Genomic DNA, 57,671 nt, shown 5'->3' on the forward strand with positions numbered 1-57,671 from the left:
GCGACCAGATGCGCGAGCAAGGCGGCGCCTTCCCGCAGGATCACGGCCTCGTCGGCGGTCTGGTCCAGGAGATCGGAGAGGTCAGCGACGAAGTCCGACAGGCGGTGGGGGCGGTGCTGGCTCATCGCTCAGAGCACGATCTCGCCGGTCGGAAAGGCGACCAGCGCGCCTTCGCCGTGCGCCGGAGCCGTCTCGACGCCGAGGTGGCTCAGGAGCCGCCGACGGATGGCCTGGAAGCGCGCGTCCGGCGTACGGGGACGCTCCAGCGCGATGCGCTCCTCGGCCGCGATGCGGCCCTTGTCCAGGACCAGAACGCGGTCGGCCAGAGCGATGGCTTCGTCGACATCGTGTGTGACCAGCAGGACGGCGGGGCTGTGCTCGCGCCACAGGGAGAGGACCAGATCGTGCATCTTCAAACGGGTCAGGGCGTCCAGCGCCGCGAACGGCTCGTCGAGTAGCAGCAGGCCGGGTTCGCGGACCAGGGCGCGGGCGAGCGCGGTGCGCTGGGCCTCTCCGCCGGAAAGCGTGCCGGGCCACGCGTCGAGACGATGCCCAAGGCCCACTTCCTTGAGCGCGGCCTCGGCGCGGGTCCGGACGTTGCCGCCCGAGAGACCCAGCGCAACGTTGCGCCAGACCTTCCTCCACGGCAGCAGCCGCGCATCCTGGAACACGACCGCGCGGGCGTCGGGCGTCTTCACGTCCTGATCGCCGGGGGAGTCGAGGCCGGCCAGGGTGCGCAGCAGAGTGGTCTTGCCCGACCCGCTCGCGCCCAGCAGAGCGACGAACTCGCCCGGAGCGATCGAGAGGTCCAAGCCGTCGATGACGGTGTTGTCGCCGAAGCGCCGGACGAACTTGGAGAGGCGTACGGCCGGCTCGAGGACCCTCGGGGCCGAGCGCGAAATTTCGGGACGGCGAAGGCGCGGCTGGGGGACGGCCATGATCATTGCTCCACGAGACTGGGACGCCACGCCAGCGCCTTGCGCTCCAGCGTGCGGACGAGGGCGTCGGCGCCGAGGCCGAGCAGGGCGTAGACGACGAGGCAGACGACGATGATGTCGGTGCGCATGAAGTCGCGGGCGTTGTTGACGAGGTAGCCGAGGCCGGCCTGGGCGTTGATCTGTTCGGAAATCACCAGCACCAGCACCGAGACGCCCAGGGCGTATCGCAGGCCGACGAAGAACGAAGGCAGGGCGCCGGGCAGGATCACCTCGCGGACCAGGCTCCAGCCCTTGAGGCCGAAGCTGCGAGCGGCCTCGACCAGGCGCACGTCGACGCCTCGGATGCCGGCGAACAGGTTCAGGTACAGCGGGAAGGTGGCCGATACCGTGATCAGCAGGATCTTGGGCGTCTCGCCTATGCCGAACCAGACGATGAACAACGGGGTGAGCGCCAGGACCGGGATCGTCCGCTTGATCTGCATCAGCGGGTCGACCAGCGTCTCGCCCCAGCGCGACAGGCCCGACACCAGGCCCAGCGTCACCGCCAAGACCAGGGCGATGCCCAGCCCCGCGCCGGCCCTTGCTAGAGAGACCAGCAGGTTCTTCGGCAACTCGCCCGAGGCGGTCAGGGTCCAGAACGTCTCTAGCACCGTGGACGGCGCGGCCAGGATCCGGGGCGGGATAAAGCCGACGCGCGCGCCTAACTCCCACAAGAGCAGCAAGGCCACGGGCGATAGCCAGCGGGCGCGGTCGAAGCTGGGCCAGCGCCAAGGCCTCGCTTCAGAAATTCTGTAGGTCGTCGCCAGAGACACTGCGGTCCTCTCTCGTCGGAAACCGTTGCGACGCGAGCGCCGCAGGTCCAGAAAGAAGGCCGTTGAATTCCTACTCGATCAATAGACTTATATTCACGGGTCTTATTAGCAAATCTCATGAGGCGCCGATGGTCACCAATCTGCCGACCGAACTGCTGCGGAGCTTCGTGGCCATTGTCGACTCCGGCTCGATGCTGCGCGCGACCGAGCGGGTTTTCGTCACCCAGTCGGCGCTCAGCCTGCAGATGAAGCGCCTGGAGGAGACAGTGCTGACGCCCTTGTTCCACCGCGAGGGGCGGCGGCTGGTGTTGACGCCGGCGGGCCAGACTCTTCTTCCCAGGGCCCGGGAGATCCTGGCGCTGAACGATCGGACGGTGGTCGCCCTGACCGGCGACACCCTGGCCGGACCGGCGCGCGTGGGCCTGGTGCAGGATTTCGCCGAAACCCTGCTGTCGGGCGTGTTGGCGCGATTCACGCAACTCAACCCCGAAACCCAGCTGCAAGTGCGGGTCGCGGGCTCGCCAGAGCTGTTGGGCTTGCTGGAAGCTGACCGGCTGGACGTGGTGCTGTGCATGGGCGCGGCGGACGATCCGCGGGCGGCCCGGGTGGTCCCGATGGTCTGGCACGGCGACACCGGCCTAGCCGAAGCCGACGTCCTGCCGATCGCCATCCTGGAATCGCCGTGCCGCTTTCGCGACGCCATCCTGGCGGCGCTGGAGCGTGATGGCCGTCCCTATCGCATCGCCATGGAGACACCCAGCCTATCGGCCCTGCGCGCGGCGGTGCTGGCGGGGTTGGCGGTGACCTGCAGGACGTCGCTGTTCCTGCCGGATCGCGCGCCGCTGGCCAGCAACCGGCTGCCGCCGCTCCCGGAGGTCGCCTACGTCCAGCGCGCCAATGATACGCCGCATGCGTCGGTCGCGAAGCTCGCCCAGCTCATCCATAGCGCGGCCCTGGACCTCTAGCGGCGTAGGGCCGTCAGCACCGTTTCAGCGACCGCGACGGTCTGGGCGCGGATGTCCGGAACGGCTGTGGTTTCCCATGACGCACCGCGCGTGGCGGGACCGACCGCGAGCAGGGTGGGCGAAGCCTCGCCGGAGACGTCGCGCACGCGGGCGTGGTCGTCGACGTCGAACCCCAGTCGAAGCGGGTCGGGCCGCGCCAGGCCTCGCCGAACCAGGTCCTGGATCAGCGGATCGCTTGAGGCGAGCACGTCGCTGGTCGGACCGGTGCAGTTGATCACCGAGGCGGCGCGGAAAACGTAACCGCCTTTCTCGCCGCGACCGCGCCATCGACAGAGCGCGAAGGCGTCTGGCTCCAGCGACAGGTCGCGGATCTTGCCGGCGGCCAGGGTGAGTTGGCCGGTGGCGCGCATGGCGCCAATCCGGCGCGCGACCAGGGGCGCAAGCCGATGGCGATGGATCTCCCAGAATGGGCGAGCGTGTCGCAGGAAGGCCTGCTTCTCGTCCACGGACCAGCTACGCCAAAGGGCTTGGGTCACCGGCCGCATCGCGTCGATCGCGGTGCGCCAGCCGTGCTCGGCCGCCGCCCCCCTTAGCCAGGCGAAGGCCGCCAGCGGCGAAAGGTCGTTCGCCGGCGGGGCGGGCAGGGTCAGCGGCGGCGCGCCGTCGTGCTCCAGCGGCGCCAGACCGCGCCGGGACAGGGCCAGCATCGGGCGACCGTGCTGGGCGTCGTTCAGGGAGAGCGCGACGTCGACCATGGTCAGGCCCGTGCCGATCAGCAGCACCGGACCCTTGGGCAGGGGGGCGGCGTTCCAGCGCCAGGGATCGGCGATATAGGCGCTGGACGCCGCGAACGCCTCGCTGACGCCTGGTGGCCGAGCGGGTGGCGGATTGCCCAGCGCTAGCACTACCGCGTGCGCGGTGACCGCGCGGCCCATGGCGCACTGCAGCCGCCAGCCGTCGCCGCCGGGCTCGATGCCCACGACAGCGTCCGGCGTCACAACCAGTCGCCCTGCGCCGGCCGGACCTTCGGCGATCTCCGCGACCAGGGCCTGCAGGTAGCGGCCGTAGTCCTCGCGTGTGGCGAAGTCCGCCGGCCCCATGGCGAAGTTCCGGGCGCGCAGCCACCGGACGAAGTGCCCTGGATCGTCGGGCCAGGCGCTCATATTGCCCGCCCGAACATTGAGTCGATGTCCCGGATTGTGGGTCGAATAGGCCGCTCCGAGGCCGACCGGCGTGCGCCGCTCGAATAAAATGACCTTCGCGTCGGGCGAGCGACGCAGGATGTTGAGGGCGGTCATCACGCCGCTGAACCCAGCGCCGACAACGGCGATGACGGGCGCTGCGAAAGAGGGCATTCGGCAAAACTCTATGAAATTAGTAGGGATTTTGTCGATGATCCCGAGCCGAGTTGCAACCCGCCTTCTCGATATGTGCTCCGCAAATGCCGCATATTGCGAGGGGCGATATATAAAACGCTGAATTTGCTCGGAGAAATACTGGGTCGCTCCCCTGCCGCCCGCCGACCATGGTTCCTCTGGCCAGCCTCAAGGGCCGGTTTTCAAGGAGGTTCACATGACCGCCGTCCTCGACAAAATCCAGCAGACCGGCCTGAGCGTCGTTCCCGTCAGCCCGACGATCGGGGCCGAAATCGGCGGGCTCGATCTGCGCCGGCAGCTCGACCGCGAGCAGCGCGATGCGCTCAAGGCGCTGCTGCTGCGCCACAAGGTCCTGTTCTTCCGCGACCAGGATATCAGCCGCGATCAGCAACTGGCCTTCGCGGCCAACTTCGGCGAGGTCTACGCCCACCCGGTGGGCGGCGTGGAGACCCATCGAGCGGTGCAGCCCATCTCGGCCGAGGCGCTGAAGAAGTACGACATCCGCGAGAACCACTGGCACACCGACACCAGCTGGCGGATCAATCCCTCGTTCGGCGCGGTGCTGAAGGCTGTCCACATTCCCGAGGTCGGCGGCGACACGATCTGGGCCGATGGCCATGCGATCTGGAAAGGCCTGCCGGAAGACCTCAAGGCCCGGATAGACGACCTCTATGTCGTCCACGACTACCAGGACGCCCTGGCCAAGGCCGGAGAGCGCTATCCGCTGGTGGCGCACCCCGCGATCCGGACCCATCCGGAGACGGGTGAGGAGATCTTCTGGATCAATTTCGGCCTCAAGCCGCGCTTCGTCGACCTGGCCCCGGAAGAGAGCAGGGCGCTGCTGGCCCGCCTCTATGACGAGGTCAAACGACCCGAGCATCAGGTGCGCTTCCGCTGGAAGCCCAACTCGGTGGCCCTGTGGGATAACCGCGCGGGCCTGCACTACGCCGTGCGCGACTACGGCGACTTCCCGCGGGTGATGGAGCGCGTGCTGATCGGCAGCGATGACATTCCGCACCGCGAGCGCAAGCCCGCCTAACCGCCAACGCCCGAGGGCCGCGGGCGTCTCTCTACATCACCGACCAAATTGACGACGCCCGGCGAACGAACGGGCGCGGGGGATAGACTCTTGACCTTGTTGCGAGCGCGGACGGCTGTCCGACAGAACCCTTCAAAACTGAATCTCCAGGCGGCCCTGCTGACCTGCGCCTCGGTCCTGGCGCTGGCCGGTCAGGTCCGCGCGGCCGAGACGACGCCCGCTCCCGTGGCGGACGTCCCCGTGACGGACGTCGACGGCGCGGTCGCTTTGGACAGCGTGATCGTCACCGGCGTGCGGGGCGTTCGGCGCACCGTGGCCGACAGCCCCGCGCCCGTCGATGTGATCGGCGGCGAGCAGCTTCTGGCGACCGGCAAGGTGGGCCTCAAGGAGGTGCTGAACACCCTGATCCCGTCCTTCAACTTGCCCGGCATCAATGGCGGCGGCACTTCGTGGACGGTCCGGGCCATCACCCTGCGCGGCTTGAACGGCGACCAGGCCCTGTTCCTGGTCAACGGCAAGCGTCGCCACACCACCTCGCTGATCAACAACCTGGCCCGCGTGGGGCGGGGCGGCGCGCCGGTCGATCTGGACTTCATCCCGGCCTCGGCCATCGAGCGGATCGAAGTACTGCGCGACGGGGCCTCGGCCCAATACGGTTCGGACGCCATTGCCGGCGTCGTCAACATCATCCTGAAGGATGACGCCGAGGGCGGTTCGTTCAGCTACACCGGCGGCCAGAACTTCCTAGGCGATGGCGACACCCGTGCGGCCACGCTCAACTGGGGCCTGCCGCTGGGCGACAAGGGCGGCTTCCTGCACCTGGCGCTGAACTGGAAGAACAACGAGGCGGCCAGCCGCGCCGTGCCTTCGCGCGCCCAGTACATCTATCAACCGACCGTCACGACGGTGAACGGCGTGACCACGGTCACCCCCGATCCGCGCGACGCCAAGGCTGACCGCTATTTCTGGGGGCAGAGCTACGGTCCGGGCGAGGAAGACATTCTCGCGGCCGCCTACAACGCCGAACTGCCATGGGGCGACCTGGAGCTCTATTCCTCGGGCACGCTGAGCCACCGCGCCTCGAAGAAGAACACCGGCAGCTTCCTGCCCAACCTCGCGCCCGTTGCAGGTGTGACGGCTGGCCGCCCGCTAAACCGTAATTCGCTGCCGGAGGTCTATCCGGACGGCTTCAACGCCCTGCGCCGGATCTTCGAGCTGGACTTCCAGACCAGCTTCGGCGCGCGTGGCGAGACGGCGGGCTGGACCTGGGACCTGTCGACGACACTGGCGCAAGACCACGCGCAGCTCGACGGCCAGAACACGCTGAACGCCACGCTCGGTCCGGCCAGCCCGACCTATTTCCACCTGTCGACCCACGAGTTCCGGCAGTGGACCAACAACCTCGACGTCACGCGCGAATTCACCGGCGTGTTGAAGAATCCGCTGCAGGTCTCCTGGGGCCTGGAGCATCGCTATGAGCGATTCCTGATCGAGGCGGGCGACGAAGCCTCCTACATCGTCGGCAATTACGTGATCCCGGCGGGCCAGCCGTTCGCGGGCCTGCGTCCGAACCCGGGCCTGGCCTCCTATGCGGGCACCGCGCCGGAAGACGCGGGCTCCACCCACCGTCACAGCGTCGCGACCTATGTCGATCTCGGGACCAACGTGACCGACAACTGGTACGTCGGCGTCGCCGGCCGCTACGAGCGCTACGGCAAGGGCGTGGGCGATACCGCCAGCGGCAAGCTGACCACACGCTGGGAGTTCCTGCCGGGCTACGCGGTGCGCGCCACGGTGAGCAACGGCTTCCGCGCCCCGTCACTGGGCCAGGTGTTGTTCGCCACCTCGACGATCAACGGCAGCCTGTGCCCGGCGGCGCCGAACAACTTCTTCCGCGGCGCGCCCTGCGTAGCGGGCGAATACCTGACCTTCCCGACCAAGGTGCTGCGCACCGACAGCGCCGAGGCCAAGGCGCTCGGCGCCGAGCCGCTCAAGCCGGAAACCTCGACCAACTACAGTTTCGGGGTGACGGCCGAGCCGTTCGCCGGCCTGCGCCTGACCCTGGACGCCTATGAGATCCAGATCGACGACCGTGTCGTCGACACCAGCAACCTCGACCTGTCGGTCGCCCAGCTGTCTTCGCGCACGGATCTGGCGCCCCTGCTGGCGCGCTTCCCGCAGGGCCTGACCGCGACCTACTACACCAATGCCGTCTCGACCCGGACGACGGGGGTCGATTTCGTCGGTGAGTACGGCTTCAGCCTTGGCGACCTTGGTCGGCTGAACCTCAACGCCGCCTACGCCTTCAACAAGACCAAGATCACCAAGCTGAAAGCCACGCCCGCCGTGCTGACGGCGGTGAACCCCAATCTCGTCCTGTTCGACCGACAGAAGATCGCCGACCTGACCATCGGCACGCCGCGCGAGAAGATTATCGTCGGAGCCCAGTGGTCGCGCGGCGACTGGAGCGCCAGCCTGCGGAACACGCGCTATGGCCGCTACACCGAGGCCGGCACATCCGCCAGCCTCGACCGCACCTTCAGCCCGAAGTGGACCACCGATCTCGACATCGCCTGGCAAGTTCGGGAGTCGACCAACATCGCCATCGGGGCCAACAACCTGTTCGACAAGCATCCTGACAAGGTCGGGATCGTCAACGCCGACACGGGCACGGGCCAATTCGGCATCTTCTCGCCCTTCGGCATCACCGGCGGCTACTACTACGCCCGCCTGACCCAGCGTTTTTAGGGGAGGGCGTAATGGATCGACGTCAACTCATCGCCGGCCTTGCGTTCGGCGGTCTCACCGCCGGCCTGGGAGCATGCGCCAAGGGGCCTGGCGGCCAGCCGGTGCTGAAGGTCGGCAGCCAACGCGGCGGCACCAAGGCGGTGCTGCTGTCGTCGGGGGCGCTGGAAGGCATTCCCTACAAGATCGAATGGAGCGAATTTCCCGCCGCCGCGCCACTGCTGGAGGCCCTGTCGGCCGGGGCCGTGGACCTGGGCGAGGCCGGCGATGCGCCATTTCTGTTCGCCTATGCCGGCGGCGCAAAGATCAAGGCCGTCCAGGCTGGACGAAGCGGTGGCTCGGCGACCGCCATCCTGGTGCGCAAGGACTCGTCGATCACCTCGCCGGCGCTGCTCCGGGGCAAGAAGATCGCCACCGGACGGGGGTCCATCGGCCACTATCTGCTGTTGCGCGTGCTGGAGAGCGTGGGCCTGAAGCCTACCGACGTGTCGGTCGTTTATCTCAATCCCGGCGACGCCAAGGCCGCATTCACCGCCGGCTCGATCGACGCCTGGGTGACCTGGGGCTCGTATGTGGCCCTGGCGCGGCTGCACGACGCGGCGCGGGTCCTGGTCGACGGCGAAGGGTTGCTCAGCGGTTTCGGCTACGAAGCCGCCAGCGAAAAGGCGATCGCCGAAAAGCGCCCGCAGATCGAGGATTTCCTGAAGCGCCTGGCCAAGGCCCGCCGCTGGGCGGCCAGCAATCCCGACACCTACGGCAAGGTGTTGTCGCGGGAGACGGGCCTGTCCGAAGAGGTCGCGCTCTACACGGTGCGGCAATACCGCATCCTGCCCGTCGCCTTGGGCGACGAGGCGGTACGCGAAGCAAGGGCCGTGCTGGATCGCTTCCGGAGCGCGGGGGCGGTGGCCTCGGCGCGCGACCCGGCGGCCGCGTTCGACGCCTCGTTCAATGGGGCCGTGGCGTGAGCGAGCGCCTGACCCTGGCGACCGATGTGCTGGTCATCGGTGGCGGCCTCGCCGGAACGTGGGCGGCCATGGCGGCGGCGCGCGAGGGGGCTGACGTGGTCCTGGTCGACAAAGGTCACTGCGGGACCAGCGGCGTCACCGCCACGGCCGGTCCGGGTCACTGGTGGGTTCCGCCGGAGCGTCGCGAAGCGGCGGTGGCTGATCGCGTGAAGCGCTCCCTGGGCTTGGGCGATCCTGACTGGATGAGACGGATCCTGGACCTGACCTGGAGTAGCTTGCCAGGCCTGCGCGACCACTACGCCTTCTCGACCGACGATCGAGGCGAGGTGCAATACCGGGCGCTACGCGGTCCGGAGTACATGCGGGCCATGCGCGCCTACGCCCTGGCGGCTGGGGCGAGGATCCTCGACCACCATCCGGCGCTGCAGCTGCTGCGCCACGGTGACGGTTCGATCGCCGGCGCCTCGGGCCTGGCGTTGCGGGGCGAGCGGCCCTGGACCGTCCGGGCGGGCGCGGTGGTTCTGGCCACGGGTGGCACGGCCTTCGCCTCCCGATTGCTGGGTTCGGCGACCAATACCGGCGACGGCTTGTTGATGGGCGTCGAGGCCGGCGCCGACCTGTCGGGCATGGAGTTCACCAACTACTACACGCCCGCCCTGGCCGGCACGAACATGGCCCGGTCGATGGCCTACAGCTTCGCGCGCTGGTTCGATGCCGACGACCGCGAGCTCGACATCCCCAACGGTCCGGACGTCACGCCGCACCTGGCGCGAGCGCTCTTGAAGGGGCCGCTGTTCTGCCGGCTGGATCGCGTGCCTCAGGACATCCAGGCTGTGATGCCCGAAGTGCAGCCCAATTTCGTCTTGCCTTTCCAGCGACTTGGGATCGAAACCTATAGTGATCGCTTCGAGGTGACGCTCCATGCCGAAGGCACGGTGCGCGGCATCGGCGGTCTGCGGGTTGAAGACGAGGACTGTGAAACAGCGGCGCCAGGGCTCTACGTCGCCGGAGACAACGCCAGCCGTGAACTGGTGACCGGCGCGATCTCGGGAGGCGGCGCGGTCAACTCGTCGTGGGCGCTGTCTTCGGGGCAGTGGGCCGGGGCCGCCGCCGCGCGCCGCGCGCGCTCGACAGGTGCGCGCGCGGATGATCTGGCCATCGCGACCGGCCAAGCGGGGCTGACACCGCGTCGTTCGGCCAGTGCGTTTGACGTCCCTGGCGCGGTCGCGGCCGTACGGGCGGAACTGAACGCCTACGACAAGAACATCTTCCGGCGCGGCGAGGTTCTCAGCGCCTCGCTCGAACGGCTGGACGGCATCTGGCGCGAGCTGGCCGACCACGGTCGAGCCGAGGGCAGGGCGGCGCTGCGCCTGCGCGAGGCCGCGGCCCTGGTCGCCGCGGGGCGCTGGAGCAAGGCCGCCGCCCTGGCGCGCCGTGAGAGCCGGGGCATGCACCGCCGCGAGGATGCGCCAGGTCTCGACCCGCGCCTCGCCAGCCGCCAGCGCGCTCTGGGTCTGGAACGAGTGTTCACGCGCTTTGAGACGTCGCCGGCCTCGAATTCCATCAGGGCGGAGGTCGCCTGATGATCGAGGTCGTCATCGACGAGCGCTGCTCCGGCTGCGGGGACTGCGTCGAGGCCTGTCCTAGTGACGTGCTGCGGGTGGGCGAGGGCGGCAAGGCTGTGATCGCGGCCCAGGCCGATTGCCAGACCTGTCTGTTGTGCGAGCTCTATTGCCCGGCCGACGCCCTGTTCGTCTGGCCCGACATCGAGCGCGTGGTCGGGATCACCGCCGAGCAAGCTCTGGCTTCCGGACAGCTAGGCGCGTTCCGGCGGGACCACGGCTGGGGCGAGCATGCCGCCACCCACACCAACCAACACTGGCGGATGGGGGCGATCTTCGAGCGCGCCCGCCTGCTGGCGATCGAACTCGCCGCCGCCAAGACCGCTCGAACCGAGGACGCCCGATGAGCAAGACCCTGAAGGAACGTTTGGCCGATCTCCACGCCGAGCGCGAGCGCACCTGGGATCCGGATGCGCTGAAGATCAATGTCGACCAGCGTCGCACCCTGGTCGAGACGGCCGACCCGGAGCGGTGGGTCAAGGTCGGCGACCGCCTGGAGCCGTTCGTGCTGCGCGACGTGGAGGGCGGCGACCTGCCCCTGGAGCGTCTGATCGAGCGTGGCCCGGCGGTGCTGGTTTTCTTCCGCTTCGCCGGCTGCCCGGCCTGCAATGTCGCTCTGCCGTACTACGAAGAGCGTCTGGCGGCCGGTCTACGAGATCTCGGAGCGACCCTGGTGGCGGTGAGTCCGCAGGTCCCCGAGCGCCTGATCGAGATCAAGGCGCGTCACGGCTTGTCCTTCAAGGTCGCCTCGGATCCGAACAACGACCTCGGGCGCCGGTTGGGCGTCCTCTACACGGCCGACGAGGCCAGCCAGGCGGCGCAGCGCGCCAAGGGCGGCTTCATCGGCGACACGACCGGCACGGGAACTTGGGAGCTACCCCAGCCCACCGTCGTCGTGATCGACCACGAGCGCGTCGTCCGTTTCGTCGATGTCAGCCCCGACTGGCTGGTCCGCACCGAGGCCGAGGTTGTCCTCGAGGCCGTCCGCGACATCACCCTGGTTCCCGCCGAATAGTTCGGAGACATTCCATGACCACGCCCCAAACCTCGCGCCCGGCGAATGATGGTCGCCAGCTGAAGCTCGGCTTCATTCTCCATGGCGTCGGCCCTGGCTGGGGCGACTGGCGTCACCCGGACGCCCAGCCCAGCGCCAGCACCGACTTCCAGTTCTACAAGCGCCAGGCCCAGGTCGCCGAGGCCGGCAAGTTCGACTTCCTGTTCGTCGCCGACAGCGTCTACATCACCGAGAAATCCAGCCCCCACTACCTGAACCGGTTCGAGCCGCTGACCATCCTGTCGGCCTTGGCCGGAGCCACCAACAACATCGGGCTCGTGGCCACCCTGACGGTCAGCTACAGCGAGCCGTTCAACGTCGCCCGCCAGTTCGCTTCGCTGGACCACATCAGCGGTGGTCGCGCCGGCTGGAACGTCGTCACGTCGTGGCTGGAAGGCAGCGCGGCCAACTACAGTCGCGAAAAACACTACGCTCACGACGTCCGCTACCGCCTGGCCGGCGAGTATCTGGACGTGGTTCAGGGGCTTTGGGATTCCTGGGAAGACGACGCCCTGACCTTCGACAAGAAGGGCGGGCAGTTCTTCGATCCGACCAAACTGCACACCCTGAACCACAAGGGCGAGTTCTTCTCGGTGAAGGGGCCCCTGAACATCTCGCGCTCGCCCCAGGGGCAGCCGGTGATCTTTCAGGCTGGCGCCTCGGAAGATGGCAAGGCGTTCGCGGCCAAGCGCGCCGACGCGATCTTCGTCTCGCACGAGGACCTGGACTCGGCACAGGCGTACTACAAGGACATCAAGGCCCGCGCCGCCAGCTATGGCCGCGATCCTGACCAGCTTCACGTGCTGCCGGCCGCGCGTCCGGTCGTCGGTCGCACGGCGGAGGAGGCCGAGGCGCTTTACAAGGACCTCACCGAACTGGTGTCGCTGGACAACGCCCTGTCGATGCTGGCCCGCCCGTTCAACGAGTACGACTTCAGCCAGCACGAGCCCGATGGCCCGTTTCCGCTGGAGGCCGCCGAGTTCGGCGCCAACTCCAACCAGAGCGCGGTGGCCCGCATCGTCGCGGCGGTGAAGGAAGAGAACCTGACCTTGCGCGAGACGGCCCTGCGCTTCGCCACCCCGCGCGGCCACTTCGTCGGCGCGCCCGAACAGGTCGCCGACAGCCTGCAGCAGTGGTTCGAGGGCCGCGCGTCGGATGGCTTCGTGCTGTTCGAGAGCCTGCCGGGTCAGCTGGAGGCCTTCGTCGAGCTGGTCGTGCCGATCCTGCAGGCGCGGGGGCTTTTCCGCACCGAGTACGAGGGGAAGACCTTCCGCGAGAACCTGGAGTTGGACGTCCCCGTCAATCGCTACGCGCCGACGCTCGCGGCCGCGGAGTAGCTCGCCGGTAAGCGGGCGTCGCCAGGGGCGACGTCCGCTTCACGGCGAGCTTCCAAGGTCAGCGTCCGGCGCGACGTCGCCGCGGAAGCCGCCATCGGCCATGGCGGCGAGGGGGGCTTGGGTCGCGGGATGCGACGCGACGGCCTTATCAGCGACCATCCGCCAATAAACAGAGAGCCGCTCCGCAGTCTCGTGGCGAGACTGCGGAGCGGCTCTCAATTTAAGCCTTGGCCAACGCGCTGGCCGCCTTGCCGTCATATCGGCCGCCGAAGCTGGCCTTCAGGTGGGCCATGATCGCCCCGACGTTGGCGTCGGGGTTCTTGGCCCGGAAGTCGTTGATGGCCTCACGCAGTTCCGATTCCGTCATCTGCTTGGGGCCATAAGAGGACAGGATCGCCACTTCGGCTTCAGCCGCCTTGGTCCGCTCGTCCACCTTCGACGCATCGCCGCCGGCTTCGATCAGGCGCGCGCGCTCGGTCGCGAGGTTTTCCAGCGTCAGCTTCGTGTTCTTCAAGAACTTCGCGATGGTTGCGACAACCTTCTCGTCGGTGACTTCCGTCACGCCGCGCTTGAATTCTTCGGTCGTGATCTGCGTGGCTTCGCCGATCAGTGTGGTGAGCACGTCGGCCTTCATACGGTCGTTGAGCTTGCGCGCCGCTAGTTGGTCAGCTTTGAGTGCGTCGAGCAAAGCCATGTCGTCGTCCTTTCGGTTCACTGTATCGGTAGCTGCAGTGGATCGTGCCCGCGGCTCTTCCAGAGCACGGGCGCGGCGTAAGTCACGAGGATCCGAGCTAAATCCCCGCCCCGTTAGCGCAACGGTCTTATATATATCGGATAGGGCAAGGGGCAGCCTGGCTGAACGCATTTTACTGCCAGCCCTCGTGCGCGAGCACGGCGTATGCATTCCCGCACATGACCCTTCCGCGGTGGGGTAGCTGGAAGGCAGGTGTCCAACGCCAACATCCTAGAGGCTCGCCAAGGGCGGCTCCTGGCGCGAACCAGACAGCTTCTCGCTAGGGCGTGACGTCGATGATGACGCGCTTGTAGCGGGTCAGGGCGGGTTTCCCGCTATCGGTGACCGCGACGATCATGTGGATCGTGCCAGTCCGGAAGACCCTGTCCGTGGGGACATTGAACGATGCGGCGGCCTTGTCGGCGTTCTCGATGGCGATCGGTTGACCGGTTCGGCCCGACGAGGTCACGAACGTGCCGGCCTCGCCGTAGTAGAACCACTGGTAGGACAGGGCGTCCCCATCGGGATCGGAGCTCAGGCTCGCATTGAGATCGATCCGTTCGCCGAGCTTGGCGAACAGGCGATCCGAGTGGGTCAGGTTCACGCGCGGCGGATGGTTGGCCTGGGCGTAGGGCTTGATGGTCCAGTCCATGCGGGCGGCGAAGTCGTTCTGATAGGCTGAGCGCCAGCGCCAGATGGTGGCCTTGTTGCTGGTATGCCAATTGCCGTCGGCGCCCATCACCTCGTCCTCGGCGTTCGTCCACAACGGGCGGGTTTCGGGCTGCAGGAACCAGCGCTCCGGACGCGGGGTATAGAGCTCGTAGCGGCCGCCCCAGCCGCCCCAGTCGGGGCGCTCGGGCGCGCTCAGGCCGTTCTGGATCAGGTTCAGGAAGCTGGGCGTGTCGCCTTCCATCATGAACTTCGGTTCGGGATAGGCCGCGCCCAGCGGCCCCTTGGCTCGCACGTTGCTCGCCAGCCAGTCATTGCTGACGACCGAGAAGTCGCCGCCGGCGAAGCGGCCGTGGAACCGGTCGCCGCTGATCCCGCTCCAGGTGGCGAAATGGTAGGCGCCGCCCGCGTGCATGCCGGGGCTGGCGACGTAGGACAGGGTCGGGAAGCTGGCGCGGATCCAGGGGCCGCTGTCGTCCTGGTCGGAGATGGCATAGACGCGCAGCTTGGCGACGAACTTGGCGACCTCGGCGGGCTCGCGGGTGTGGCTCACCTTCCAAAGCGCCTGGGCCAGGGTGTTGGGCCCGCCCCAGACGAGCACCCAGACCGGGCGCGGGTCGGCGCGGTCAACGGCGGCGATGATGGCTTGCGAGCCTGGACTGTCGCGGCCTTCGCCGACCCCGGTCAAGCCGTAGACCGCCAGGCCCTGGGTGACCACGTCAGCCAGCTTCTTTTCGGTCGGAAAGCCCGGTTCATGGCGTTCGAGGTTGTCGCGGACGGCCCCATAGGCCGCCACGATCTCGCGGATCTTCTGGGGCGCGACGTGGTCGCGCAGGTGGATCGAGGTGGTCGCCACCAGTCCCTCGACGTCGAACTGGTTGGCGTAAGTGAGGAAGCGGACCAGGGACTCGGCGTCGTCGGGTTCGTTCTCGATGTCGGTGAGCACCACCACCCGCGTCCGATCGGGCTTGGCGGCCGCCTCGGCCGCGAGCGTGAGGGACGGGCCGAGAAGCATGGCCGCGAACCCCAGGGGCGCGATCCAGCGCGAGCGTGCAGATCCCATCAGACGGCTCCTGTTTCGTCGCGGCCGGTCCGCGACCATAGGCTAAAAAAGGGGCCGCGACGCGGGGGAGCGTCGCGGCCTGCAGGAGAGGAGGGGGGATCTAGAAGGTGTAGCGGAGCCCGGCCGTGATGATCCGGCCCGCGCCGGCCGAGTACTTGCGAACCACGCTGGGCTCGTAGTTCCACTGCGACTCCGGCTCATTGAGGAGGTTCTGGACCGCGAGGTCCGCGCGGAGCTTCTTGGAGAACTTGTAGGACACCTTGGCGTCGACGTAGGATGTGGCCTCCACGCCGCCAAAGTCGTTGAACGGGTTGGTGCAGACCCCGCCCGTGGCCGGATCGCTGAGCAGGCCGGGCGGGCAGACGCCGATGGAACCCGGGAACACCGAGGCGAAGCGCTCGCGCCAGCTGTAGGACACCCGACCTTCGAACGGGCCCTTTTCGTAGTAGAGGGTCAGGTTGATGGCGTTGGGCGAGGCGAAGGGCCAGGGCGCCTTGGCCCATTTGCCCGACTGGGTCAGGTAGTTCAGCTCCGAGGAAATGTGGGTGGCGTTGGCGATGAAGCCAAAGTCCTTCCAGGGCGCGGGCAGGAAGGTGAAGGCCTGCTGGTACTGGATCTCGACGCCGTTGACGACGCCGCCAGGGCTGTCGACGTAGGAGGTCACCGTCCAGACGTTCTCGCCGTCGACATAGGCGGCCTGCTCCGGCGTCAGGACCAGGCCCGAGCGCAGGGTGGCGTAGAGTTCCGGCGGCAGGAACTCGTTGAGCTTGGCGGTGAACGCCTGCTGGCGCGGATACGACCCCAGCTTCTTCTTGAAGAAGGCGACCGAGAGCAGGGCTCCGGGCTGGGGATACCATTCCACATTGAGGTCGAAGTTGTCCGAGCGGAAGGGTTCGAGCTTGGGGTTGCCCAGGGTCACGCGCGGCGTGTTGGCCCCGCTGTCGAGAGCGGTGGGGAGGGAAATCGCCGTCACGCCCGGCGACAGGTTGCCCAGCGACGGGCGGGCCATGGCCTTGGCCGCCGCGAAGCGAACCATCAGGTTGTCGGTAAGCTCATAGACGAGGTTCAGCGACGGCAGGGTGTCTGTGTAGCTGTTGGCGCCCTTCATCACCGTGCCGTTGAACACGCCGCTGGTGCCCGAGGCGACGCTGGCGACCTCGGTCTTGACCACCCGGACGCCGGCATTGCCGCGCAGGCGTCGCCCGAAGACGTCGACCTCGAAGTCGCCCTGGAGGTAGCCGCCGGTATCCTTTTCCTGAACCCTCAGGCCATCGCCCAGCGTGGTGACCAGCCGCCAATCGGCGAACTCGTTCACGCAGTTGCACTCGTAGTTCAGCAGGCGGGCGAAGGTGTCGCGATCGGGCGAGAACCAGGCCGTGGGCGTTCCGGCGGGCAGCTTCAGGCCGGCGCCGAAGTCGACGACGCTGCCCATCTGGGCGAGGGTCAGGTTGGCGTACTCGGACTTGTTCTGCTCGCGGCCGTACTTGTTGAGCTCGGCGATGGTCGGAATGACGCTGCGGCCGACGGTCGAGGAGAAGGTCTCGAAGCCATACTTGCGCTGGCTGGCCCCGAGCGAGATCGTCAGGTGATCGTTCCATTCGTAGCGCAGGTCGCCGCCGAAGGTCTCATAGCGGTTGTTGAGCGCGCGCACATAGCGGGTGATGCCGGCATAGCCCTTGACGATGTCGCCCCACTGGCCGACGTCGGCGGCGTTGAAGTTGGGGTTGAAGACGGGCATGTCGCCGCCGCCCCGCTCGTCATAGACGAAGCCGTCCTTGTCGAGGGTGTAGAGATCGACCCGGCCGCCATCGATGCGCAGGTGCGAGTAGGATTTGCCGTACAGGAGGCTGGCGCTCAGCTTGTCGGTGAACTGGTGATCGATCGCCAGGTCGATCTGGTTGAAGATGCTGTTGTTGCGCGAATAGGCGTCGTTGCTCATCCAGTCGACGCGGTTGAGCTTCATGTAGTCGACCTGACCGGCCTCGTTCAGGTGAACGTCCTGGATCGTGGTGTGCGGTTTGCCCACCAGGCGGTCGTACATGAGGATGCCGCGCGGATCGGTGGCGGCGGCGGCGGCGCTGTAACCGACCGAGCCGGGGTTGTTGTAGTAGTCGTAGGTGTCGAGGTTGTAGGGGTTGGTCGACCAGGTGTTGTTGTTCAGGACCGTGGGGACGGTGACGTAGGCGGCGCCGTTCCAATACTGGGTCGTGGAGAACACGGGGCGCGTCGCATTGCCCAAGGTGCCAGTGCAGTCGAGCGTGGCGGCTGTCGTGCACGAGTTTCCGTACACGGCCCGACGGTCGGCGAAGTAGTTGTTGTTCGCCGCTGAATAGGGGCGCAGGCCGGTCGTGGCGTTGGTCAGGCCGATTTCGGCGCGAGCGTTGTCGAACTGACGGTTCAGGCCGAACGAGCCCAGGATGTGCGACTGGTTGTCGACCTTGAACTGAGCCCACAGACCATCGAGGCGCACGCGGGTGCGATCGGTCGGCGCCCATTCGATCGTGGTCGTCAGGCCGATCCGCTCCTGGTTCAGCTCCTGCTGCTGCAGGCTGGTCAGGGCCGGGATGGTGGTGGCCGGGTTCTTCTCCAGCGCCGCCCAGGCGGTCGGATCGGAGCCGAACATCAGCGAGTTGGCGTCGATGCCGAACGCGGTGCGGCCGATCCCGGACGCGGCGGGGCTGGTCGAGGTCTGCGTCGGCGCCGCGAAGCCCCAGAAGCAGTTCAGCGGCGAGCGGTTGTTGGTCGCGTTGACCAGCGGCGCACCGCTGGTGATGCAGGTCGGCGCCACCGCGCTGCCCGTGCCGTTGCGAACCGGGCCGGCCAGGTCCGACCCACGATAGAGCACCTCGAACTGACCCGGATTGCGGTCGAAGAAGCTCAGCCCCGTGTCGCGCTTCTGGTAGGCGCCCGAGAGGAGGACGCCCAGGCGGTTGTCGAACCAGCGATTGGACACCATCGCCGCGAAGCGCGGGTTATGCTTCTTGTCGTTGGCGTAGAAGTTGTCCTGCACCGACAGAACCAGGCGCTTGCCCAGTTCGAGCGGACGACCGGTGTCGATGTCCACCGTCGCACCGAGCGAGCCTTCGTCGACCGAAGCTTCTGACGACTTGCGCACCTTCAGCGAGCTGAAGAGGTCCGAAGCGAAAACATTGTAGTCGAAACCGCGCGTGCGGTTGATCGTCGTCTGGCCTTCGTTGTTGCCCGACGAGGCCACGGTCTCGATGCCGTTCAGGCGCGTGCGCACGAAGTCGCCGCCCAGGCCGCGGACGGTGATCGTGCGACCTTCGCCGTTTTCGCGCTCGATCGAGATGCCAGGCAGGCGCTGCAGGGCCTCGGCGAGGTTCGACTCGGGGAATTTCCCGACCTCCTCGGCCTTGATGACATCGACCATGCTGTTGGAGACGCGCTTTTCGTTCAGCGCGCGTTGCAGCGAACCGCGAAAGCCGGTGACGACCACTTCGGACACCTGTTCGTCCGCCGCGGCGGCGGGCGCTTGCTGCGCCATGGCGGCGTTGGCGCCGAGCAAGACGCCGAAGGCCGAAACGCCTCCCAGAAGCACGGACCGGTGTTGGAACTTGGCCTTCATCTGGTTTCCCCCTCTTCGCGCCTCTCGATCTCGACCCAGGCTCAGCGGGGCGGGGAGGCTGCCGTTGCGGGGGATAGTGTGACGAAAGTTTTCGAAATTCAATCGGAAGAGCTGCGAAATTCTGCGTTTATTTTCGATTTGTGACGATATTCGCGGAATGTCGCGGTGCGGATCGGTTCGATTCGGGGCATCGCGCACTACTGCCCGGCCCGCGCGAGGCCCTGGATGATCTTCAGAAAGGCGTCGGCGTCGAGGGAGGCTCCGCCGACGAGGCAGCCGGCCACGTTCGGCTGGGCCACGATCGCTTCGGCGTTGGCGGGGGTGACGGACCCGCCATAGAGAACCGGGACGCGCGCGTCGAACCGGGCGCGAAGGGCCTCGTCAAGGTCAGCGTGCATGGCGCGGATATCGTCCACGTCCGCGGACAGGCCGCTGCCGATCGCCCACACCGGTTCGTAGGCGACGAGCAGGCGTGTCGGATCGACGGCCGCCGGGAGGCTGGCCAGCAGCTGAGCGCGGGTATGGGCCTGAGCCCGGCCCTGCCGGCGAACCTCCAGGGACTCGCCGACACAAAGCAGCGCGATCAGGCCGCTGCGCTGGGCCGCTTCGACCTTGCGCGAAACCAGCGCGTCGTCTTCGGCGTGGTGGGCGCGCCGCTCCGAATGACCGACAATGACGAACCGCGCCCCAGCGGCTTTTAGAAGCGGGGCGGAGACATCGCCGGTAAACGCGCCGCGATCGTCCCAATGACAGTCCTGCGCGCCCAGCTGGACGTTCGCCGCCGCGAAGGCCTGCGTCGCGCTCGAGAGCAATACCGCTGGCGGGCAGACGCCGACCGCGCAGCCGGCGCGATCAAGGTTGGCCGCATCCAAGGCTTGGGCATAGGCGGCGAGATCGCTCGCCTGATTCATCTTCCAATTGCCGATCACCCAGCGCTCGGCCGTCATGACGGATTACAGGATGGATTGGCCGGTCTTGGCCCAGTCGGCCATGAACTGCTCAAGCCCCTTGTCCGTAAGCGGGTGCTTGAACATGTCGCCGAACACTGCCGGCGGGATGGTCATGCAGTCGGCGCCGACGAGGGCGGCTTCCCGGGCGTGGGCGACGTTGCGCACCGACGCGGCGAGGATGGCGGTCTCCAGGCCGTAATTGCCATAGACCGTGCGAATGTCGCGGATCAGATCCATGCCGTCGAACCCGTAGTCGTCGAGCCGGCCAATGAACGGAGAGACGTAGGTGGCGCCGGCGTTGGCGGCCAGCAGGGCCTGGGTCACCGAAAAACACAGCGTGACGTTCGTGCGGATGTCGTCGTCGGCGAGCGCCGTGGTCGCGATCAGGCCCTCGCGGGTGAGGGGCACCTTCACGACGACGTTGGGCGCGATCGCCGCAAGCTTTCGGCCCTCGGCGATCATCGTCTTGGCGTCGGTCGCCGCGACCTCGGCGCTGATCGGTCCGGGAACCAGCGCGCAGATCTCGGCGATCACCTCCAGCATGGGGCGGCCGGACTTGGCGATCAGGCTGGGGTTGGTGGTGACGCCGTCGACCAATCCGGTCGCGGCTAGGTTGGCGATGATCGTTGTGTCGGTGCTGTCGAGGAAGATCCGCATCGTTCAGTCTCGTATGCTGGTGGGCGACAACGATGGCCCTTCGGGTTCGGAATGGGTTGAAGCGCGCGTCAGCGCCGGCGGGCGCGACGCTCGGCCCGCCTGTCCGCTTCGGGCGGATCGCTCGGAAGCTGGTGTTTCGATGTTCCCATGTCGTCCCCCGGTCACACGCGACAAGCGCTTGCCGGTCCACTCCGCGCTCCAGACACGCAGCGACGGTGAACTCGGAATTCGGCCGAACCCTAATCGCCGGAGGGTGGGCAAACAACCGGGAACTTTCGAATAGTATCGATTTTTTAGATTTGGCTTCGGATTTCGCTCCTCCGTCTGGCTGGAGAACGAGCGCCCTCGACCTGTCGAAGGAATTCGAAGCCTTGGCGCGGGCTGGCGTCAGCTGGCGGCCGGGGCCTGGCAGCGATCCATGCGCGCGGCGAAGTCCGTGAGGAACGCGCGACGCCACTGGCTGACGGTCTTCGCGCCGAGGAACGGCCCTTCGGCGACCTCCAGGGCCGGAACGTCCGTCCACCAATTCGGCCAGGCCGGCGAGGGGCGACGGTCGGCGTCGGCGGCAGGACGCACCGAGGTGATCTGGCCCGTCTGGCCGTCGAAGCCGGGTCCGCCGCCCTCGATCGCATAGCTATAGGTCTTGGCGTCCTTGGGGCTGAACCGGAACCGCAGGACGCCGCGGGCATCGACGGAGCCCTTAAGCAGCTGGTTCTCGATCCTCATCCTGGCGTCGGCGGTGGCCGGACCCGCGCTCGAGGCCGGCAGGTTGAGCTGCAGGACGCCAAATTGCTCCATCTGATCGTCGGCGCGCGTCAACCGCTCGAAGGTGAACGCCCTTCTGGTCCAGGCGCGCGTGTAACGGCCGCCCCAGCCCGGCGCGGTCGGATCCGAAGTGCGCCCATTCAGCACCCACCCGAGCGACGGCGTGTCGCCCATCTTGATCGCGCCGGACAGGTTGGTCGCGAAGAAATTTCCCAGCGCGCCATGGCCGGCCACGTGGCGCGCCACGAAGGCGGTGTTGCCCCACTCGCCCGACTGATCTCCGCCCGTGAACCAGCCGCGATAGGTGTCGTTCGACTCGATCAGCCAGAGCGTTGGATGATGGTCGACGACGTACTGATAGGCGTCGACGGACCACTTCTTGTTGGGGCCGCCGATGAAGAAGACCCTGAGCTTGGGCGTGATGTCCGGGGCGTCGTGGAGTGCCTGGGCGAGGTCTTCGATGCCGCCCCATACCAGCAGGTGCAGAGGTCGCGGATCCTCGGCGCGCGCACGAGCGATGATCCACTCCGAGCCCTGGGTGGCGGATCGCACGCCGGCATAGGGCGCGGTCTCCGTCTCGCCCTGTTTGACGATGGCGCGCAGGGCGTCCGGCGTCGGATATCGGGCCGACCAGGTCTTCAGGTTCGCGAAGTCCCGGGCATAGGCGTCGATCACCGTGTGGATGTCGCGCGCTCGGCCGGCGCCCCAGGGCGAGGAGATCAGGCCTTCAAGCGCCACGCGGTCGCCATAGAGCAACAGGTGGACCATCGATTGGAAGTCGTCGGGATCGCTGCCGCCGATATCGGAGGAGACGATCACCCGGGGCGCGGACTTGAGTCGCGCCGCCCGCGCGCTATCCGCCAGGGCCACGGCGCCGAGGCCCGCCAGCGCGCCCAGGATCGCTTCGCGGCGCACGAGTCCGGCGGCGCTGAAGGGCGATGGGGAAGGGGGCGACGGTCGGCGCATGGGCGTCCTTTGCGAGACAAGCTTTCATAAGAAAGGGCCGGCGAACAAGTCGCCGGCCCCGAGAGCGGTAAGCCAGGAGCTGGCCTAGTAGGTGAAGCGCAAGCCCATCGAGAAGATGCGGCCCACGCTCTGGTGCTGTTGCGCCAGCTTGACCTCTTCATAGGCCCAGCGATCCGTCGTCTCGTTGGTCAGGTTCTGGCCCTCGAGCGTGACGCTGAAGCGATCATTGATGTTGTAGCGGAACGAGGCGTCGACCCGCAGGCTGTCGGTGACCGCCCGGAACCACGGCAACTGCGGCTGCGGGCAGGCGACCGGACCCAAGGTGATCGAGCACGAGTTGGACAGCAGGGGGAAGCGGTCCTTGTACTCGGCGCGATAGACGCCAGAGACGCGCGCCTGCCAGCGGTCGGTCTCGTAGTAGAGCGTGGCGTTGAAGGCGTCGGGCGAGGCGTTGAGATAGGGGCCCTTGCCCGTCTTCCCGGACGTGACGTCCAGGATGTACTGCAGCTCCGAGCGCAGGTGGGTGTAGTTGGCCTGGATCCCGAACTTGTCGAACGGCGCCGGCAGGAACGACAGCGCGGTCTGGAACGAGGCTTCGAAGCCTTCGATGTAGCCGCCGGGCGAGTTGCGCTGCTGGGTGATGGCCCAGGTTCCGCCCGCGGTCACGTGCGCTTGCAAGGCCGGATCGGTGATCGACGAAACCAGCGCCTGCAGCGTGTCTCCCTGCAGGGCCGTGTTCAGCGCGCCGGACGAACGGACCGTCTGCGGGAAGGACTCGATGCTCTTCTTGAACACCGCCAGCGACAGCAGGCCGTCCTTGGCGAAGTACCATTCCAGCGACAGGTCGAGATTGTCCGAGCGGAACGGATCCAGATAGGGGTTGCCGATCGAGATCGCCGGCTCGGTGGTGCACAGGCCGTTGGTCCCGGCCGTGCAGTTGGTGGCGACCGTTCCGCCCGGGGTGAGATTGCCCAGGGTCGGGCGGGCCATCACCTTCGAGGCGGCCAGGCGCAGCATCAGTTCAGGCGTGATTTCGTAGGCGAAGTTCAGGGACGGCAGGATGTCGTCATACTTGTTGGTCGCAGCGCGATAGGTCGTGCCGAGGTTACCGGCCGCAACGACCTTGGTGGTCGCGTAGCGCGCGCCGAAATTGCCGAAGAAGCGGTGATCGCCGATCTCGCCCTTGAAATCGACCTCGGCGTAATAGCCGGTGTCGGTCTCCGAGACGTCGGTCCTGTTGCCGCCGGCGCTGATGGTGCGCCAGTCGCCCCACTTGTTGATGCAGTTGCAGTCGATGCCCCAGGCGTTGATGAACGCTTGGTGGGTGGGCGCGAACCAGCTCGTGGTGGTCCCGGCCGGCAGATTCAGACCCTGGCCGAACGTGACGACCCGGCCCAGCGACGAGACGGTAAGGCCCTGGGTTTCCTTGACCGTCGGGTTCAGGCCGTCGGTCGCGCCGCTGCGTTGGAACTGGACGTAGTTGTTGACGAACTTGCGGCGTGAAACGCCCCATTTGAGGGTCAGGCCGTCGGTGAGCTCGAAGTCGAAATCCAGCTTCATGGTCTTGAAGCGGTTTTCGATGTTGCGGTTGAAGATCCGGACGGTCGAGTAGCCCTTGACCGTGTCCCAGTTGACCGGATTGGCCGCGTCGAAGCCGACGGTGAACTGGGGCATCGGCGTATCGCCGCGTTCGTCGAAGATGAAGCCGTCCTGGTCCATCGCATTGATGTCCAGCTGGTAGCCCTTGCCTTTGAACGACGACAGGGTTTCGCCGTAGAGGGCCTGCATCCGGAGCCGGTCGGAGAACTTGTGCTCGACCTTGACCGAGGCCTGCCGGAAGTAGGTCTCGTTGTAGCTGCCGTCGGCGATGCTGCGCCAATCGACATTATCGAGCACCAGGTAGTCGGCGTAGTTCTGGCCGCCCGCGCGGCGAACGTGGGCGTTGCGCAGCTGCATGTTCGGGCGGCCGACCAGCTGTTCCCATCCGGCGATGCCGTTGGCGTTGGCCACGTAGCCGGGCGAGCCGGTCCAGTTGTAGTAGTCGATCGGGTCCAGGTTGAACGGGTTGCGGCTGTTGTTGGTCCCCGGGATCAGGCTGGCTCCGCCGCAGTCCTGCGTCGCCGAGGGCGTGCAGCGCGCATAGAGCGTCTGACGCTGCGCCAGGGTCAGGGTCGCCGGCGCGGTCGCGGCGATGTTGTTGTAGTTGTTGCGGTTCAAGCCGAGCGCGGTCAGCTGGTAGAGCACCGTGTTCTGCTTGTACTGCGAATAGAGGTAGTCGGCCGTGACCGAGGTGCGGTCGGTCGGCTTCCACTGGGCGGTGAAGGTCGTGCCCAACCGCGTGTAGTTGAGATCCTGGTGGCTGAGCGTCGGCAAGCCCGGGATGATCGCCGTCGGGTCGAAGACGCCATCACCATCCGGGTCATAGAGTGCGGCGTAGGCGGCGGGGTCGGATCCGCAACCAACGCGGCCCGGGAAGCCCAGGCAGCTTGAGGCGGCGTTGGAGCCGGTGAAGTTCGAGGGCAGGGCGAAGCCATAGGCGTTCGGCGTTACGCCGGTCAGCTGCATGCCGCGGTAGAGGACGTCCTGAGCCCCGATGTTGCGGTCGTACATGTCGAGCGTGGAATCGCGCTTGCTGTAGGCGACCGAGGCCGAGAACCCCAGCGTCCCGTCGCGGAACGTGTCGGAGGCCAGCACGGCGATCCGGGGGCTGACCTTCTTGCCCTGATCGTAGGCCGCGCCCTCCAGCGACATGGCCAGGCGGCGTTTGCCGTAGTCGAGCGGACGTCCGGTGGACAGGTCGACCGTGGCGCCCAGCGAGCCCTCGTCGATCGAGGCCGACGAGGACTTGGTGACCTTCAGGCTCGAGAAGAGTTCGGAGGCGAAGGTGTTGAAGTCGAAGCTGCGGGTGCGGCTGACCTGGTCGCCGTTGCCGCTGAAGCCGCCGGCGGTGGACAGGGCGTCCATGCCGTTGACACGGGTGGTGGTGAAGTCGCCGCCCAGGCCCCGGATCGCGATCTGGCGACCCTCGCCGTTGTCGCGATCGATCGAGACGCCCGGCAGGCGCTGGATGGCCTCCGCCAGGTTCGAGTCAGGGAAGTCGGCGATGTCCTCGGCGTTGATCTGGTCGATCATCTCGGTCGACGTGCGCTTGGACTCGATGGCCGTGCGAAGCGCCGCCCGGTAGCCGGTGACGACGATCTCCTCGACCTGATCGGTGGATGGCGCGGTGGTTTGCGGACCTTGCGCGAAGGCCGGACCCGCCATCGCCACCGAAATCGCGAGCCAAGCGGCGCCTTGCATCAACTGCGCGGATCGGCGCGCGCGCGCGCCTTGAAGCCTAGACATTGAATTCCTCCCCGCGCTTGGGCGCGCTGTTTTGTCGTGCTGTCGGCGGTCGACGCCGCCGCGCCGAGCCGACCTGGCGCGGCGCCCTCAAACCGCGCGGGAATCGTTCGGTTCACGCCAAGGCAAGGTCGAAGGCATAAAAGGCATGTCATCATACCAGTATGCTGTCAATCCAACCCAGGTGGAACCGTGCGGCTTGTAAAGCGCCATTACTGGTATAATGATCAATCCAAATTCAGACGCTCAAGCTCAAGCCTTGGAGGCGCGACTGGGCGTTGATCTGCGCGACTCATGATGGGGCGCGGGAAGGATGAGCGACGGTTTGCGTCGTCGCTCGCCGAGAAGAGCGCTGGAAGCCGCATGCTAAACGTCAAGCACCACCGTCCGTCGACGGCGCGTCGCGCGGGCAGAACCTTCGCCGTGATCGTCGCCGCGCTCAAGGCCGATATCACGGCGCGCTGTCTTCAGGCCGGGCAGCTTTTGGAAGCCGATCGCACCTTGATGGCGCGATTTGGCGTGGGGCGCCTGACGCTTCGCCAGGCGTTCGACAGCCTCGCCGCTGAGGGCTGGATCGAGCTGCGGTACGGCGAGCGCGCCCGGGTCGGTGCGTCGGCTCCGACCGACCGTGTCGAGCCGGGCGGCAAGCAAGATCCGGTGACAACCGCGACTTGCTAAACTGGTATGATCAGTATATCAGGTGGAGTGGCTTCTCCTCCCGTAGAGGCCACCGGCGCTGGCGGCGTATCGGCCGGCTCCGGCATCGACCATGTCGACGGCGGCGATGGTCCTTACCCCATCGCCGCCAATCGGTCGCGGATGCGGCCGTCCGCGATATCGGTGCGTGACCCGCCGCGGAAAATCATGACGATCGCCGTGGATCGCGTTCACGCTGGTATCGCCAGGCTTGATCGCGTCCAAAGACGCTCCCCGGGAGGATGATGTTGATGGGATGGATTCTACCAAGCCTGCTGTGCCTGGCGCTCGCGAGCCCTCCCGCCGCCGAGCCGGACGCCATGCTCGCGGGCTTTCAGGATCCGCCCGCCGCGGCGCGGCCACAGGTCTTCTGGCAGTGGATCAACGGCAATGTCAGCGAGGAGGGCATCCGCCTCGACCTGGCCTGGATGAAGCGCGCCGGAATCGGCGGTCCGATCCTGTTCGACATCGGCTTTGGTTCGCCGCCCATTCCCCAATATGTCGAACGCCGCATCGGTTATGGCACGCCGGAATGGCGCGCCGCGGTCAAGGTGGCCGCCAGCGAAGCTGACCGGCTGGGCTTGAGCCTTGGCATGCAGGCGGGCGGTGGCTGGAGCGAGACAGGCGGGCCCTGGGTGAAACCCGAGCAGGCCATGAAGAAGCTCGTCTGGAGCGAGACCGTGGTCTCGGGCGATGGGCCGATCCAGCTGGTCGCCCCGCCCGCCAACAGCGGGCCGTTCCAGGACCTGCCGATCCAGGCCCGCTTCGCCGAGCCGCGCCTGCAAGGGCAGGGCAAGGTCGTCGCTTGGCGTGAGCCTGAGCCCGGCGCCTCGCCGTCAAGCGCTCGGGCCTCGGCCGGAACGGTTGAGCTCGGCAAGCTGGCCGATGGATCGTTTTCTGGCCGCGCGACCGCCGCGTCCCTGCCGCCGGGCGGCTGGGTGGAGGTCCAGTACCCGACGGCCGTGGCTGCGGAGGCCATCACCGTAGGGGTTGAGGGCGCGATGCCGGACGGCGTCGTCGAGGCGAGCGACGATGGGACGACCTATCGAACCTTGGCGGTGCTTCCCGGCGAGGCGCGGCAAGGCTTGCCGGTGAGGACCTATGCGTTTCCCAAGACCCGAGCGAAGGTTTTTCGCTTGAGGCTTTCGGACCACGCCAAGCCCTCCGCGATCAACGAGCTGTCAGTGCGCGACGCCCCAATGGTCGATCGGTTCGAGGACAAGGCGGGCTGGGGCGTCCTGGTCGACTATCGGACCGCGCCGGCGACGTCCGAGCGCGCCGGACCCGAGCCGACTGAGGTGCTCGACATCTCCGATCGCCTTCGGCCGGACGGCCGGCTCGACTGGACGCCGCCTCCCGGACGTTGGCGGGTCGTTCGTTTCGGTTGGTCCTTGACCGGACGACGCGACACGCCCGCGTCCGCCGAAAGCTTGGGGCTCGAGGTCGACAAACTGAATGCGCGCCATGTCCAGGCCCATATGCGCGGGCTCCTGGAGCCGCTCAAGGCTGACCTGGGCGAGCTCTACGGCAAGGCTGGGCTGACGACGGTCGTCACCGACAGCTGGGAAGCGGGTCAGGCGAACTGGACCGATGACATGGCCCAGGCCTTCGAGGCCCTGCGAGGCTACGATCCCACGCCCTGGATGCCGGTCCTGACCGGACGCGTCGTCGGCGACCGCGCGCGCAGCGAGCGGTTCCTGTGGGACTTCAGGCGCACCATCGCCGATCTGCTCACCGAGCGACATTTCGCGGAAATCGCCCGCATCCTGCACGGCGAGGGCATGAGCTACGCCGCCGAAGCGCCCGGCGTGGACCTGCCGACCACGGCCGACGGCCTTCAGGCCAAGGGTCGCGCGGACATGCCGATGGGCGAGTTCTGGGTCTATCCGTCCGGCAAGGCCCCGCCTGGCGCCCACGTCGCCGACATTCGCGAGGCCGCCTCGGCCGCCCACCTTTACGGCAAGCCCCTGGTGGCGGCCGAGGCCCTGACGACCATGGGCGAGGATCCGTGGCGCACCGGACCTTGGCAGCACAAGCCGATCGTCGATCGCTACCTGGCCGAGGGCGTCAACCAGTTCGTCCTGCACACGTCCGCCCATCAGCCCTTCGTCGACAGGAAGCCGGGTATCACCCTGCGCCAGTACGGCCAGCATCTGAGCCGGAACGAGACCTGGGCCGAAGGCGAGATGAGGGCCTGGACCGACTATCTGGCGCGTAGCGCCTGGATGCTGCGGCAAGGCCGGCCCGGCGCGGACATCGCCTACTTCTACGGCGAGGGCGCGGCCGCGAGCCTGCCGCTGGTCGAAGGCGGCCGACCCAAGCTGCCCCAAGGGTTCGACTTCGACTATGTCGACGGCGAGTCGCTGCTGACCCGTTTGAGCGCCAAGGACGGGCGGATCGTGACCCCGTCGGGGGCGTCCTATGCGGCGCTCGTGATCCCCGCCTGGGTCGACGCCTTGAGCGTGAAGGCGTTGCGGGCGATCGACGCCCTGACCAGCGCCGGCGCGGTCGTAATCGGCGAGCCGCCCGTCGGTTCGCCGACCTTGAGCGGCGGCCGAGACGCAGACGCCGCCTGGCCGGCGCTAGCGGCCCGCCTTTGGCCCGCGCGCGTTGCGACCGGCGGCGTGGCCGAGGCGCTTTCCAAGGCTGGCGTGCGGCCCGCGGTCACCGGTGCGCCAGCCGGCCTTGTTTGGACGCGCCGCGTGCTGGACGATGGTGAAATCTTCTTCGTGGCCAATCCAACCGAGGAGGCGCTGGCCGCGACGCTGAGTTTCCGGGTTTCCGGCAAGAACGCTCAGTTCTGGCGCGCCGACACCGGGGCGCATGAGCGCGCGCCGTTCCAGCTGCGCGATGGCCGCACGGAGGTCGCGCTGTCGCTGGGAGCGGGCGAGGCGGTCTTCGTCGTGTTCCGCGGCGAGCCCGACACGCGACAGGCCGTCAATACAGCGACGGCGGTGGCGCAGTCCAAGGCGCTCGATGGCCCCTGGGGCGTGCGGTTCACCCCGGGCTGGGGACCGGTCGAACCGGTCGCGTTCCCCAAGCTCGTCTCCTGGTCGACGCACGCCGATCCCGAAATCCGCTACTATTCGGGGGCGGCGACCTACGAACAAACCTTGCGCATTCCCAAGGCTTGGCTGACATCGGGTTCGCGCGTGCGCCTGGATCTTGGCGAGGTCCGCGAATTCGCTACGGTCACCCTCAATGGAAAGACCTTCGGGAGTTTGTGGAAGCCGCCGTTCCAACTTGATGTCACGGACGCCTTGCGCGCGGGCGAGAACAAGCTGGAAATCCGGATCGTCAATTTCTGGGCGAACCGTATGATCGGCGACCTTCAGCCCGGCGCGACCAAACGCACCTTCGCGCCGATCCAGCCCTTCGAGCCGACCTCGCCGTTGTCGCCTTCCGGTCTCATTGGACCCGTCCGGATCGAGCGCCTCGTCGTCCCCGCGCCGGTTACTCAAGCCGCTACGAAAGACCAGTAATGAAAACCATCCTTGGCCGCGCCATCGCTTGCGGTTTGATCCTCTCGGTCGGGGCGATCCCGGCGGCGGCCGAAGTCGTCGGGACCGTCGTGCCGGCCGAGCCCTTGACGGCGGACCGTCTGGCGGTGGTTCCGGCGAACCAGCGGCAGGCCTGGACCGAGTACCTCGCCCGCTCGCAGGCCGCCCACCGCGTCGACCTGGACGCCATCGCGGCCGAGCGCGGCGCGGGCCCCGCGCCCGAGGCGCCGCCGCACGGCGACGGGGCCAAGACCATGCCGCTGGGTCGCGACGCCGCCTGGTACGCGGGCCATGAGGCCCGCCACATCGCCGATGTGATCGTCTCGTTCCAGACTCCCTCCGGCGGCTGGGGCAAGAACATGTCGCGGTCGGGCGCCGTACGCCTGAAGGGGCAGGCGGTGACGCCGGAGCCAAGCTTCGTCGGCACGCTCGACAACGGCGCGACCATCACCGAGATGCGTTTTCTGGCGCGGGTCATCGCGGCTGGTGGAGGGGAGGCCGACGCGGCCTACCGCGCCAGTTTCGCCAAGGGTTTGGCCTACCTGCTGGCGGCGCAATATCCCAACGGCGGCTGGCCGCAGATCTGGCCGCTGCAGGGCGGATACCATGACGCCGTTACACTGAACGACGGCGCGATGCTGGCCGCGGTGGTGCTGCTCAGCGACGTGGCGGACGGCGCATTCGCCTTCGTCGCCCCCGCCGAGCGCGCTCGCGCCAGAGCCGCCTACGATCGGGCCTTGAGCTGCCTCCTGGCGGCCCAGGCCTCAAGCGGCGGCGTCCGCACGGCGTGGGCCCAGCAATATGACGCCCTGACCCTCAAGCCCACCGGCGCGCGCAACTACGAGCCGGGCGCGTTGTCCGGCGCCGAGAGCACCGAGATCCTGCTCTATCTGATGAAGCTGAAGGCGCCGTCCCCGGAGGTCCGATCGGCGGTCGAGGGCGGCGTGCGCTGGATCGAGGCGACGGCGATCAAGGACAAGGCCTGGACCGCCGTCGACCCGGCGAAGGGCCGCCTGCTGGTCGACAAGCCTGGCGCGCCGCCGCTGTGGTCGCGCTACTACGACGCCGCCACGAACCGGCCGATCTTCGGCGATCGCGACCGCACGCTCCACGACGACATCAGCGAGATCAGCCTGGAGCGCCGCAACGGCTATAGCTGGTTCACGACCGCCGGCGGCAAGGTCCTGGCCGCCTATGCGCAGTGGCCCTGGAAACGGCCCTAGGGCGCCAGAGGGACGGAGGCTTGGGCGGTCGATCTAGAGCATCGACCGCCGCAGGGCCTGCCGCCAACGCTCCAGGATCGCTTCGCGCTGGGCTTGGCCCATGTCGGGCATGAAGACCGTGGAGCGTTCTTCCAGGACCGGCAGGTCGAAGCCGAGGCCCTTGGCGGCCATGCGGGCCGCGCCCAAGGCGCTGACCTCGGCGGCGTCGGCGCGCCGTACGGGGCGGTCGATCAGGTCAGCGAGCAACTGCACCAGCATGTCGTTGCGCGCCGCGCCGCCGTCGATGTTCAGCTCAGGAAGCGTCGCATGCAGATCCGCCTGCATGGCCATGAACACGTCGTGGATCTGCAGGGCGATGGCTTCGAGCGCCGCGCGGGCGATGTGGGCGGGCGTCGTGGCCAGGGACATGCCACTGACCAGGCCGCGCGCCTCGTCGTTCCAGTGCGGCGCGCCGAGGCCGGCCAACGCCGGCACGAAGGTCACGCCGCCGCTGTCCGGGACCGTCTGGGCCAGGGCGGTCAAGGCTTGCTCGTCGGGCAGACCCAGCATGCGGGCGGCGAAGGCCGCCGTGTGCCCGGAGACCGAGATGTTGCCCTCAAGGGCGTGCAGAGCGCCGTCGGCCTGGCTCCAGGCGATCGTGCTGGAGAGGCCGTGGGCCGACCAGATGCGCTCGGGCGTGACGGTCATCAGCGACGAGCCGGTTCCGCAGGTCGCCTTGATCCGGCCCGGGCCGTCGAGGCCATGGCCGAAGAGCGCTGCATGGGAGTCGCCCATCGCCGCATGGATCGGGACACCGGCCGGCAGGACGCTCGTCCCCGCCGCCGTTCGTCCGAACAGGGCGTCCGATGGGAGGATCTCCGCCAAGGCCTCGAGCGGAACGTCGAACAGGCGCGCCATGTCCGGATCCCAGGCCAGGGCGGCCAGGTTCATCAGTTGAGTGCGCGAGGCGTTGCTGTGGTCGGTGACGTGGCGCGCGCCGCCGGTCAGGTTCCAGATCAGCCAGCTGTCGACGGTGCCCGCCTTCAGCTCGCCGCGAACGGCACGTTCGCGACCGTCGGGGATCTGGTCCAGCAGCCAGGCCAGCTTGCCAGCCGAGAACATCGGATTGAGGGTCAGGCCCGTGCGCGCGACCGCGTCGGGCTCATAGCCCTCGGCCTTGAGAGCTTCGCAGCGCGGCGCCGAGCGCGCGCATTGCCAGAGGACGCAGGGGCCGACGGCCAAGCCCGTCGCCGCGTCCCACAGGACGATGGACTCGCGCTGGTTGGAGATGCCGATGGCGTCGATATCGCGGCCGGAAGCGACCTCGGCGATCACGGCCTGGACGCTCGTCCAGATGTCCGCCGCCGACTGTTCGGCCCAGCCCGGTCGAGGATAGGCCACCTGGGTGGGGCGCGAGGCCTGGGCGATCACCGCGCCCGAACCGTCGAGCAGCAGCGCCTTGGTGTTGGTCGTGCCCTGGTCGATCGCGAGGAACGCCCGCGGCGACACTAGAGGCGGGCCCCGCTCAGGAGGTCGCCGACGGCGCGGGAAATCCCATCGGCGTTGAGGTGGTGATGCTCCATGAGCCACTCGGCCGAGCCGGTGGGCAGGAAGCCGGGAAAGCCGAGTATCCGCATCGGGCAGGGCGCTTGCGTCGCCAGGATCTCGGCGACCGCCCCGCCGAGGCCGCCGCGCACCGAGTGCTCCTCGACGGTGACCACGGCGCCCGTCGCCGCCGCCTGCAGGATCACCGCCTCGTCCAGCGGGTTGATCGTCGACATGTTGATGACGCGGGCCTGTATGCCCCGGGCCGAAAGCTGCTCGGCGGCCGCGAGCGCGCGATGGACCATGACGCCGGTGGCGATGATCGCCGCGTCGCCGCCCTCATGCAGGATCTCGGCCTTGCCGATCTCGAACCTCGGGGTCGAGCGCGCGATCGCCGGCACGGGCATCCGGCTGACGCGAATGAACACGGGGCCCTCGAGCGCCGCGGCGGCCTTGATCGCTTCGGCCGTCTCCCAGGGGTCGGACGGCACGATGATCGTCAGGTTCGCCATGGGCCGCAGCCAGGCGAGGTCCTCGATCGAATGGTGCGTGGGGCCAAGTTCGCCATAGGCGACGCCGCTCGAAATGCCGCACAGCTTCACATTGGCCTGGGAATAGGCCACGTCGGCCTTGATCTGCTCGAGCGCGCGCCCGGTCAGGAAGCAGGACGCGCCGCTGACGAACGGGATCTTGCCGCCATTGGCCAGGCCCGCGCCGACGCCCACCATGGTCTGCTCGGCGATGCCGACATTGATCAGGCGGTCGGGAAAGCGCGAGCGGAACTTCCCGAGCTTGCTGGATCCGACGCTGTCGTTGACCACGGCGACGATGCGCGGGTCGGCCTCGGCCAAGTCCTGCAAGGTTTGGGCGTAGGCTTCGCGGCAATCGTAGAGGCCGTCGATCTTGCGGGCTTCGCTCACGCGGCCAACTCCTTCAGGGCCTGGGCGTACTGATCGGCGTTGGGGCAGCCGTGATGCCATCCCGCTTGGTTCTCCATATAGGAGACCCCCTTGCCCTTGACCGTCGAGGCGATCACGCACCGGGGGCGATCGCTCGAGGTGCTCAAGGTCGCGATGAGCGCCGCCGGGTCGTGACCGTCGATCTCGATGACGTCGAAGCCGAATGCGCGCCATTTGTCGGCCAAGGGCTCCAGCGCGACGGTGTCTTCGGTCGGCGCGCCTTGTTGCAGGCGATTGCGGTCGACGATGACGGTCAGGTTCGACAGCTTGCGATGGCCGGCCGTCATGGCTGCCTCCCAGCAACTACCTTCCTGGAGCTCTCCGTCCCCGGTGAGGACGAAGACGCGGAAGTCGGCCTTGTCGATCTGCCCGGCGATGGCGATGCCGACGGCGACGGGCAGGCCGTGACCCAGGGGGCCGGTATTGGTCTCGACGCCAGCCAGATAGACGCGGTTCGGGTGGCCGTTCAGGCGGGAGAGCGGCTGAAGATAGGTGGAGAGTTCGGCCTCCGGGAAGAACCCTGCGCCGGCCAGGACGGCGTAGAACGCGCCCGTGCAGTGTCCCTTGCTCATCACGAAGCGGTCGCGGTCTGGCGAGGCGGGCTGCGTCGCGTCATAGCGCATCACGTCGAAATACAGCGCGGCCAGAATATCGGCTGACGACAGGTCGCCGCCGGGATGGCCCTGCTTGGCTTCGAAGATCATCTTGAGGGCCGTGCGGCGGATCCAGTTGGCGCGTTCGGCCACGCGGGCGGCGCGATCACCCAGACCCCCCGCGGGCTGGCGTTGAACTTCCGTCATTCTCGACCTTCTTGCTGGCGGTCGCTTCCGAGCGACGCGCTCCACCGAAGGCGGTCGAGTCCTATGATCGGCGTCGCCGGCATTCCGGTCTCAGCCGTTCCAGGATCGGAGCCTCCCTCGATTCACAACCTAGCGACGCCCCAGAGCAGTGGCAATGTGGATTCGTGTCGAATGTTTGCGATTATCTTCGTTTTCTGAGCTTATCCTGGGGGTAATCGCGGGGCGAACGATCGGAAAGCCCTCCGGCCGCGAGGCCCGCGCAGGCTGGATTCTCGACTGCAAACCAAGTCCGGATAGCCTTCTCTTGCCTGATTGACAGCGCATTTTCGGCGTGACAGTTTCGCGCTCAATTCGAAATAAATCGAAAGTCCACGCCGAAGATCGCGCGGAAAAAAAAGGGGAGGCAAGGGCCGGTGCGGTCAACGATTGGGTCCTTTCGCCGACGCGCCGCCTGTGCCGGGCTGGTCCTCCTGGCCTGCGCGCCGCTCTTGGCCGGATGCAAGGTGGTCCCGATCGCGGCCGATCGGGCCGCGCGTGAACGCCTTTCCGGAGCCTTCGACGCCGAACGTTATGTGGACGCCATCTGGGCGACCCAGGCCGAACCTCACTGGATCAAGGCAGCCAAGCCGTTGTCGGGCCTCGGTGACGCGATTGACCAGGACCTTTCCAAAGCCGGCGCCATGGCCGGCCGCAAGGCGGGGGAAGGTTCGCCTTGGACCTTCGTGGTCGAAGGCGAGGGCGTGGTCCGGGCGATCAGCCCAGGGCGCGCCGGTCGCGTGACGGTGGCGACGACCGGCGCGAACGGACGCGGCCGCGAGATCGAACTGCAAGCCGGCCCGGTCGTCTCCGGCTCGGTGTTGCGCGACAGCCTGCCTTTCGTGTCGTTCAACGACTTCGCCAACCAGATCGCCTTCGCCGAAGTCGGTGGCGCGCTGACGGATCGGGCTCTATCCAAGGCGCGTCCGGTCCTTGGCCAGCTGAAGGTCGGCGACAAGGTGCATTTCCTCGGCGCCTTCGCGCTGGCCAAGGCCAGCGACCCGATCGTCGTCACCCCCATTCGTCTCGACGCTGTCGGCGCCGGGGAATAGCCATGGCGATCCTGCAGGCGGAACGGGTGGGAAAGACCTACGGCGGCGTGAATGCCCTGGAGGAGGTCGACTTCTCGGTTCATGCGGGCGCCGTGAACGTGCTGATCGGCGAAAACGGTGCGGGCAAGTCCACGCTGATGAAGATCCTGGCGGGGGTCGAGCAGCCGACCTCCGGCCGGCTGCTGCTCGACGGGCTCCCGGTCCGGTTCGCCTCGATCGGCGAGGCCGCCGCCTCGGGGGTCGGCATTGTTTTCCAGGAACTCAATCTCTGTCCGAACCTGAGCGTCACCCAGAACATCTTCCTGGGGCGCGAGCTCACCCGCGGGCCGGGCCTGACGGATCACGCCGCCGAGCGGGCCAAGGCGCGCGAGGTGCTCGCGAGGCTGGGTCACGCCATCGATCCGGATGCGCGCGTGTGCGACCTGCGGGTCGGCGAGCAACAGATCGTCGAGATCGCCAAGGCCCTGGTCGAGGACGTCAGGGTGCTGATTCTGGACGAGCCGACCTCGGCGCTGAGCGCGGCCGAGGTCGAGGTGCTCTTCAAGGTCGTCGCCGAGCTCAAGCAGGCTGGCGTGGCCATCATCTACATCTCCCATCGGCTCGAAGAGCTCATGAGGATTGGCGACCACATCACCGTCCTGCGCGATGGCCGCCGCGTCGCCTGCCGGCCCGCGGCCGAAGCCTCGATCGCTTGGATCGTCGAGCAGATGCTCGGCGACAAGGCCGCGAGCCGTCCACGGCGCGCGCGCCAGGCGCAGGGCGAGGTGGTGCTCGAGCTTGAGAACGTGCGGTTGCCGAGGCCGGGGGGCGGCCATCTCCTCGACGGAATCTCGACCCACCTCCGCGCCGGCGAGGTCACGGCCCTCTATGGCCTGCTAGGGTCAGGCCGCACGGAGCTTCTGGAAAGCATCTTCGGCGCCCGGAAAGCGTCGGGATCGATCCGCCTGAACGGCGAGGACATCTCCGGCCTCGACTTGGCCCAGCGCTGCCGCAAGCGTATCCGGTTCGTGCCCGAGGATCGCCAGCGTGACGGCCTGTTCCATAATCTCGGCGTCGGCGGAAACCTCGGCGTCTCCCAGCTTTCAGCGTTCGCCCGCCTGGGGGTCCTGTCGGCGGACCGCGAGCAAGGGGCCGTGGCGGCGATGATGAGCCGCCTAGGCGTCAAGGCCGCTTCGGCGGCGTCGGCGATTGGCTCGCTGTCGGGCGGCAACCAGCAGAAGGTCGTCATCGGGCGCGGGCTGATGGCCCAGCCCTTGGTGATGTTGCTGGACGAGCCGAGCCGAGGCGTGGACATCGGCGCCCGCGCGGACCTCTTCGACACGATGCGCGGGCTTGCCGACCAAGGCATGGCCGTGATCTTCGCCACCTCCGATCTCCTCGAAGCGGGCGCGGTCGCCGATCGGATCCTGGTCATGGCCGCCGGACGACTGACCGCCGACCTCGACCTTGAAGACGCGACCGAGGCCGCGCTGGTCGCGGCTTCCAACCTCGCCCAATCCCCGACGTCCATGGAGCTTGCCGGTTGATGGCGAACCAAACCTCCGCCGCAACCGCGTCCGCGGCCGCCGCGCCCAGCTTGAGCCTGCTGTCCGTCCTGCTGAAGCTGCGGGCCCTGATCGCCCTCGGCGTGGTGCTGGCCTTCTTCTCGGTCATGGCGCCGAACTTCCTGTCGGCGTCGAACTTCCTGATCATGTTCAAGCACGTGGCGATCACCGCGATCCTCGCGATCGGCATGACCTATGTGATCCTGACCGGCGGGATCGATCTCTCGGTGGGGTCAACCGCGGGGTTGGGCGGCATGGTCGCCGGCGCTCTGATCCTCAACGGCCTGACGATCGCCCCGCTTGGCGTGGTCGTCTATCCGAGTGTGCCGGTCGTGATCGCCACGGTGCTGGCGCTGGGCGCGGTCGCGGGTCTGGTCAACGGGGTGCTGGTCGCCCATTTCCGCGTCGCGCCGTTCATCGCCACGCTGGGGATGCTCTATGTGGCGCGCGGCGCGGCCATGTTGCTTTCGGGCGGCGCGACCTTCCCCAACCTCGTCGGCCGGTCGGACCTTGGCAATGAGGGCTTTCCGCTGCTGGGGTCGGCGACCTTCCTTGGCCTTCCGGTCACGGCGCTCCTGATGGTCGCCCTGGCGCTCGTGGCGAGCTTCGTGGCGCGCGACACCCCGTTTGGACGTCGCGTCTACGCCGTCGGCGGCAACGAGCGGGCCGCGCAGCTCTCCGGCGTCCGCGTCGATCGCGTCAAGATCGCCGTCTATGTCATCTCGGGCGCGTGCGCGGCCCTGGTGGGCCTGATCGTGTCGTCCGAGCTGGTTGCGGCCCATCCGGCCAGCGGAGAAACCTTCGAACTCTCGGCGATCGCCGCCGTCGTCCTGGGCGGCGCCTCGCTGTCGGGCGGTCGCGGCGGCGTGGGCGGCGCCCTGATTGGCGCCTGCGTGATCGGGGTCTTGGGCGACGGACTGGTGATGATGGGCGTGAGCGAGTTTTGGCAGATGGTCATCAAAGGGCTTGTGATCATCGCCGCGGTCGTGCTCGACCAACTCCAAGGGCGTTTGACGGCGGCAGGCAAGGCCTGAAGATGGTCGTCGAGGTCGCAACCAACAGGAGTCGGAAAGCCATGGCCAAATCGGCCCGAAAGGGAGCGTCGGCTCCCGCAGCCAGCGCCGCGCCAGGTTCAGCGCGCGAACGCGCGATCGCCGGCGGAGCGGGACTCCTGGGCGAGTCGCGCCGGATGAAGATCCTCGAGTGGCTGCAAGAAGAAGGCAGCGCCCGCGTGCGTGACCTGTCGGAGGCCTTCGCGGTGTCCGAGGCGACGATCCGCCAGGACCTGGAGCGACTTGAATCCGACGGCTTCGTGACGCGCGAACACGGCGGCGCCTTTCTGCGCTCCGTGCCTCAGCAAGTCCGCGACATGGATCTGCAGCACCGGGTGAACATGGACGCCAAGCGCCGTATCGGGCGCCTGGCCGCTTCGCTGGTCGGCGATGGCCAGACGATCATCCTCGACTCGGGTTCGACCACGACGGAGGTCGCGCTGAACCTGCTGGAGCGACAGCACCTCAATGTCGTGACCAACGCCCTCAACATCGCCCTGACCCTGGGCGCGCTACCCGCGTGCACGGTCCATATGCCGGGCGGGCAGTTCAAGGCGCCGACCCTATCGCTCAGCGGCGAGCGTTCGGCGGCGTTCTTCGAAGGCCTCTATGCCGAGAAGTGTTTCCTGGCGACGGCGGCGATCTCGTTCGAAGCCGGCCTGACCTATCCCTCGCTGGCCGATCTCTACGTCAAGCGGGCGATGATCTCGGCCGCCTCCCACGTCTACCTCGTCGCCGACTCCAGCAAGATCGGCCGCAAGTCGTTCTCCTCGCTGGGCGGCGTGGATCTCATTCAAACCCTCATCACCGATAGCGGCATTCACGACGAGGACCGCAAGGCCTTCGAAGCGCGCGGCATCGAAGTGTTGGTCGCCTGAAGCCAAGGACCGCAGTGCCCATGAAACGCAGCCACCTGATCCTTGCTCTCGCCGCGCTCGTCGCGGCGGTCCTGGCGATAACGTGGCTGGCGCCCAAGGGGCGGTCCAACCTGATCGTCGTGATCACGCCCTCGCTGGACAACCCGTTCTTCGGGCAGGAGGCGCTAGGGGCCGAGGCGCGGGCGAAGGCGCTCGGCTACCAGACCCTGACGTTCTCGCACGAAGACGACGCGTTCAAGCAAAGCCAGCTGATCGACACCGCCATCGCCCGCAACGCCGCGGCGATCATCCTCGACAACGCCGGGGCCGACGCCAGCGCGGCGGCCATCGCCAAGGCCAAGGCCGCGGGCGTGCCGGTGTTCCTGATCGATCGCGAGATCAATGTCCGGGGCGTGGCCGCCGCGCAGATCGTGTCGAACAACTTCCAGGGCGCCTCGCTGGGTGGCGAGGCCTTCGTCAAGGCCATGGGGGAGAAGGGGGCCTATGTGGAGCTGGTCGGCAAGGAGTCCGACACCAACGCCGTCATTCGCTCGAAGGGGTTCCACACGATCATCGACCAGTATCCCGAGCTGAAGATGATAAGTCGCCAGACCGCCAACTGGAGTCAGGCCGAAGCCTTCGCCAAGACCCAGTCGATCCTCCAGGCGCACCCGGAAGTGAAGGGCGTCATCGCCGGCAACGACACCATGGCCATGGGCGCGGTCGCGGCCCTCGAGAGCGCCGGGCGCACCGACGTGGTCGTGGTCGGGTTCGACGGATCCAACGACGCCCGCGACTCCATCCTGGCCGGGAAGCTGAAGGCGACGGTGCTGCAGCCGGCCTACCGCCAGGCCCAATACGCCGTCGAGCTGGCCGATCGCTACCTGAAGACCGGAAAGACCGGGGCGCCGGAGAAGCAGTTGATGGACTGCTTCCTGATCACGGCGGCCAACGCTTCCGACCTCGACAATTTCAATCTCGCCCGCCGCTAGTACGGCCGGCCTGGAGTACGCGACCATGAGCAAGATGCGATTTGGAGCGGGCATCTGGCATTTCGCCACCTATGTCGATCGCTACGCCACGGACGGCTATGGCCCTCCCGTCAGCCTGATCGAGGCGATCGACAAGGCCGGACAGGTGCGTGACCTGTCGGTGGTGGATCTCAACTACCCGTTCGTCGATCCGAACCTGTCGCTCGACGCGGTCGAGGTCGCGCTGAAGCGCAATAATCTCAGCGTGATCGGCATTACGCCCGAGATCTACACTCGGACCTTCGCGAAGGGCGCCTTCACCAACCCCGATCCCGGCGTGCGCCGCCGCGCCAACGAGATGTGCAACGACGCGGCCAATGTCGTGCGCCGCTTCGGAGCTGACTACGTCAAGCTCTGGCCGGGGCAGGATGGCTGGGACTATCCGTTCCAGGTCGACCACGGCAAGCTGTGGCGGATGTCGATGGACGGCGTCGGCGAACTCGCCAGCCAGAACCCCGATCTGAAATTCGTCATCGAGTACAAGCCGCGCGAGCCGCGCAACCACATGAGCTTCGACTCGATGGCCCGCACCCTGCTGGGCATCGAGAAGATCGGCCTGCCCAATATCGGCGTCCTGCTGGACTTCGGCCATTCGCTCTATGGCGGCGAGTCGCCCGCCGACGCCGCCCAGCTGGCCATCGATCACGGCCGCCTGTTTGGCATGGACGTCAACGACAACCTGCGCTCATGGGACGACGACATGGTGGCGGGCTCGGTGCATCCGATCGAGCTCTTCGAGTTCTTCTACGTCCTACGAAAGAACAAGTGGGAGGGCGTCTGGCAGCTGGATCAGTTCCCCTTCCGCGAGGACAGCGTGACCGCCGCGAACCTGGCGATCGACTTCCTGAAGGTGATCGACCGGGCGCTCGACAAGTTGGACTTCGACGCCATGCAGGCCGCCCAGGACCGCCAGGACGCTCTCGAAGCGCAACGCCTGGCCAGGGCCGCGCTCTTCTCGTCCTACTGAGCGCGAGGGCCGCGGCCGCCGGCAAGGAAACGCCGCGCGGTCGCGCCGAACGATCATCGACTGGACTTGGACGCGCCCTTGTTCCAACTTCCCCGCCATGTCGGCAGGGAAAACCAGAGCGCCATTGGTCGAAGGACCGATCGTCAGGCGCAAGCTATCGGACCACGTCCTCGATCGCCTCAAGGCCTTGATCACGTCGGGAGACTACGGGCCCGGGCAAACCCTGCCGTCCGAGCGGGAGTTGATGGCCAGCTACGGCGTTGGCCGTCCCGCCATCCGCGAGGCCATGCAGGCGCTGGCCAATGCGGGTCTGATCACCATACGCCATGGCGAGCGGGCGCGGGTGAAGGCGCTCAGCGCCAAGACCGCCGTCGGCCAGCTCGACCTCGTGGCCCAGCTGATGCTCTCGGCCTCGCCGGGCATGCTGGAGAATCTCAAGGACGCGCGCCGGTTCTTCGAGCGGGGAATGGTCCGCGAGGCCGCGTTGAAGGCGGACGCCGCCGACGTCGAGGCCCTTGAACGCCTTCTCGCCGAGCAGACCGCCTGCGCCAAGGATCCCGAGGCATTCTTCGCCGCCGACCTGAAGTTCCATGCCCAGGTCGTGGCGATCTCGCGCAACGCGATCTTCGACGCGGTCGCCGACGCCATGTTCGGATGGCTTGGTCAGCACCAGGTCGAAGCCGGCCTCCTGGCCGCTCGCGGTCGCGCCGTGCTGGAGGAGCATGGCCACATCGTCAGCGCCGTGCGCGCCCGCGACGCCGGGGCCGCCGAGGCCGCGATGCTGCGCTACCTGGATCTGTCGGACGATCTCTATCAACGATCGGCCTAGCCGGGCGCGCGGCCGGCTCAGGCCAGCAGGGCGGGGTCCAAGGCCACGTGGCGGATGGCCCGGCGGTTGAACGTGTAAGTCACGTGGACCTTGCCGTCCCGGGTCTGAATGACGGCCGGATAGGCATAGCCGTCGGGCCGGGGCTCGCGCTCCAGCGTCAGGACCTCTCGCCAGGCGAGGCCGTCGCTGGATATCGCCACGTTGAGCGGATAGCGCGGCCCCTTGCCGGGGGTGTCGGGACGATGGCCGGCGTGGTTGTAGACAATCAACTGCCGACCGTCCGCCAGCGTCACCGCGTCCGTGCCTGAATTGGGATTAGGCAAGTCGATCGCCGCCAGCGGGCTCCAGGTCTTGCCGCCGTCTCTCGACCAGGTCTGGGCGAGCGCTCCTTGGCGCGTGCGCGCGATCGCCTGCAGCGCGCCGTCCGGATGGAAGAGCACGCTCGGCTGGATGGCGTCGATCTTCAGGGGCGAGGCGACGAGCGGGCTTTTCGACCAGTTTCGGCCAGCGTCGGCGCTGCGCTCGAAATAGAGGCTCCAGCCGCCGCCGTCCGCCTGCGAAACGCCTTCCGCCCGCTCGACGCTGGCCGGCGACAGCCAGGTCCCGTCCGCGAGGACCACGGGCTTGTTCTTGATCGGGCCCAACACCCCCTCGGGCAAACGGCGAGGCGAGCTCCACGTCCGTCCGTCGTCGGCCGAGCTCATGACCTTGCCCCACCAGGTCTGGGGACTAGGGCCGATCTTGTAGAACAGGAAGAGATCGCCGCCGGGCGGCTGGAAAAGGACAGGGTTCCAGGTGGGCTGCCGTGGGCCGGACGGTTGGACGCCGTTGGCGACCTCCCGAGGCTCCTGCCAGCGCCCGTCGACGTGACGCGAGAACCAGATTCCGACGTCCGGGTGACGCTCGCGGGTCCCGCCAAACCAGGCCGCCGCCAAGGTCCCGGCCGTAGTCTCCACGATCGTCGAGGCGTGGGCCTGCGGATAGGGGGCGTTCTGGTAGACAAGCTCGGCGAGCAGGATCGGGCTGGCTTCGGCGCGTGTCTCGGCTGCCGCCGGCGGGGCGGCGATCGCGCCAAGACCCGCGACCATCAGCGCCTGGCGACGGGAAACGAAAGGATCGGACATGGCTGGCAATCCCTCGATCGAACTCTTCGGCGCGGATCTTCGGCGGTCTAGGGCTGAACGTCGATGATCACCCGCTTGTAGCGCGTCAGGCGCGGCGCGCCGTGGTCGGTGACGGCCAGGACGATGTGCATGGTGCCCGTCCCGGGCGGGACGACGCGGTTGGTCTTCACGGTCAGCCAGGCCTTGGGCTGGTCGGCGTTGTTGATGTCCAACTTCACGCCCGAGGCTGAACTGGTCATGCCCCGCGTGCCGGCTTCTTCGTAGCAGAACCACTGATAGGACAGCGCGTCGCCGTCCGGATCGGTCGAGCCGACGGCGCTGAGATCGATCCGCTGCCCCGGCTTGGCGACGATATAGGCTGGCATGTCGAGCTTGGGCCGTGGCGGATGATTGGCCTTGTCATAGGGCTTGATGGTCCAGTCCATGCGGGCGGCGAAGTCGTTCTGGAACGCCTCGCGCCAGCGCCAGATGGTGGCCTGGGCGGTCGTATGCCATTCGCTGTCACGGCCGAGCACCTCGTCCTGGACATTGGTCCAGATCGGCCGGGTTTCGGATTCGAGGAACCACTTTTCCTTGCGCGGCGTGTAGAGCTCATAGCGACCGCCCCAACCGCCCCACTCGGGGTGGGTCGGGTCGGACAAGCCGTTGTCGATCAGGTTCAGGAAGGAGGGGGTGTCACCCTCCATCTGGAATTGCCAGTTGGGATAGGCCGCGCCCAGCGGGCCCTTGTTGCGGATGTTGTGGTTCAGCCACTCGTTGCTGACCAGCGAGGCGTCAGCGCCGCCGAACCGGCCGTGGAAGTCGTCGCCGCCGATGCCGATCCAGGTCGACATGTGGTACGAGACGCCGGGGCTTACGATGTAGAACAGCTCGGGGAACTCGCGGCGGATCCAGGGACCGCTGTCGTCCTGGTCCGAGATGGCGTAGACGCGGATCTTGGACACGAACTTGGCCAGGGCCGCCTTCGAGCGCGTCTGCCGCACCTTCCAGAGCGCCTGGCCCAGCACGGTGGGGCCGCCCCACACCGTGACCCAGATCGGCCGGGGATCGTCGCGATCCACCGCGCGGATCAGGAGTTCCGACCCCGGGGAGTCCTTGCCTGGGCCGACATTCTCCTTGCCGTCGACCGTCAGGGCCTGGGCGATGACCTCATGCAGGGCCTTGGCCGACGGGAAGCCCGGTTCGTGCCGTTCGAGGTTGTCGCGCACTTCGCCGTAGGCGTCGACGATGCCCGAGATAAGCTGGGGATTGACCGCGCCCTTCACGCGCGTGGCGACCAGGCCCTCGATGTCGACCTGGTTGGCGTAGGTCATCAGCCGGACCATCGACTGGCGATCATCGGGATCGCCGCCGATATCGGTCAGGACGAAGAGCCGAGGCTTGTCGCGCGGCTTCGCGATCGAGGCCGCCTCAGCGGTTTGCCCAGCGGGCGCGGGCGCCGCATTGGCCAGAGGCGATGCGGCGATCGCCATGAGCGCCAGGGCGGCGCTGAAGCTGAATTTCGCGCTCGATGAGCCAGTCCGTTTCACGCGCGGATCCTTCCCTGCGATCCCCGGCCCTCGGGGCCGGCGGTCAGGACCGTAGCGGTGGTCCTGATCCCATGTCCTCCCGGCGCTTGCGCGCTCACCGCAGTGGTACCGGTGGTCCGAAACGCTCGCAACGTAAATTCGAAACATAACGAAAGAAAAGCGAAGGAATCGAAAGTTCGCCGGTGGCGTGGTATGGAACGGCGCGCTTGAGCGGACGAAGAGGCTGGGAGGCTCCATGCACGACGACACCGACAGATTTGATCGTCGGCATCTGTTGGGCCTTGGGGCCGCCGCCGCCGCCGCCGCGCCCACGCTCGCGACCGCTCGATCCGCGCCGGACGGCGGCGAGGATCTTCCATTGTGGCCGGCCAGTCCGTCTGGCGCGCCGGCCGCCTTGCCCCAGGAGCAAGTCGAGACGCGCCATGTTCAAGGCCAGCCCTTGCGGGTCGCTACGTCGGTTGGATTGCCCTACATGACCCTGTTGCGGCCGAGGCGACCGACAGGGGCGGCGATGTTGATCATCCCCGGTGGCAGTTATCTCAACGAGTGGTTCGACAGCGAGGGCTATGCAGTGGCCCAGAGGTTCGCCGAGGCTGGGATCACCAGTTTCATTCTGCGCTACCGCCTGCCGGCCGGAGGTTGGGCGGATCCCTCGGAGGTCTCGCTGCAAGATGCGCAGCGCGCCATGCGCCTGATCCGCGACGGCGCTGGCCGGTTCGGCATCGATCCGCGGCAGGTCGCGGCGATGGGGTTCTCGGCGGGCGGTCACCTCGCGGCCAGCTTGGCGACGCGCAATGCTCTGGCCTACGCGCCCGTCGACGCCGCTGACGCCGGTGTGACCCGGCCGGACCTCTCGGCGCTGATCTACCCGGTGATCGACATGGCGCCGCCCTATGCCCACGCCCTCTCGACCAAGTCTCTGCTTGGCCAGAACCCGTCACCCGAAGCGATCGCCCGTCATTCGCCGCGTCAGCACATCGACGCCGCCACCCCGCCAACCTTCTTGGTCCACGCGTGGAACGACGACGTCGTGCCGGTGGAAAACAGCCTGGGCTACCTGACGGCGTTGCGCGCGGCCAAGGTTCCGGCGGAGGCGCACGTCTTCGAGGAAGGCGACCACGGTTTCGGGATGCGCAAGGGCCTTCCGGCCGCGGCCTGGCCGGAACTGTTCCTCGCGTGGGCCGCCCGGAAAGGCTATCCGCGCGGCTAGCCTTGCAGGATCCGGATCGAGGCCCGCGCTTTGACAGCCAAGGCGACCTGTTCGTGAGTGGTTCGGGCTCATTTGGCGGCGAGGCGATCGGTGAACCCAGATTCTGTGCGAACCTCTGCTTTCCGGATCTCGGCTTAGGTCCGCTCCTGGCGCTCAGCCGACCGCCCGCACCAGGTCCGAGACCGTTTGAAGAGCTGCCGCGTTCATCATGAGGGGAGGGCAGTTAGAGAATTGCGATCCACGTGATAAGACGCCGCCCCCCTGGACTGCGCGAGCAGGTTGGGGAGGTTGCTAGGTATTAGGAGAAGCCCAATGAGTAGGGTGCTGGTTATCGGTGCGGGCGGCGTGGGTTCGGTCGCTGTCCACAAGATGGCGATGAACGCGGACATTTTCTCGCGCATCACGCTGGCGAGCCGCACGAAGTCGAAATGTGACGCTATCGCGGAGTCCGTGAAGCGGCGCACCGGCGTGACCATCGACACGGCGGCGCTCGACGCCGATGACGTCGCCGCGACCACGGCGCTGATCGAGGCCGTGCGGCCCGCCCTCGTGGTCAACTTGGCTCTGCCCTACCAGGACCTGGCGATCATGGACGCTTGTCTGGCGGCCGGCGTGAATTATCTGGATACCGCCAACTACGAGCCGCGCGACGTGGCCAAGTTCGAATACAGCTGGCAGTGGGCCTATCAGGACCGTTTCAAGGACGCGGGCCTGATGGCGCTGCTCGGCAGCGGCTTCGATCCGGGCGTGACCTCGGTGTTCGCCACCTACACCAAGAAGCACCTGCTGGACCGGATCGACACTCTGGACATCCTGGACTGCAACGGCGGCGACACCGGCCTGCCGTTCGCCACCAACTTCAATCCCGAGATCAATCTGCGCGAAGTGACCGCTCCGTCGCGGCACTGGGAGAACGGTCAGTGGGTCGAAGGGCCGGCGCTGAGCCACAAGCAGGTGTTCGACTTCGACCAGGTGGGGCCGAAGAACATGTACCTCATGTACCATGAGGAGCTGGAATCCCTGGCCAAGTTCTACCCGGAGATCCGGCGCATCCGTTTCTGGATGACCTTCGGCGACTCCTATCTCAAGCACCTGGAAGTGCTGGAGAACATCGGCATGACCCGCATCGAGCCGATGATGTTCCAGGGCCGCGAGATCATCCCGATCGAGTTCCTCAAGGCGCTGCTGCCCGAGCCGTCGTCTTTGGGACCGATCACCAAGGGCAAGACCAATATCGGCACCATCGCCACGGGCGAAAAGGACGGCCAGACCCGGACGGTCTACATCAACAACATCTGCGACCACGAGGAAGCCTACGCCGAGACCAACAACCAGGCGGTCAGCTACACCACGGGCGTGCCGGCCATGATCGGCGCGGCTCTGATGCTGACCGGCCAGTGGAAGGGCGCGGGCGTGTTCAACATGGAACAGCTGGATCCGGACCCGTTCATGGACATGCTGAACCAGCACGGCCTGCCCTGGAAGATCCAGGACCTGGACGCCCCCCTGGCCTTCTGATCGGACCTGACGGATGGAAACCAAGGCGGCCGGCCCCGGCGCATTCGCGCGGTTCGATCTGAATCGCGTGCCTTCACCCTGTTTCGTGGTCGACGAGGTTGCGGTCCGCCGCAACCTGGCCATCCTCAAGGACGTGGGCGACCGCGCCGGCGCCAAGGTGCTGCTGGCGCTGAAGGCGTTCTCGATGTGGTCGCTGGCGGGCGTTGTGGGCGAGTATCTGGACGGGGTCTGCGCCTCGGGCCTGTGGGAGGCGCGGCTGGCCCGCGAGTTCTATAGCGGCCACCTGACCACCTATTCGCCGGCCTATAAGCGCGAGGATCTTCCCGAGATTCTGCGACTGTCGGACTCGGTGATCTTCAACTCGCCCGACCAGGTGGCGCGGTTTTCCGACCTGATCGCGGCGGCGCGAGCGGGTGGCGAGACGTTTGACATCGGCCTGCGCCTGAACCCCGAGCACAGCGAGGCCGAGGTCGCCAAATACGACCCGTGCCAGCGTGGTTCGCGGCTGGGCTTTCCGGTGTCGCAGCTACGACCCGAGCACCTGGACGGCGTCGACGGTCTGCATGTCCATGCCCTGTGCGAGCAAGGCTTCGAGCCCCTGCAGCGGATCTGGGCCTCGCTGGAGCCCCGGCTCGAGGGGATGCTGGGCAAGCTGAAATGGCTGAACCTCGGCGGGGGCCACCACATCACCCGCGCCGACTACAGGGTCGATGACTTGGTCACCCTGCTGGCCCAGATCGCCGAGCGGCATGGGGTCGAGGTCTATCTCGAGCCCGGCGAAGCCATCGCCCTGGACGCGGGCATCCTGGTCGGCGAGATTCTCGACACGTTCAACAACGCCATGCTCGTGGCCATCACGGACATCTCGGCCACCTGCCACATGCCCGATGTCATCGAGGCGCCCTATCGGCCGGCGATGATGGGCGAGCGGCCAGACGGTGTGACGGTCAGGATCGGCGGCCCCTCTTGCCTGGCCGGCGATATCATCGGCGACTACGTCTTCGCCTCGGCCCCAGCGCCCGGAACGCGCATCGCCTTCCTCGATCAAGCCCACTATTCGATGGTCAAGACCAACACCTTCAACGGCGTGCCCTTGCCGGCCATCGCTTTGTGGAACAGCGACACGGATGGGCTGAAGCTGATCCGAACGTTCGAGTACGCCAACTTCCGCGACCGACTTTCTTGACGCTCATCTCGCCGTCTGGGCTGGACCCTGGAGTTTGTCAGACCTGGAGCGGGACGGGCATGAGCGTCGGCGGTACTTCCTAGTGAGCAGCATGCGTCGCTCGGCAAGGAGCTACGGGGTCACGCTCTGACAAGGCCTCGCGAGGGGCTGTTCAGTCGCTAGAGCCAAGAAAGGCCGCCGAGGCCAGGTCCTGAACAATATGGCCCAGGGACTTGTAGGCGGTGATCTGCGGGGGGCGCTCGCGGCCGGCGACCCGTCCAGCCAGCACCTCGCCGATCTCGCCCACGATGTGGTCGTCGTCCACCCGGCCTGCCGCCTTGGCGCGGAGGAACTCCGCGCCTTGGGCCAGGGCGCCGGCGCGGCTGTCGACGACGAAGCGCGATATCGCCACCAATTCGGCGTCGACCTCGGCGGGACCGGCGATGCTGGAGCCGACCAGATTGATGTGGACGCCCGGATCCAGCCAGCGGCCGTACAGGATCGGCTCCGCCGCATTCGTACAGGTGCAGATGATGTCGGCGCCGTCGACCGCGGCCTCGACGCTGCGCGCGGCGGTGATCGCGACGCCGGACTCGGCGGTCATCCGCCGGGCGAAGGCGGTCGCGCGGTCGGGATCACGACCCCAGACGCGGACCTCCCGGATCGGCCGAACCTCGGCGAGCGCGCGGACATGGCCTTCGGCCTGCTCGCCATAGCCCAGGATGGCCAGGCGCGTGGCGTCGGGGCGGGCGAGGGCGTCGGTGGCGACGGCGCTGGCGGCGGCCGTGCGGATGGCGGTGACCGCCCTGGCGTCGACGATGCAGGTCGGCGCGCCGCCGATCGGGTCGAACAGCACGATGACGCCCTGGTGCGATGGTTTGCCGGCCGCGAAGTTCTCGGGCCAGACGCTGACCAGCTTGGCCCCGAACACGCCATCGGCGGCCAGGGCGCCGGGCATGATCCCGAACATGTGGCCGTCCGCTAGCGGGATGACCGAACGCAACAGTTGCCGGGTCCGGCCGGTCGAGAAGGCGATCATCGCCTCGCGCACGAGCGGGATGCAGGCCGCGTAGGTCAGCCGACGGCGGACGGTCTCGGCGTCGATGATCTTCATCGGGCGGGGCTCTGGAACGGCGAGCTGGGCTGGAAGTCCACGCGGGCGTCAGCGCGGCTGAAGGCCAGGCCGGCGCGATAGCTGAGGTCGACGTCCTCGGCCGCGCCGGAGAGGTCGACCTCGGGCGTTAGCTCGTCGGCCGGCGTGTGGACGCGCTTGGCGATGAAGTCGGTGAAGGCCTGGCCCTTGTCCGGCCCGACGCGCGAGATCACCCCGGACAGCACGAAAGCCGGCACGCCCGCCCTCAAAAGCGGCCAGGCGTCCGAGCTCTTGTAGACGAACCGCGCGCCGCCGCCGGGATCCAGCACGCGATGCTGCTCAGCCGCCAAGTCCGCCAGCAGCGGATCGGCGCTGGTCAGGCCCGCGCCGACATAGCCGACCGGATGCCCCCTTCCGTAGAGGGCTATGGTGTCGATGTTGATCGAGCCGACCGTCTGGGCCAGCGGCGCGGCCGGGGCGGCGACATAGGCGCGGCTGCCCAGCAGGCCGTGCTCCTCGGCGGTCGTGGCGATGAAGAGGATGTCGCGCTCCGGCGGCGGACCGGCGCGGAACAGGCGCGCGACCTCCAGGACGCCGGCGACGCCGCTGGCGTTGTCGACGGCGCCGTTGCAGATCGCATCGGGCTCGGCCGGCCGGCAGCGGCCGAAGGCGTCCCAGTGCGCGGTATAGAGCACCGCGCCGGCCCCGGGCTTTGTCCCCGCGATACGGCCGACGACATTGGCGGAGACGAAAGGGTGGACCTGGGTGACGGCCGTCGCGTCGATCCGCGCGGGCAGGAGCGTCGGGCGGAAGTCCGGCCTGGCCGCCGCCGCGTCCAGCACCGCCAGGTCGCCGACCAGCCGCCGCGCGGCGGACTCGCGGATGAAACCCCGAATCTCGAAGGCCTGGTCCTGTGGCAGCTGTAGGGTCGGGAACGTCCGCGCCCTGCGCTTGTCGAAGGCCGCGTCGGGCAGGATGGCCAGCGCGGCGCGGGCGCCGGCGGCCCTTAGGGCGGCGGTGCGGGTCGTGGCGTCGATTGGCCGAGGCGCGGTCTCGACCGGGCTGTCGGCGTCACGGAACAGGACGATGGCGCCGGCGAGATTGATGTCGTTGAGCTGGTCGCCGTAGCCGGCGAAGGCCAGAGGCGCGTCGGTGATCGTCTCGCGCGCGCTCGCACCCAGCAGGATAACCTCGGTGGAGAGGTCCAGAACCTGGCCGCCCATGCGAGCGGTCAGGCGCGCGGTGTTCGGCATGCGGGCGACCAGCGGCACGGGCTGGCGCCAGCCCTTGGCGCCGGCGGGTTTGAGACCGGCGTCAGCGAAGGCCTTCTCGATCCAGGCGAGGGCCTTGGTCTCGCCGGCGGTTCCTGGAAAACGGCCCTCCATCGCGTCGGCGGACAGGGCGGCGATGTCCGCCGCCATGCGCGTCGTTGAGGCTGTCTCGGCCCGGGCGGTCGTGGCCAGGGGCAGGACCAGGACGGCTGCCAGGAGGATGGGCCTCATGCCAGGCCTCGCGTGACGGCCAGGCAGCGGGCGATGTCCTCGCTTGTGTTGAAGAGGGCCGGGGCGATGCGCACCCGGCCGCCGCGCACGGTGACCTCGATCCTGGCGGCGGCGAAGGCGGCGCGGACGGTATCCATGGCCTGGGGGGTCTCGAAGGCGACGATCGGCGCGCGATTGCCCATGGGCGTGATCAGCCTGTGGCCCTGGGCGGCGAGGCCCTTCTGCAGCTCCAGCGCCAGGCCGACGGTATGGGCCTCGATACGCGGGACGCCGAGGCCTTCGAGATAGGCCAGGCCCGCGCCCAACGCATGCGCCTCGCCGAACGCACGGCTGGAATAGTCGAAGCGGCGGGCGGTGGCGTCGATCTGGAAGTCGCCATCGGGCAGTTCGCGGTCGGCGTGGAATTCGCCATAGCGGTCCAGGGCCAGGCGCTGAGAGAGCTCGCGACGGACGTAGAAGGGCGCGACGCCCCAGCCGGCCAGCAGCCACTTGTAGCCACCGGCGCACAGGAAATCGACGTCGGCCGCCTTTACATCGACGGCCACTGTTCCTGTCGCCTGGATGGCGTCGGCATAGACGAGCGCGCCGCGGGCGTGGGCCAGGTCGCAGAGCGGCTTCATCTCGTGGCGGAAGCCGTTGCGGTGCGAGACCCAGGCGACCGAAACCAGTCGCGTGCGGTCATCGATCAAAGGCTCGAAGTCCTTGGCCTCGACCGCGCCGCCGCGATTGCGGGCGATGCGCAGCTGGATGCCTCGGGTCTTCTCCAGGCGGCGATAGAGCACGAACTCGGTATCGTAGTGCAGGTCGTCGATGACGACGTTGTCGCCGGGCTTCAGCTCCAGGCCGTTGGCGACGACGTTCTCGCCTTCGGCGGTGGAGAACAGCAGGCCGACTTCGTCGGGCGACGCGTTGATCAGCCGCGCGAACTGGCCGCGCACCTTTTCGCAGCCCCTCATCAGCTCGCCGACCTCCATGGGCCGCGTGGCCTTGGCCTCGGCGAAGGCGGTCGTCGCGGCGACGACCTGGCGGGGGATCGGGGTGATATAGGCGGCGTTCAGGAAGGTCCGCCCGTTGCCCACGATCGGGAAGTCGGCCCGTACGTCCAAGGGCGAGGCGGGCGTGGGGGGCGGGACCTGAAGGGGAGCGGCCGTCGCCGGACCGGCGGCAAGCATGCCCGCCAGCAGGACCCGACGGCTGGGCTTGGGACCTCGCATGTCGGGTCTCCTCTAGAGCTCGGCCGGCTTGCGAAGGAAGGTCAGGCCGACGGCGGCGAGACCCGCGAGGGCCGCGCAGGGCGTCGCCGCCAGCAGCACGGCGGCTGGGGCCAGTCCCAGAGCCAGCAGCTTGCCCGCCGCCAGCGGACCGGCGATGCCGCCCAGGCGTCCGAACGAGACCGCCGAGCCGACGCCGGTGGCCCTCGCCAGGGTCGGGTAGTAGCCCGGCGCCAGGGTGTAGAGCACCAGCTGGCCGCCGATGGCGAAGAAGCCGACGACGATCCCGACCATGGCGACCGGCCAGAAGCCCTGCGCCGCGCCCAGGCCCCACAGGCCGGCGATGACGGCCAGGTAGGCGGTGATCAGTACGCCGCGCAGGCGGCCCTGATCGGTGATCATCGCCAGGACGATGCAGCCCAGCACCGCCCCGCCGTTCTCGATCGCCGAGATCATTCCGGCCTGCTGCGGCGTGAAGCCCTTGGCGACCATCAAGGTCGGCAGCCAGTTGTTCAGCAGATAGACGATGACCTGGGTGAAGCCATAGGCGAGCCACATCAGCAGGGTGATCGGCGCCCGGCCCTGGCCGAACAGCGCGAAGGCGGTCGGGGGCGGCCGGGTGGTCTGGGTGGCGTCCTTGGCCTGCTTGAAGGTCTCGGATTCCGGCAGGGCGAAGATCAGCACCGGCAGCAGCAGCAGAGGCCCGAACCCGCCGATGTAGAAGATGTGGGTCCAGTCCATCTGCCCGGCCTGACTGGCGACGAACAGGCCCAGCAGCGAGCCGCCGGTCGGCTGGCCGGCGAACATCAGGCCCACGCCGGTGGCGCGACGGTCGGGCCGCGCGGCCTCGGCGGCGATCGAGATCAGGTTGGGGAAGGCCGCGCCGATGCCCAGGCCGGCCAGGAAGCGCACGCCGATGAATTGGTTCAGGTCGCCGGCATGCGCCGAGAGGATCGAGAACACGCCGAGCACGACGAAGGCCCAGATCAGCACCCACTTGCGGCCGATCCAGTCGCCCAGGCGACCGCCGGCCGCCGCGCCGACCATCAGGCCGACGATGGCGGCGGTCAGGATGTAGGACATCTGGGTCGGGTTGAAGTGGAAGGCCTTGGCCACCGACGGCGCGGCCAGCCCCATCGAGACGATGTCGGCCCCTTCCAGCAGGGCGGCCAGGAAGCAGATGAAGATCGTGGCCGCGCCGCTGCGGCGGCCGGCGGACTCGGACGTGACGCTCATGGCGCTTCCTTGATCGGGGCTGGTTTCGAGGACTGGACGACGCCGCGCGCGAAGGCGCGCATGTCGGCGGCGAACTGGGCGCGGGCCGGGGCGTCGCGATAGATGGCGTGGCCCGCCAGATAGCAATGCATGCTCACCGCCTCCCGATAGGGGGAGGCTATGCGACGGCCCCGCTCGGCGTCCATCGAACATCCGCCCAGAGGATCGTAGGCGCCGTGCGCCACCATGACTCTCAGTTGGAACGAGAGCGCCATGGCCTCGGCGGCGCCGGGCAGGCGGGGGCCGTAGCTGCCCATGCCGATGCGGCCGCTCTTGGCGAACTCGGCCTGGGCGGCGGCGACCTGCTCGCGGGTCGCGCCATAGACGTTCGAGTGCAGCCAGGCTTCGTTGACGGTCGGCGGATAGGTCCCGGTCGGAGCGAAGCCGTCCGTCAGGGGCTCGACAGGCAGATAGGGCAGGTCGGTCGGATAGCCGAGGTCACGGCGCGTGTAGCGAACGCCCAGCGCCAGGGATGGCGTGCGGTAGGGCATCAGCTTCCGATAATCGAGATAGTAGGGCAGGCGACCCGGGACCAGCGTCCCCAGGAACTTGCCCTGGGTCAGGCTCAAGGTCTTGTCGTCGATGTCCTTGGGCGCGAGGCCAATGCGGCGAGCTAGGTCGGCGATCAGGGCCGCGCGCTCGGCTTCGGTCAGCCGGTCGCGGCGGCGTAGGGCCGGGATGTAGATCTCCCGCGCCCACTGCTCGGCACGGGCCCGCGCCTCGGCGGGTGTCGCCCCCAGCTCGGGCGGCAGCTTCTTGTAGTAGAGCGCCGCCACCGCGTAGTCGCCGACATGCATGGCGTCGGCCAGGAGCTCTTCCTCGGGATAGCGTGGCAGGCCCTGGGTGTTGGAGATCAGGGCGATCCCCCGGACGTCGAAGCCGCGCTTGAGCAGTTGGTGGGCCGAAGCCCCAGCGCGGCCGGCGCCATAGCTCTGGCCGGCGACGATCAGCGGGCGTTCCTCGGCGTTGTGACGCAACAGGTAGACGCGGATGAACTCGGTGGTGGCGGCGATGTCGCCGACGATGCTGGTGAAGCTCTCCTGCGCCTGGAGGCTGACCGCGCGTGAGAAGCCCACGCCCATGGCGTCCAGGAAGACGAGGTCGCTGTCGGTCAGCCAGGTGTCGGCGTTGTCGACCAGGTTCTGTCCTTCGATCCGCTTGGGGCCGAAGCCTTCGAAGTTCAGCGACGCGCTGGCCGCGCCCGGACCGCCGTTCCAGATGAAGGTGATCGGTCTGACCTTCCCCGCCGCCGGCGGCGCGCGATAGGCGACGTAGAACAGGTGGCCCAGGGACTCGCCGGTCGCGACCTCCTTGATCGGGATGCGCCCAGCCTCGGCCTCGTAGGCCAGGGTTCTTCCGCCGACCTTGAGGACATGGCGGGTGATGGCGGTTGGAGGCTCGCTGTCGGCGGCGTGCGCCGAGCCCATGGCCAGCAGCCCCGCGGCGAGGCCGATGAGCAGGCCGCCCCAGCGACCGGTCGTATGGCGTCGTGTCACCCGCTCGCCCTCCCCATGAGCTGCTCGAGATCGTCAGACCTAATACGCAGGGGGGCGGATGATCCCGGTGCGGTTTTCGACGCGAGACGACCGCCGGGGTTTTCGATGGCGGGACGTATTACTCGATGAAGGCTCGACCGCTGGTCAGGGCCGCGTACGGGGGATGTTCGAATGTCCAGATGGTTGGCGGCGACCGCGGCTGTAGCGCTTCTGGCGGGGGCGGGTGGGGCGATGGCCCAGGCGCCCGCGCCGCTGATGAAGGCGACGATCGCGCCGGGCAAGATCAGCGAGGCCGAGAACAAGGGCGAGGTGAAGATCACCCTCACGGCCCAGGCCGTCGACATCGCCGCCGGCGAGAGCATTGTGAACCTGGCGACCGCCATTCCGGGCGCCGGTCGACCGCAGCCGGTCGCCGACATGACCGTCACCGACTCCGCCGGCCCGGTGGCCCTGATCGCGCCCAAGGGCGGCAAGGGCTGGACTTCGGATCGGGCGGTGAAGGGCGACTTGACGATCAGCTACCGCCTGCCGCTGGAGAACGTTCCTCCAGTCGCCGGCGGGCCGCCGATCAACCTGCGCATCGATGGTGACGGCCTCTCGGCCGAGGGCGTCGCCCTGGTCGCTCAACCGAACCTGAAGGGTCCGTACCGTCTGACCCTGCACTGGGATCTGTCGGGCATGGCCCCGGGCGCCAAGGGCGTTTCGAGCTACGGCGACGGTGACGTCGAGTTGCCGGCGGGACCGGCCAACCGCTTTGGCCACATCGTCCTGATGGCGGGCACGATCAAGCGCGCCGACCATGGCCCGTTCTCGGCCGTCTGGACCGGCCAGCCGCCGTTCGATCCGGTTCCGGCCATGGCCTGGACGGCCAAGCTGCACACCTGGATGAGCGGCTTCTTCCAGGACAAGACCGAGCCGCCGTACCGCGTGTTCATGCGACTGAACCCGATGAACGCCGGCGGCGGGGCGGCCTATCCGCACTCGTTCCTGGTCACCTGGGGCAAGGGCGTCACCGGCGACAGCATCAAGTCGATCCTGGGCCACGAGATGACCCACACCTGGACCGCCGCCGATATCGGCAAGTGGTACAGCGAGGGCAACGCGGTCTTCTACCAGGAGCTCCTGCCCTGGCGAGCGGGGCTGATGACGACCGAGCAGTACCTGGACGGGATCAACAAGACCGCCAGCCGCTACTACACCAACCTGCTGAACAACACGCCTGAGGATCAGGTCGTGCCGCGCTTCTGGGAGGACACCCGGATCCGCGTGCTGCCCTATGACCGGGGCGCGATGTACTTCGCGGTGCTGAACGGCAAGATCAAGCGCGCTTCGGGCGGCAAGCGCTCGATCGATGACCTGATCCTGGCGATGGTCAATCGCGAGCGCGCGGACCAGCCGATCACCGAGACGATCTGGCTGGACATGCTGCGCAAGGAGATCGGTGAGGACGGTCCGGCCGTCCACAAGGCGATGATGGCCGGCCAGCTGATCCTGCCGGAGTCCGGCGATTTCGGGCCCTGCTTCCAGCGGACGACCCGGAAGATCCGCCGCTTCGACCTGGGCTTCGATCCCAGCTCGATCGTCTCGCCCGACAAGATCATCAAGGGCCTGAAGCCGGACAGCGAAGCGGCCAAGGCCGGCCTGCGCGACGGCGACAAGATCGCCTATGGCGTGGCCATGGATGCGGTGCAGGGCGATGTGACCCGCACCCTGACCTACCAGGTGACGCGCGAGGGCAAGACCTTCCCGCTGACCTACCTGCCGCGCGGCGAAGCCGTGGACGCCTACCAGTGGGAACGCGTCGCCGGCGCGCCCGAAACCGCGTGCAAGAAGTGATTGGGAGACAAGCCATGACCACGACCCGTTTCGTTTCGGCCCTCCTGGCCGCGTCGCTTCTGACGGCCGTTCCCGCACTGGCGCAGGACGCCGCGCCCAGGCCGCAGCGCCCCTCGAACGAACCGCAGGACTTCCTCAAGACCCCGCCCAAGCCGGCCTCGATCAAGGGACCTTTCACCCTGGTGGCCTTGGGCGAGCAGCTCTATTCGCACCCGGTCGCCGACCGGCCCGATCCCGAGATGCAGAAGGTCTTCGCCCTGTCGCGGGCCGGGGACGTGACCATCGCCAATCGCGAGGGGATGTTCTTCGACCTCGCGACCTTCAAGGGCCAGGGCTACGGCAGCGGCATGCTGTGGGGCGAGGCTTCGCTGGCCAAGGACGCCAAGGACCTGGGAATCGACATGCTGACCATGGCCAACAACCACTCCACCGACTGGGGCTGGGAAGGCCTGATCGAGAGCCAGCGCCTGCTGGACGAGGCCGGCGTCGTCCATGCCGGCGGGGGCAAGACCCTGTCCGAAGCGCGGCGCGCGGCTTTCTTCGACACGCCGAAGGGCAGGGTGGGGCTGGTCGGGACGGCCTCCAGCTTCCGCGCCAACGCCGGGGCCAATGACCGCTTCAATGACGTGCCGGCCCGGCCGGGGATCAGCACCCTGCGCCTGCGCAAGGTGAACCTGCTGACCGCCGACCAGTTCGACAAGGTCCGTCTGCTGGCGACCCAACTGGCCTCGCCGAACAAGCCGGCGCCCAAGCCCGAGGCGACCGATATCACCCTCGGCGAGGAGCTCTATCGTCTGTCCGCCAAGCCTGGCCTGACCTACGAGATGGATCTCTACGACCACGCGGCCCTCTTGAAGGCAGTGCGCGAGGGCAAGGAGCAGGCCGATCTGATGGCCTTCACCATTCACGCCCATGAGAGCCCGACCGGCTTCGATGATGACGATCCGTTCCCGCCGGACTTCCTGATCAAGCTGGCGCACGACACCATCGACGCCGGCAGCGACGCCTTCCTCGGCCATGGCCAGCACGGCATGCGCGGCATCGAGATCTACAAAGGC

44 protein-coding genes (2 of these 44 cut by a window edge) are annotated in these 57,671 nt (G+C 67.8%); 23 read left to right on the plus strand and 21 right to left on the minus strand.

The annotated features are described in order from the left end of the window. The 3 genes in view from AC1RRV_RS12770 to AC1RRV_RS12780 are tightly spaced (at most 3 nt apart) and all read right to left on the minus strand, a layout consistent with a single transcriptional unit that may run on beyond the window. Positions 1–125 carry the 5' end (the start) of a cysteine dioxygenase family protein gene (locus AC1RRV_RS12770; RefSeq protein ID WP_492860016.1) on the minus strand. Its footprint begins 487 nt before the window's first position, so the window shows 125 of its 612 coding nt (coding positions 1–125); its start codon is at positions 123–125; the stop codon falls past the left edge of the window. Positions 126–128: 3 nt separating this feature from the next. Continuing rightward, entirely contained in the window at positions 129–938 is an 810-nt protein-coding gene (locus AC1RRV_RS12775) for an ABC transporter ATP-binding protein (RefSeq protein WP_492860017.1), read from the minus strand. Between the two features lie 2 nt (positions 939–940). Then, a complete protein-coding gene (locus AC1RRV_RS12780; protein WP_492860018.1) occupies positions 941–1,666 on the minus strand; it encodes an ABC transporter permease in 726 nt (241 codons plus the stop codon). Positions 1,667–1,878: 212 nt separating this feature from the next. Between AC1RRV_RS12780 and AC1RRV_RS12785 the strand changes: the two genes are divergently transcribed. Continuing rightward, positions 1,879–2,715, plus strand: a complete 837-nt coding sequence (locus tag AC1RRV_RS12785) for a LysR substrate-binding domain-containing protein (protein ID WP_492860019.1) — start codon at positions 1,879–1,881, stop codon at positions 2,713–2,715. Here AC1RRV_RS12785 and AC1RRV_RS12790 read toward each other — a convergent pair. After that, entirely contained in the window at positions 2,712–4,070 is a 1,359-nt protein-coding gene (locus AC1RRV_RS12790; protein ID WP_492860020.1) for an FAD/NAD(P)-binding protein, read from the minus strand. The genes AC1RRV_RS12785 and AC1RRV_RS12790 overlap by 4 nt on opposite strands. A 217-nt stretch (positions 4,071–4,287) precedes the next feature. On the opposite strand from AC1RRV_RS12790, the gene AC1RRV_RS12795 reads away from it, so the two are divergent. The 7 genes from AC1RRV_RS12795 to AC1RRV_RS12825 all read left to right on the plus strand — a co-directional run bounded on the left by AC1RRV_RS12795 (position 4,288) and on the right by AC1RRV_RS12825 (position 12,853). Continuing rightward, positions 4,288–5,130 carry a TauD/TfdA dioxygenase family protein gene (locus AC1RRV_RS12795; RefSeq protein ID WP_492860021.1) on the plus strand — a complete coding sequence of 281 codons (843 nt, stop codon included), beginning with the start codon at positions 4,288–4,290 and terminating at the stop codon, positions 5,128–5,130. Positions 5,131–5,220: 90 nt separating this feature from the next. Next, positions 5,221–7,878, plus strand: coding sequence for a TonB-dependent receptor plug domain-containing protein (locus tag AC1RRV_RS12800; RefSeq protein ID WP_492860022.1), 2,658 nt, complete (start codon positions 5,221–5,223; stop codon positions 7,876–7,878). A gap of 11 nt (positions 7,879–7,889) precedes the next feature. Next, a complete protein-coding gene (locus tag AC1RRV_RS12805) occupies positions 7,890–8,840 on the plus strand; it encodes an ABC transporter substrate-binding protein (protein WP_492860023.1) in 951 nt (316 codons plus the stop codon). Beyond that, a complete protein-coding gene (locus AC1RRV_RS12810) occupies positions 8,837–10,423 on the plus strand; it encodes an FAD-dependent oxidoreductase (RefSeq protein WP_492860024.1) in 1,587 nt (528 codons plus the stop codon). The genes AC1RRV_RS12805 and AC1RRV_RS12810 overlap by 4 nt, the downstream gene beginning before the upstream one ends. Further along, a complete protein-coding gene (locus AC1RRV_RS12815; protein ID WP_492860025.1) occupies positions 10,423–10,809 on the plus strand; it encodes a 4Fe-4S dicluster domain-containing protein in 387 nt (128 codons plus the stop codon). Before AC1RRV_RS12810 ends, AC1RRV_RS12815 begins: the two co-directional genes overlap by 1 nt. After that, positions 10,806–11,477, plus strand: a complete 672-nt coding sequence (locus AC1RRV_RS12820; protein WP_492860026.1) for a peroxiredoxin-like family protein — start codon at positions 10,806–10,808, stop codon at positions 11,475–11,477. Before AC1RRV_RS12815 ends, AC1RRV_RS12820 begins: the two co-directional genes overlap by 4 nt. Positions 11,478–11,491: 14 nt before the next feature. Continuing rightward, the gene (locus AC1RRV_RS12825; RefSeq protein WP_492860027.1) at positions 11,492–12,853 is read left to right on the plus strand and encodes an LLM class flavin-dependent oxidoreductase; all 1,362 of its coding nucleotides are present in this window, start codon (positions 11,492–11,494) and stop codon (positions 12,851–12,853) included. Positions 12,854–13,073: 220 nt separating this feature from the next. Here the strand turns inward: AC1RRV_RS12825 and AC1RRV_RS12830 are convergent, their stop codons facing one another. From AC1RRV_RS12830 to AC1RRV_RS12860, 7 genes are all read right to left on the minus strand, one after another. Continuing rightward, positions 13,074–13,547 carry a GatB/YqeY domain-containing protein gene (locus AC1RRV_RS12830; RefSeq protein WP_492860028.1) on the minus strand — a complete coding sequence of 158 codons (474 nt, stop codon included), beginning with the start codon at positions 13,545–13,547 and terminating at the stop codon, positions 13,074–13,076. 319 nt (positions 13,548–13,866) lie between these two features. After that, on the minus strand, positions 13,867–15,318 hold the full coding sequence (locus AC1RRV_RS12835; protein WP_492860029.1) for a DUF1593 domain-containing protein: 1,452 nt from the start codon (positions 15,316–15,318) through the stop codon (positions 13,867–13,869). Positions 15,319–15,418: 100 nt separating this feature from the next. Then, complete coding sequence (locus AC1RRV_RS12840; protein WP_492860030.1) at positions 15,419–18,904, minus strand: TonB-dependent receptor; 3,486 nt, start codon at positions 18,902–18,904, stop codon at positions 15,419–15,421. 197 nt (positions 18,905–19,101) lie between these two features. Beyond that, positions 19,102–19,851: a triose-phosphate isomerase gene (tpiA, locus tag AC1RRV_RS12845; RefSeq protein ID WP_492860031.1), complete on the minus strand. Its 750-nt coding sequence runs from the start codon at positions 19,849–19,851 to the stop codon at positions 19,102–19,104. Positions 19,852–19,857: 6 nt separating this feature from the next. Further along, entirely contained in the window at positions 19,858–20,511 is a 654-nt protein-coding gene (fsa, locus tag AC1RRV_RS12850; protein ID WP_492860032.1) for a fructose-6-phosphate aldolase, read from the minus strand. 387 nt (positions 20,512–20,898) lie between these two features. Next, positions 20,899–22,242 carry a DUF1593 domain-containing protein gene (locus AC1RRV_RS12855; protein ID WP_492860033.1) on the minus strand — a complete coding sequence of 448 codons (1,344 nt, stop codon included), beginning with the start codon at positions 22,240–22,242 and terminating at the stop codon, positions 20,899–20,901. Between the two features lie 84 nt (positions 22,243–22,326). After that, positions 22,327–25,542 carry a TonB-dependent receptor gene (locus tag AC1RRV_RS12860; RefSeq protein WP_492860034.1) on the minus strand — a complete coding sequence of 1,072 codons (3,216 nt, stop codon included), beginning with the start codon at positions 25,540–25,542 and terminating at the stop codon, positions 22,327–22,329. Between the two features lie 465 nt (positions 25,543–26,007). On the opposite strand from AC1RRV_RS12860, the gene AC1RRV_RS12865 reads away from it, so the two are divergent. The 3 genes from AC1RRV_RS12865 (at position 26,008) to pelA (ending at position 31,003) form a co-directional block, all read left to right on the plus strand. Then, positions 26,008–26,262 carry a GntR family transcriptional regulator gene (locus AC1RRV_RS12865; protein WP_492860035.1) on the plus strand — a complete coding sequence of 85 codons (255 nt, stop codon included), beginning with the start codon at positions 26,008–26,010 and terminating at the stop codon, positions 26,260–26,262. A gap of 269 nt (positions 26,263–26,531) precedes the next feature. Further along, positions 26,532–29,762: a glycosyl hydrolase gene (locus AC1RRV_RS12870; protein WP_492860036.1), complete on the plus strand. Its 3,231-nt coding sequence runs from the start codon at positions 26,532–26,534 to the stop codon at positions 29,760–29,762. Next, on the plus strand, positions 29,762–31,003 hold the full coding sequence (gene pelA / locus AC1RRV_RS12875; RefSeq protein ID WP_492860037.1) for a pectate lyase: 1,242 nt from the start codon (positions 29,762–29,764) through the stop codon (positions 31,001–31,003). The genes AC1RRV_RS12870 and pelA overlap by 1 nt, the downstream gene beginning before the upstream one ends. Before the next feature lie 33 nt (positions 31,004–31,036). Here the strand turns inward: pelA and AC1RRV_RS12880 are convergent, their stop codons facing one another. The 3 genes from AC1RRV_RS12880 to AC1RRV_RS12890 are packed head-to-tail and all read right to left on the minus strand — an operon-like array spanning position 31,037 to position 34,286. Then, a complete protein-coding gene (locus AC1RRV_RS12880) occupies positions 31,037–32,491 on the minus strand; it encodes an FGGY family carbohydrate kinase (RefSeq protein WP_492860039.1) in 1,455 nt (484 codons plus the stop codon). Then, positions 32,491–33,447 carry a transketolase family protein gene (locus AC1RRV_RS12885; protein WP_492860041.1) on the minus strand — a complete coding sequence of 319 codons (957 nt, stop codon included), beginning with the start codon at positions 33,445–33,447 and terminating at the stop codon, positions 32,491–32,493. The genes AC1RRV_RS12880 and AC1RRV_RS12885 overlap by 1 nt, the downstream gene beginning before the upstream one ends. Further along, positions 33,444–34,286, minus strand: coding sequence for a transketolase (locus AC1RRV_RS12890; protein ID WP_492860042.1), 843 nt, complete (start codon positions 34,284–34,286; stop codon positions 33,444–33,446). The genes AC1RRV_RS12885 and AC1RRV_RS12890 overlap by 4 nt, the downstream gene beginning before the upstream one ends. Before the next feature lie 413 nt (positions 34,287–34,699). Here AC1RRV_RS12890 and AC1RRV_RS12895 point away from each other — a divergent pair, with 413 nt between their 5' ends. The 7 genes from AC1RRV_RS12895 (at position 34,700) to nanR (ending at position 41,654) form a co-directional block, all read left to right on the plus strand. After that, a complete protein-coding gene (locus AC1RRV_RS12895; protein ID WP_492860043.1) occupies positions 34,700–35,374 on the plus strand; it encodes a DUF2291 family protein in 675 nt (224 codons plus the stop codon). A gap of 2 nt (positions 35,375–35,376) precedes the next feature. After that, entirely contained in the window at positions 35,377–36,900 is a 1,524-nt protein-coding gene (locus tag AC1RRV_RS12900) for a sugar ABC transporter ATP-binding protein (RefSeq protein ID WP_492860044.1), read from the plus strand. Continuing rightward, the gene (locus AC1RRV_RS12905) at positions 36,900–37,952 is read left to right on the plus strand and encodes an ABC transporter permease (RefSeq protein WP_492860045.1); all 1,053 of its coding nucleotides are present in this window, start codon (positions 36,900–36,902) and stop codon (positions 37,950–37,952) included. The genes AC1RRV_RS12900 and AC1RRV_RS12905 overlap by 1 nt, the downstream gene beginning before the upstream one ends. A 155-nt stretch (positions 37,953–38,107) precedes the next feature. Continuing rightward, the gene (locus AC1RRV_RS12910; RefSeq protein ID WP_492860046.1) at positions 38,108–38,848 is read left to right on the plus strand and encodes a DeoR/GlpR family DNA-binding transcription regulator; all 741 of its coding nucleotides are present in this window, start codon (positions 38,108–38,110) and stop codon (positions 38,846–38,848) included. Between the two features lie 20 nt (positions 38,849–38,868). After that, positions 38,869–39,819 (plus strand): D-ribose ABC transporter substrate-binding protein, encoded by a 951-nt coding sequence (locus AC1RRV_RS12915; protein WP_492860048.1) that lies wholly within the window; start codon positions 38,869–38,871, stop codon positions 39,817–39,819. Between the two features lie 25 nt (positions 39,820–39,844). After that, the gene (locus AC1RRV_RS12920) at positions 39,845–40,825 is read left to right on the plus strand and encodes a sugar phosphate isomerase/epimerase family protein (RefSeq protein WP_492860049.1); all 981 of its coding nucleotides are present in this window, start codon (positions 39,845–39,847) and stop codon (positions 40,823–40,825) included. Between the two features lie 97 nt (positions 40,826–40,922). Beyond that, a complete protein-coding gene (nanR, locus tag AC1RRV_RS12925) occupies positions 40,923–41,654 on the plus strand; it encodes a transcriptional regulator NanR (protein WP_492860050.1) in 732 nt (243 codons plus the stop codon). 17 nt (positions 41,655–41,671) lie between these two features. Here nanR and AC1RRV_RS12930 read toward each other — a convergent pair whose 3' ends face one another. Next, complete coding sequence (locus AC1RRV_RS12930; protein WP_492860052.1) at positions 41,672–42,778, minus strand: sialidase family protein; 1,107 nt, start codon at positions 42,776–42,778, stop codon at positions 41,672–41,674. 47 nt (positions 42,779–42,825) lie between these two features. Next, positions 42,826–44,307, minus strand: a complete 1,482-nt coding sequence (locus AC1RRV_RS12935) for a DUF1593 domain-containing protein (protein WP_492860053.1) — start codon at positions 44,305–44,307, stop codon at positions 42,826–42,828. Between the two features lie 235 nt (positions 44,308–44,542). On the opposite strand from AC1RRV_RS12935, the gene AC1RRV_RS12940 reads away from it, so the two are divergent. From AC1RRV_RS12940 to AC1RRV_RS12950, 3 genes are all read left to right on the plus strand, one after another. Then, on the plus strand, positions 44,543–45,517 hold the full coding sequence (locus AC1RRV_RS12940) for an alpha/beta hydrolase (protein ID WP_492860054.1): 975 nt from the start codon (positions 44,543–44,545) through the stop codon (positions 45,515–45,517). Positions 45,518–45,829: 312 nt separating this feature from the next. After that, complete coding sequence (locus AC1RRV_RS12945; RefSeq protein ID WP_492860055.1) at positions 45,830–47,035, plus strand: saccharopine dehydrogenase family protein; 1,206 nt, start codon at positions 45,830–45,832, stop codon at positions 47,033–47,035. Positions 47,036–47,048: 13 nt separating this feature from the next. Further along, positions 47,049–48,221, plus strand: a complete 1,173-nt coding sequence (locus AC1RRV_RS12950) for a carboxynorspermidine decarboxylase (RefSeq protein WP_492860056.1) — start codon at positions 47,049–47,051, stop codon at positions 48,219–48,221. A 151-nt stretch (positions 48,222–48,372) separates the two neighbouring features. On the opposite strand, the gene AC1RRV_RS12955 is transcribed toward AC1RRV_RS12950, so the two are convergent. From AC1RRV_RS12955 to AC1RRV_RS12975, 5 genes are read right to left on the minus strand one after another with little or no spacing between them, the layout of a single operon-like run. Beyond that, positions 48,373–49,314: an ornithine cyclodeaminase family protein gene (locus tag AC1RRV_RS12955; RefSeq protein WP_492860057.1), complete on the minus strand. Its 942-nt coding sequence runs from the start codon at positions 49,312–49,314 to the stop codon at positions 48,373–48,375. Next, positions 49,311–50,795, minus strand: a complete 1,485-nt coding sequence (locus AC1RRV_RS12960; protein WP_492860058.1) for a M20/M25/M40 family metallo-hydrolase — start codon at positions 50,793–50,795, stop codon at positions 49,311–49,313. The genes AC1RRV_RS12955 and AC1RRV_RS12960 overlap by 4 nt, the downstream gene beginning before the upstream one ends. Continuing rightward, on the minus strand, positions 50,792–52,009 hold the full coding sequence (locus AC1RRV_RS12965; protein WP_492860059.1) for an aminotransferase class V-fold PLP-dependent enzyme: 1,218 nt from the start codon (positions 52,007–52,009) through the stop codon (positions 50,792–50,794). Before AC1RRV_RS12965 ends, AC1RRV_RS12960 begins: the two co-directional genes overlap by 4 nt. A 12-nt stretch (positions 52,010–52,021) precedes the next feature. Beyond that, entirely contained in the window at positions 52,022–53,242 is a 1,221-nt protein-coding gene (locus AC1RRV_RS12970; protein ID WP_492860060.1) for an MFS transporter, read from the minus strand. Next, entirely contained in the window at positions 53,239–54,777 is a 1,539-nt protein-coding gene (locus AC1RRV_RS12975; protein WP_492860061.1) for a S10 family serine carboxypeptidase-like protein, read from the minus strand. The genes AC1RRV_RS12970 and AC1RRV_RS12975 overlap by 4 nt, the downstream gene beginning before the upstream one ends. Positions 54,778–54,948: 171 nt before the next feature. On the opposite strand from AC1RRV_RS12975, the gene AC1RRV_RS12980 reads away from it, so the two are divergent. Further along, positions 54,949–56,613 (plus strand): M61 metallopeptidase family protein, encoded by a 1,665-nt coding sequence (locus tag AC1RRV_RS12980; protein ID WP_492860062.1) that lies wholly within the window; start codon positions 54,949–54,951, stop codon positions 56,611–56,613. Positions 56,614–56,627: 14 nt separating this feature from the next. After that, positions 56,628–57,671: the 5' portion of a CapA family protein gene (locus tag AC1RRV_RS12985; RefSeq protein ID WP_492860063.1), read on the plus strand. It continues 390 nt past the right edge of the window; the window shows 1,044 of its 1,434 coding nt (coding positions 1–1,044); its start codon is at positions 56,628–56,630; its stop codon lies off the right edge, out of view.

The sequence above is a fragment of the Caulobacter sp. GW821-FHT11E10 genome (assembly GCF_058808375.1).

Coding starts and splice junctions, on each gene's coding strand:
- AC1RRV_RS12835 (WP_492860029.1), bottom strand. CDS start 15,318: ATGGGATCTGCACGCTCGCGCTGGATCGCGCCCCTGGGGTTCGCGGCC.
- AC1RRV_RS12965 (WP_492860059.1), bottom strand. CDS start 52,009: ATGCGAGGTCCCAAGCCCAGCCGTCGGGTCCTGCTGGCGGGCATGCTT.
- AC1RRV_RS12910 (WP_492860046.1), top strand. CDS start 38,108: ATGAAGATCCTCGAGTGGCTGCAAGAAGAAGGCAGCGCCCGCGTGCGT.
- AC1RRV_RS12980 (WP_492860062.1), top strand. CDS start 54,949: ATGTCCAGATGGTTGGCGGCGACCGCGGCTGTAGCGCTTCTGGCGGGG.
- AC1RRV_RS12940 (WP_492860054.1), top strand. CDS start 44,543: ATGCACGACGACACCGACAGATTTGATCGTCGGCATCTGTTGGGCCTT.
- AC1RRV_RS12900 (WP_492860044.1), top strand. CDS start 35,377: ATGGCGATCCTGCAGGCGGAACGGGTGGGAAAGACCTACGGCGGCGTG.
- AC1RRV_RS12820 (WP_492860026.1), top strand. CDS start 10,806: ATGAGCAAGACCCTGAAGGAACGTTTGGCCGATCTCCACGCCGAGCGC.
- AC1RRV_RS12805 (WP_492860023.1), top strand. CDS start 7,890: ATGGATCGACGTCAACTCATCGCCGGCCTTGCGTTCGGCGGTCTCACC.
- AC1RRV_RS12775 (WP_492860017.1), bottom strand. CDS start 938: ATGGCCGTCCCCCAGCCGCGCCTTCGCCGTCCCGAAATTTCGCGCTCG.
- AC1RRV_RS12815 (WP_492860025.1), top strand. CDS start 10,423: ATGATCGAGGTCGTCATCGACGAGCGCTGCTCCGGCTGCGGGGACTGC.
- AC1RRV_RS12905 (WP_492860045.1), top strand. CDS start 36,900: ATGGCGAACCAAACCTCCGCCGCAACCGCGTCCGCGGCCGCCGCGCCC.
- AC1RRV_RS12915 (WP_492860048.1), top strand. CDS start 38,869: ATGAAACGCAGCCACCTGATCCTTGCTCTCGCCGCGCTCGTCGCGGCG.
- AC1RRV_RS12950 (WP_492860056.1), top strand. CDS start 47,049: ATGGAAACCAAGGCGGCCGGCCCCGGCGCATTCGCGCGGTTCGATCTG.
- AC1RRV_RS12890 (WP_492860042.1), bottom strand. CDS start 34,286: ATGACGGAAGTTCAACGCCAGCCCGCGGGGGGTCTGGGTGATCGCGCC.
- AC1RRV_RS12785 (WP_492860019.1), top strand. CDS start 1,879: ATGGTCACCAATCTGCCGACCGAACTGCTGCGGAGCTTCGTGGCCATT.
- AC1RRV_RS12870 (WP_492860036.1), top strand. CDS start 26,532: ATGGGATGGATTCTACCAAGCCTGCTGTGCCTGGCGCTCGCGAGCCCT.
- tpiA (WP_492860031.1), bottom strand. CDS start 19,851: ATGACGGCCGAGCGCTGGGTGATCGGCAATTGGAAGATGAATCAGGCG.
- AC1RRV_RS12855 (WP_492860033.1), bottom strand. CDS start 22,242: ATGCGCCGACCGTCGCCCCCTTCCCCATCGCCCTTCAGCGCCGCCGGA.
- AC1RRV_RS12790 (WP_492860020.1), bottom strand. CDS start 4,070: ATGCCCTCTTTCGCAGCGCCCGTCATCGCCGTTGTCGGCGCTGGGTTC.
- AC1RRV_RS12795 (WP_492860021.1), top strand. CDS start 4,288: ATGACCGCCGTCCTCGACAAAATCCAGCAGACCGGCCTGAGCGTCGTT.
- AC1RRV_RS12830 (WP_492860028.1), bottom strand. CDS start 13,547: ATGGCTTTGCTCGACGCACTCAAAGCTGACCAACTAGCGGCGCGCAAG.
- AC1RRV_RS12970 (WP_492860060.1), bottom strand. CDS start 53,242: ATGAGCGTCACGTCCGAGTCCGCCGGCCGCCGCAGCGGCGCGGCCACG.
- AC1RRV_RS12860 (WP_492860034.1), bottom strand. CDS start 25,542: ATGCAAGGCGCCGCTTGGCTCGCGATTTCGGTGGCGATGGCGGGTCCG.
- AC1RRV_RS12930 (WP_492860052.1), bottom strand. CDS start 42,778: ATGTCCGATCCTTTCGTTTCCCGTCGCCAGGCGCTGATGGTCGCGGGT.
- AC1RRV_RS12840 (WP_492860030.1), bottom strand. CDS start 18,904: ATGAAGGCCAAGTTCCAACACCGGTCCGTGCTTCTGGGAGGCGTTTCG.
- nanR (WP_492860050.1), top strand. CDS start 40,923: ATGTCGGCAGGGAAAACCAGAGCGCCATTGGTCGAAGGACCGATCGTC.
- AC1RRV_RS12960 (WP_492860058.1), bottom strand. CDS start 50,795: ATGAGGCCCATCCTCCTGGCAGCCGTCCTGGTCCTGCCCCTGGCCACG.
- AC1RRV_RS12825 (WP_492860027.1), top strand. CDS start 11,492: ATGACCACGCCCCAAACCTCGCGCCCGGCGAATGATGGTCGCCAGCTG.
- fsa (WP_492860032.1), bottom strand. CDS start 20,511: ATGCGGATCTTCCTCGACAGCACCGACACAACGATCATCGCCAACCTA.
- pelA (WP_492860037.1), top strand. CDS start 29,762: ATGAAAACCATCCTTGGCCGCGCCATCGCTTGCGGTTTGATCCTCTCG.
- AC1RRV_RS12955 (WP_492860057.1), bottom strand. CDS start 49,314: ATGAAGATCATCGACGCCGAGACCGTCCGCCGTCGGCTGACCTACGCG.
- AC1RRV_RS12945 (WP_492860055.1), top strand. CDS start 45,830: ATGAGTAGGGTGCTGGTTATCGGTGCGGGCGGCGTGGGTTCGGTCGCT.
- AC1RRV_RS12920 (WP_492860049.1), top strand. CDS start 39,845: ATGAGCAAGATGCGATTTGGAGCGGGCATCTGGCATTTCGCCACCTAT.